Annotated in this window: 56 protein-coding genes and 1 riboswitch (1 of these 57 only partly in view); of the genes, 41 read left to right on the top strand and 15 right to left on the bottom strand. The window is 58.7% G+C overall.

All coding sequences use genetic code 11. The features are described 5' to 3' along the window. The first annotated feature begins 17 nt into the window (after positions 1-17). Positions 18-509, top strand: a complete 492-nt coding sequence (locus BCM02_RS03235; RefSeq protein ID WP_148927588.1) for a GNAT family N-acetyltransferase — start codon at positions 18-20, stop codon at positions 507-509. 116 nt (positions 510-625) lie between these two features. Here the strand turns inward: BCM02_RS03235 and BCM02_RS03230 are convergent, their stop codons facing one another. Beyond that, positions 626-1,741: an LCP family protein gene (locus BCM02_RS03230; protein WP_148927587.1), complete on the bottom strand. Its 1,116-nt coding sequence runs from the start codon at positions 1,739-1,741 to the stop codon at positions 626-628. A gap of 229 nt (positions 1,742-1,970) precedes the next feature. On the opposite strand from BCM02_RS03230, the gene BCM02_RS03225 reads away from it, so the two are divergent. Continuing rightward, entirely contained in the window at positions 1,971-2,354 is a 384-nt protein-coding gene (locus BCM02_RS03225) for a DUF2500 domain-containing protein (RefSeq protein WP_148927586.1), read from the top strand. A gap of 232 nt (positions 2,355-2,586) precedes the next feature. Next, a complete protein-coding gene (locus BCM02_RS03220; RefSeq protein WP_187434000.1) occupies positions 2,587-3,048 on the top strand; it encodes an HAD family hydrolase in 462 nt (153 codons plus the stop codon). Between the two features lie 94 nt (positions 3,049-3,142). Here BCM02_RS03220 and BCM02_RS03215 read toward each other — a convergent pair whose 3' ends face one another. Next, the gene (locus tag BCM02_RS03215) at positions 3,143-5,392 is read right to left on the bottom strand and encodes an MMPL family transporter (RefSeq protein WP_148927584.1); all 2,250 of its coding nucleotides are present in this window, start codon (positions 5,390-5,392) and stop codon (positions 3,143-3,145) included. 154 nt (positions 5,393-5,546) lie between these two features. Here BCM02_RS03215 and BCM02_RS03210 point away from each other — a divergent pair, with 154 nt between their 5' ends. The 8 genes from BCM02_RS03210 (at position 5,547) to BCM02_RS03175 (ending at position 13,821) form a co-directional block, all read left to right on the top strand. Then, a complete protein-coding gene (locus tag BCM02_RS03210) occupies positions 5,547-6,170 on the top strand; it encodes a TetR/AcrR family transcriptional regulator (protein WP_187433999.1) in 624 nt (207 codons plus the stop codon). Positions 6,171-6,290: 120 nt separating this feature from the next. Continuing rightward, positions 6,291-8,783, top strand: coding sequence for a WG repeat-containing protein (locus BCM02_RS03205; protein ID WP_148927582.1), 2,493 nt, complete (start codon positions 6,291-6,293; stop codon positions 8,781-8,783). Positions 8,784-8,865: 82 nt separating this feature from the next. Beyond that, positions 8,866-9,073, top strand: a riboswitch (cobalamin riboswitch). Between the two features lie 183 nt (positions 9,074-9,256). Beyond that, positions 9,257-10,027, top strand: a complete 771-nt coding sequence (locus tag BCM02_RS03200) for an energy-coupling factor ABC transporter permease (protein WP_425466140.1) — start codon at positions 9,257-9,259, stop codon at positions 10,025-10,027. After that, entirely contained in the window at positions 10,020-10,301 is a 282-nt protein-coding gene (locus BCM02_RS03195; protein WP_148927581.1) for an energy-coupling factor ABC transporter substrate-binding protein, read from the top strand. The genes BCM02_RS03200 and BCM02_RS03195 overlap by 8 nt, the downstream gene beginning before the upstream one ends. Beyond that, positions 10,298-11,101 carry a cobalt ECF transporter T component CbiQ gene (gene cbiQ / locus BCM02_RS03190; RefSeq protein ID WP_187433998.1) on the top strand — a complete coding sequence of 268 codons (804 nt, stop codon included), beginning with the start codon at positions 10,298-10,300 and terminating at the stop codon, positions 11,099-11,101. Before BCM02_RS03195 ends, cbiQ begins: the two co-directional genes overlap by 4 nt. After that, positions 11,098-11,937: an energy-coupling factor ABC transporter ATP-binding protein gene (locus tag BCM02_RS03185; RefSeq protein WP_148927579.1), complete on the top strand. Its 840-nt coding sequence runs from the start codon at positions 11,098-11,100 to the stop codon at positions 11,935-11,937. Before cbiQ ends, BCM02_RS03185 begins: the two co-directional genes overlap by 4 nt. 139 nt (positions 11,938-12,076) lie before the next feature. Continuing rightward, positions 12,077-13,156 (top strand): lactonase family protein, encoded by a 1,080-nt coding sequence (locus BCM02_RS03180; protein WP_148927578.1) that lies wholly within the window; start codon positions 12,077-12,079, stop codon positions 13,154-13,156. A gap of 278 nt (positions 13,157-13,434) precedes the next feature. Beyond that, positions 13,435-13,821 carry a hypothetical protein gene (locus tag BCM02_RS03175; RefSeq protein ID WP_148927577.1) on the top strand — a complete coding sequence of 129 codons (387 nt, stop codon included), beginning with the start codon at positions 13,435-13,437 and terminating at the stop codon, positions 13,819-13,821. A gap of 102 nt (positions 13,822-13,923) precedes the next feature. Here BCM02_RS03175 and BCM02_RS03170 read toward each other — a convergent pair whose 3' ends face one another. Further along, positions 13,924-15,069: a rhomboid family intramembrane serine protease gene (locus BCM02_RS03170; RefSeq protein WP_187433997.1), complete on the bottom strand. Its 1,146-nt coding sequence runs from the start codon at positions 15,067-15,069 to the stop codon at positions 13,924-13,926. Between the two features lie 213 nt (positions 15,070-15,282). Further along, complete coding sequence (locus BCM02_RS03165) at positions 15,283-16,233, bottom strand: nucleoside hydrolase (RefSeq protein WP_148927575.1); 951 nt, start codon at positions 16,231-16,233, stop codon at positions 15,283-15,285. 184 nt (positions 16,234-16,417) lie between these two features. Between BCM02_RS03165 and BCM02_RS03160 the strand changes: the two genes are divergently transcribed. From BCM02_RS03160 to BCM02_RS03145, 4 genes are all read left to right on the top strand, one after another. After that, positions 16,418-17,200, top strand: a complete 783-nt coding sequence (locus BCM02_RS03160; protein WP_148927574.1) for an NUDIX hydrolase — start codon at positions 16,418-16,420, stop codon at positions 17,198-17,200. 164 nt (positions 17,201-17,364) lie between these two features. Continuing rightward, positions 17,365-18,768: a nicotinamide phosphoribosyltransferase domain-containing protein gene (locus BCM02_RS03155; protein ID WP_148927573.1), complete on the top strand. Its 1,404-nt coding sequence runs from the start codon at positions 17,365-17,367 to the stop codon at positions 18,766-18,768. Between the two features lie 106 nt (positions 18,769-18,874). Further along, entirely contained in the window at positions 18,875-19,432 is a 558-nt protein-coding gene (locus tag BCM02_RS03150; protein WP_148927572.1) for an adenylyltransferase/cytidyltransferase family protein, read from the top strand. Between the two features lie 51 nt (positions 19,433-19,483). Next, the gene (locus BCM02_RS03145) at positions 19,484-21,259 is read left to right on the top strand and encodes a DUF3658 domain-containing protein (RefSeq protein WP_246183215.1); all 1,776 of its coding nucleotides are present in this window, start codon (positions 19,484-19,486) and stop codon (positions 21,257-21,259) included. Positions 21,260-21,496: 237 nt separating this feature from the next. On the opposite strand, the gene BCM02_RS35125 is transcribed toward BCM02_RS03145, so the two are convergent. After that, positions 21,497-21,664, bottom strand: coding sequence for a hypothetical protein (locus BCM02_RS35125; protein WP_187433996.1), 168 nt, complete (start codon positions 21,662-21,664; stop codon positions 21,497-21,499). A gap of 105 nt (positions 21,665-21,769) precedes the next feature. Between BCM02_RS35125 and BCM02_RS03140 the strand changes: the two genes are divergently transcribed. The 5 genes from BCM02_RS03140 (at position 21,770) to modA (ending at position 27,542) form a co-directional block, all read left to right on the top strand. After that, on the top strand, positions 21,770-23,824 hold the full coding sequence (locus tag BCM02_RS03140) for a glycoside hydrolase family 15 protein (RefSeq protein WP_148927570.1): 2,055 nt from the start codon (positions 21,770-21,772) through the stop codon (positions 23,822-23,824). Between the two features lie 5 nt (positions 23,825-23,829). Next, positions 23,830-24,984, top strand: a complete 1,155-nt coding sequence (locus BCM02_RS03135) for a glucose 1-dehydrogenase (RefSeq protein ID WP_246183170.1) — start codon at positions 23,830-23,832, stop codon at positions 24,982-24,984. Positions 24,985-25,227: 243 nt separating this feature from the next. Further along, complete coding sequence (locus BCM02_RS03130; protein WP_148927568.1) at positions 25,228-26,115, top strand: GNAT family N-acetyltransferase; 888 nt, start codon at positions 25,228-25,230, stop codon at positions 26,113-26,115. 135 nt (positions 26,116-26,250) lie between these two features. Then, positions 26,251-26,715, top strand: a complete 465-nt coding sequence (locus BCM02_RS03125; RefSeq protein ID WP_187433995.1) for a CcdC protein domain-containing protein — start codon at positions 26,251-26,253, stop codon at positions 26,713-26,715. Next, positions 26,712-27,542, top strand: a complete 831-nt coding sequence (gene modA, locus BCM02_RS03120) for a molybdate ABC transporter substrate-binding protein (RefSeq protein WP_148927566.1) — start codon at positions 26,712-26,714, stop codon at positions 27,540-27,542. The genes BCM02_RS03125 and modA overlap by 4 nt, the downstream gene beginning before the upstream one ends. A gap of 86 nt (positions 27,543-27,628) precedes the next feature. Here modA and BCM02_RS03115 read toward each other — a convergent pair whose 3' ends face one another. From BCM02_RS03115 to ald, 3 genes are all read right to left on the bottom strand, one after another. After that, positions 27,629-28,597: a helix-turn-helix transcriptional regulator gene (locus BCM02_RS03115; RefSeq protein WP_148927565.1), complete on the bottom strand. Its 969-nt coding sequence runs from the start codon at positions 28,595-28,597 to the stop codon at positions 27,629-27,631. 95 nt (positions 28,598-28,692) lie between these two features. Beyond that, entirely contained in the window at positions 28,693-28,950 is a 258-nt protein-coding gene (locus BCM02_RS03110; protein ID WP_246183169.1) for a DUF2533 family protein, read from the bottom strand. Positions 28,951-29,010: 60 nt separating this feature from the next. Next, a complete protein-coding gene (ald, locus tag BCM02_RS03105; protein ID WP_148927564.1) occupies positions 29,011-30,144 on the bottom strand; it encodes an alanine dehydrogenase in 1,134 nt (377 codons plus the stop codon). A 218-nt stretch (positions 30,145-30,362) separates the two neighbouring features. On the opposite strand from ald, the gene BCM02_RS03100 reads away from it, so the two are divergent. The 9 genes from BCM02_RS03100 (at position 30,363) to BCM02_RS03060 (ending at position 41,288) form a co-directional block, all read left to right on the top strand. Then, positions 30,363-32,015 carry a PucR family transcriptional regulator gene (locus tag BCM02_RS03100; RefSeq protein ID WP_148927563.1) on the top strand — a complete coding sequence of 551 codons (1,653 nt, stop codon included), beginning with the start codon at positions 30,363-30,365 and terminating at the stop codon, positions 32,013-32,015. A 316-nt stretch (positions 32,016-32,331) separates the two neighbouring features. After that, entirely contained in the window at positions 32,332-33,885 is a 1,554-nt protein-coding gene (locus BCM02_RS03095) for a phytoene desaturase family protein (protein ID WP_148927953.1), read from the top strand. A 15-nt stretch (positions 33,886-33,900) separates the two neighbouring features. Continuing rightward, positions 33,901-35,349, top strand: coding sequence for a phytoene desaturase family protein (locus BCM02_RS03090; protein WP_148927562.1), 1,449 nt, complete (start codon positions 33,901-33,903; stop codon positions 35,347-35,349). Positions 35,350-35,351: 2 nt separating this feature from the next. Then, the gene (locus BCM02_RS03085; protein WP_148927561.1) at positions 35,352-36,224 is read left to right on the top strand and encodes a phytoene/squalene synthase family protein; all 873 of its coding nucleotides are present in this window, start codon (positions 35,352-35,354) and stop codon (positions 36,222-36,224) included. Beyond that, entirely contained in the window at positions 36,221-36,955 is a 735-nt protein-coding gene (locus BCM02_RS03080) for a carotenoid biosynthesis protein (protein ID WP_148927560.1), read from the top strand. Before BCM02_RS03085 ends, BCM02_RS03080 begins: the two co-directional genes overlap by 4 nt. Continuing rightward, complete coding sequence (locus tag BCM02_RS03075; RefSeq protein WP_148927559.1) at positions 36,924-37,679, top strand: lysophospholipid acyltransferase family protein; 756 nt, start codon at positions 36,924-36,926, stop codon at positions 37,677-37,679. Before BCM02_RS03080 ends, BCM02_RS03075 begins: the two co-directional genes overlap by 32 nt. Further along, complete coding sequence (locus tag BCM02_RS03070; protein WP_148927558.1) at positions 37,655-38,812, top strand: glycosyltransferase family 2 protein; 1,158 nt, start codon at positions 37,655-37,657, stop codon at positions 38,810-38,812. The genes BCM02_RS03075 and BCM02_RS03070 overlap by 25 nt, the downstream gene beginning before the upstream one ends. Further along, positions 38,809-40,287, top strand: a complete 1,479-nt coding sequence (locus BCM02_RS03065; protein WP_342791293.1) for a phytoene desaturase family protein — start codon at positions 38,809-38,811, stop codon at positions 40,285-40,287. The genes BCM02_RS03070 and BCM02_RS03065 overlap by 4 nt, the downstream gene beginning before the upstream one ends. A gap of 80 nt (positions 40,288-40,367) precedes the next feature. Beyond that, the gene (locus BCM02_RS03060) at positions 40,368-41,288 is read left to right on the top strand and encodes an aldo/keto reductase (protein WP_148927556.1); all 921 of its coding nucleotides are present in this window, start codon (positions 40,368-40,370) and stop codon (positions 41,286-41,288) included. Positions 41,289-41,371: 83 nt separating this feature from the next. Here the strand turns inward: BCM02_RS03060 and BCM02_RS03055 are convergent, their stop codons facing one another. Both BCM02_RS03055 and BCM02_RS03050 read right to left on the bottom strand, forming a co-directional pair. Further along, positions 41,372-41,701, bottom strand: a complete 330-nt coding sequence (locus BCM02_RS03055; RefSeq protein WP_148927555.1) for a DUF5658 family protein — start codon at positions 41,699-41,701, stop codon at positions 41,372-41,374. A gap of 165 nt (positions 41,702-41,866) precedes the next feature. Further along, on the bottom strand, positions 41,867-42,112 hold the full coding sequence (locus tag BCM02_RS03050) for a hypothetical protein (protein ID WP_148927554.1): 246 nt from the start codon (positions 42,110-42,112) through the stop codon (positions 41,867-41,869). Between the two features lie 161 nt (positions 42,113-42,273). On the opposite strand from BCM02_RS03050, the gene BCM02_RS03045 reads away from it, so the two are divergent. The 8 genes from BCM02_RS03045 to BCM02_RS03010 all read left to right on the top strand — a co-directional run bounded on the left by BCM02_RS03045 (position 42,274) and on the right by BCM02_RS03010 (position 49,570). Then, positions 42,274-42,765, top strand: coding sequence for a hypothetical protein (locus tag BCM02_RS03045; protein ID WP_148927553.1), 492 nt, complete (start codon positions 42,274-42,276; stop codon positions 42,763-42,765). Between the two features lie 131 nt (positions 42,766-42,896). Further along, positions 42,897-43,181 carry a hypothetical protein gene (locus tag BCM02_RS03040; protein WP_148927552.1) on the top strand — a complete coding sequence of 95 codons (285 nt, stop codon included), beginning with the start codon at positions 42,897-42,899 and terminating at the stop codon, positions 43,179-43,181. A gap of 296 nt (positions 43,182-43,477) precedes the next feature. Beyond that, entirely contained in the window at positions 43,478-44,545 is a 1,068-nt protein-coding gene (locus BCM02_RS03035) for a BMP family lipoprotein (RefSeq protein WP_148927551.1), read from the top strand. Between the two features lie 132 nt (positions 44,546-44,677). Continuing rightward, positions 44,678-46,177, top strand: a complete 1,500-nt coding sequence (locus BCM02_RS03030) for an ABC transporter ATP-binding protein (RefSeq protein ID WP_148927550.1) — start codon at positions 44,678-44,680, stop codon at positions 46,175-46,177. Positions 46,178-46,214: 37 nt separating this feature from the next. Further along, positions 46,215-47,243 carry an ABC transporter permease gene (locus BCM02_RS03025; RefSeq protein WP_148927952.1) on the top strand — a complete coding sequence of 343 codons (1,029 nt, stop codon included), beginning with the start codon at positions 46,215-46,217 and terminating at the stop codon, positions 47,241-47,243. Further along, positions 47,227-48,144: an ABC transporter permease gene (locus BCM02_RS03020; protein WP_148927549.1), complete on the top strand. Its 918-nt coding sequence runs from the start codon at positions 47,227-47,229 to the stop codon at positions 48,142-48,144. Before BCM02_RS03025 ends, BCM02_RS03020 begins: the two co-directional genes overlap by 17 nt. An 18-nt stretch (positions 48,145-48,162) precedes the next feature. Further along, positions 48,163-48,834: a sulfite oxidase-like oxidoreductase gene (locus BCM02_RS03015; protein ID WP_148927548.1), complete on the top strand. Its 672-nt coding sequence runs from the start codon at positions 48,163-48,165 to the stop codon at positions 48,832-48,834. A gap of 1 nt (position 48,835) precedes the next feature. Next, positions 48,836-49,570, top strand: a complete 735-nt coding sequence (locus tag BCM02_RS03010; RefSeq protein WP_148927547.1) for a nucleoside phosphorylase — start codon at positions 48,836-48,838, stop codon at positions 49,568-49,570. Between the two features lie 158 nt (positions 49,571-49,728). On the opposite strand, the gene BCM02_RS03005 is transcribed toward BCM02_RS03010, so the two are convergent. Both BCM02_RS03005 and BCM02_RS03000 read right to left on the bottom strand, forming a co-directional pair. Continuing rightward, a complete protein-coding gene (locus tag BCM02_RS03005; RefSeq protein WP_148927546.1) occupies positions 49,729-50,784 on the bottom strand; it encodes a hypothetical protein in 1,056 nt (351 codons plus the stop codon). Positions 50,785-50,946: 162 nt separating this feature from the next. After that, positions 50,947-51,645 carry a cupin domain-containing protein gene (locus tag BCM02_RS03000; protein WP_148927545.1) on the bottom strand — a complete coding sequence of 233 codons (699 nt, stop codon included), beginning with the start codon at positions 51,643-51,645 and terminating at the stop codon, positions 50,947-50,949. Between the two features lie 176 nt (positions 51,646-51,821). Between BCM02_RS03000 and BCM02_RS02995 the strand changes: the two genes are divergently transcribed. Continuing rightward, complete coding sequence (locus BCM02_RS02995) at positions 51,822-52,700, top strand: cupin domain-containing protein (protein ID WP_148927544.1); 879 nt, start codon at positions 51,822-51,824, stop codon at positions 52,698-52,700. Between the two features lie 88 nt (positions 52,701-52,788). Here the strand turns inward: BCM02_RS02995 and BCM02_RS02990 are convergent, their stop codons facing one another. Next, positions 52,789-53,592: a hypothetical protein gene (locus tag BCM02_RS02990; protein WP_148927543.1), complete on the bottom strand. Its 804-nt coding sequence runs from the start codon at positions 53,590-53,592 to the stop codon at positions 52,789-52,791. A 246-nt stretch (positions 53,593-53,838) separates the two neighbouring features. Between BCM02_RS02990 and BCM02_RS02985 the strand changes: the two genes are divergently transcribed. Beyond that, positions 53,839-54,771: a tyrosine-type recombinase/integrase gene (locus BCM02_RS02985; RefSeq protein WP_246183168.1), complete on the top strand. Its 933-nt coding sequence runs from the start codon at positions 53,839-53,841 to the stop codon at positions 54,769-54,771. 109 nt (positions 54,772-54,880) lie between these two features. Continuing rightward, complete coding sequence (locus BCM02_RS02980; RefSeq protein WP_148927541.1) at positions 54,881-55,720, top strand: DegV family protein; 840 nt, start codon at positions 54,881-54,883, stop codon at positions 55,718-55,720. 52 nt (positions 55,721-55,772) lie between these two features. On the opposite strand, the gene BCM02_RS02975 is transcribed toward BCM02_RS02980, so the two are convergent. Further along, the gene (locus BCM02_RS02975) at positions 55,773-56,570 is read right to left on the bottom strand and encodes a class I SAM-dependent methyltransferase (RefSeq protein WP_148927540.1); all 798 of its coding nucleotides are present in this window, start codon (positions 56,568-56,570) and stop codon (positions 55,773-55,775) included. Then, positions 56,563-57,060, bottom strand: coding sequence for a MarR family winged helix-turn-helix transcriptional regulator (locus BCM02_RS02970; protein ID WP_148927539.1), 498 nt, complete (start codon positions 57,058-57,060; stop codon positions 56,563-56,565). Before BCM02_RS02970 ends, BCM02_RS02975 begins: the two co-directional genes overlap by 8 nt. A 113-nt stretch (positions 57,061-57,173) precedes the next feature. On the opposite strand from BCM02_RS02970, the gene BCM02_RS35620 reads away from it, so the two are divergent. Then, positions 57,174-57,671 carry the 5' portion of a sugar phosphate isomerase/epimerase family protein gene (locus BCM02_RS35620; protein WP_148927538.1) on the top strand. 354 nt of this gene lie beyond the right edge of the window, so the window shows 498 of its 852 coding nt (coding positions 1-498); the start codon lies at positions 57,174-57,176; its stop codon lies off the right edge, out of view.

Here is a 57,671-nt window from a genome sequence, read left to right as displayed (position 1 = left end):
TAAACCGAGAGTGGGGGATGTTGGTGGAAGAGGCGACGAAAGCCCAGGTCGACGCGATTCACCAGGACGGGTGCAGAGTCGTAAGCGTGGTTCCGACGAGGCAGGGCGGCAGACTCATCATTTATACCGACAACGGGCTTCATCTGTTCGGCCGGATCGTCCATGAATCGGGCGGGGCGACGCGGCGATATTTGAACGACTTGGCGGTATATGTTCAGCAGAAGAAAAATGAAAACGCATACAAGTTGCAATATATTCGGATTTTGGGCGACAAAATCAATCAAGGCTATGGCACGATCATGATGAATCAGCTGCTGCGGCATGCCTTGGAACGGGGGATCGACTACATCGACGGCCGCATGCAGGATGCCGGCGGCGAGGAGCATGACCGGCGGCTCCGCCATTTCTACGGCAAATTCGGCTTTCAGATCGGGGATGACCGGGAGCTGGTGTGGAAACCCGCTGGAGGCGCGGTAATCGTATCGCAGATCGAACCATTGAAGTTGTGAAGCATGCAGGGATGATCACGAGCATGTCATAAGCAAGCTAGGCTACAAAAGAAGCCCTGTTGTCGGCATGATGCCGAAAGCAAGGCTTCTCTTAATTATGGCGCGAGACTCCCGCGTTATTGCGGTAGTTCTTCGGATTCATCGTCTTCGATCGTGCCGATATGGTCCTTCAGATCGTCCATATCCAGCGCGGGCAATGCCAGCTTGGCGCGAACGGCGGACAGCTTGGCGCTCAGGTCCGACTCCGGCACGTAGATGTACGGGCTATCCCACACGCCCTCGAGCGCGTTCAGGTTCAACGTCGCCGGCTTCATCGAACTGTAGTTGATGATCCAGTCGATTAGCGTATCCTTGGGAATGTCCGTCCGGATATGCTCGCCGACGATATCGAGAATGTTGCCCCATTGCGAGATACCCGATAGCGAGCTCATTTTGTCGACCATCTGGGTCAACACCTGCTGTTGACGTTCGTTGCGAGCCATATCCGACGATTCCTCGGTGCCTTTGTTCGATTTGCGGTAACGGACGAAATCCAGCACTTCTTTGCCGCCGAGCTTCTGCTGTCCTTGCTTGAGGTCGATGTTGGTTCCGTCCGCATTGTCAATGTAACGCATATCCATATCGACGTTGAGATCCAGTCCGCCAAGCGCGTCCACGATCTCGCGAAGGCCGGCGAAGTCGACGACGACCATATAATCGATCGGCGTTTGGAGGAGGTCGCTATAGAACGCTTTGACGTTTGGAATGACCGCTTCCTTATCCTTGTTGTAGTAATAAGGGAAGAAGTAGTTCGCTTTATGGGTGCCGTGATCGTCCGAAGCGATCTTCAAGTCGCGCGGCACGGACATGAGCGCCGCCGATTTGTCGGCGGGATCGTAGCTGGCGAGCATGAGCACGTCGGCGTTCATCGTGCCGCCGCTGCCTTCCCGGTTATCGACGCCGGTCAGCAGGAACGAAATCGGTTTGTCGACGAGAGGCTTCGCGGGCTGAGCGGGGGGCTCGACGGTCGCGACCGGCTGCTGCGCATCTTCCGTCTCCTGCGCGGCGATTTTGTCGAACGCTTGATTGGCTTTGTAATAAAGGTAGCCGGCGAATGCGCCCGAACCGACGATGAACGTCGTCGAAGCGATCGCGACGGAGATGATGATTTTGCGCCAAATTCGGGACTTGGGCTTGGCCTGGACGGAATTCGGGGAGCCGCCTGCATTCGGTTCTTGGGATTTGTCTTGCATCGTATATACGTTCCTCCATTTACAAAACAGATATAAAAAGACATCTTTTTTATCATAGCATAACGTTCTGCCGCAAGTTTAAACAAAGAAAGCCGGATTTGTGAACTTTGTGGCGAAAAATAAAGGGGATTCGCCAATTTCGCCGACGGAAAAGGAAATGAACGGAAATCAAACGAATATATAGGCGAGCATTTATCATTCAAATTGAAGCGCATAAAAGGAGGACATCATGAACTACTATGGCGACGGACCAGGATTTTCGGATTTTTGGAGCGGGACGCCGCTATTCTTCAAATTATTCGGCGGACTTGTCTTTCTTATCGTGATCGGCGGCTTCGTTACCGTATTCATTCGCGGCATAAGCCGATACGCGTCTAATAACGCCTCGGATTTGGTGGAGAAGCCCGCTCGCGTCGTGGCGAAACGCACGGAAGTATGGGGCGGATCGGGCGAGATGAGCGCATCCACGAATTATTACGTCACGTTCGAATTCATCGATGGCGCGCGCGTCGAGCTGCCTGTCAAGGGACCGGAATATGGATTGCTCGCGGAAGGCGACGCGGGCGTGCTGACCCATCAGGGATCGCGGTACAAAGGATTTCGGCGTGCGTAGCAGTTTGAGCCGGGAGGACATAGAATGACGTTGCAAGCCGTGTTGTTCGATTTGGATAATACGTTACTCGACCGAAATGCCGCATTTCGCGCGTACGCCTCGCAACTCGTGCGAACCTATGCCGCTTATGAAAATGACGCACAGGCGGATCGGTTGACGAATTGGCTGATTGAGACTGACTGTCAAGGTTACGCGCCCAAAAAACAGCTGTATGCGGCTGCAAAAGGTCCCGATGAAAAACCCGCATACGACCGTGGAGACGCTGCTCGAAACATGGTTCGAGACGTTCAGCCGCCATACCGTCGTCATGGACGGCGCCTTAGATGCGCTTCGGGAATTGCAAGCTCGCGGCGTCAAGCTCGGCCTGATTACGAACGGCAGCAGCCGGAGCCAACAGGCCAAGATCGATCGAAGCGGATTCCGGCCGTTGTTCGATGCCATTATCGTGTCGGACGAGGTGTCGATCAAAAAGCCCGACCCCGCGATTTTCCATTTGGCGCTGGCCAAGCTTGGCGTACAGCCGCATCATGCCGTGTACGTCGGCGATCATCCGGTCAACGATGTCGACGCGGCGATCCGGGCGGGACTCCAAGCCGTCTGGCTGCGCGGCAAGACGGCGGGGGAGCCATCGAATGCCGGGCAATATCGGTCGATTGACCGCCTGAACGAGCTTGTTGATGCGCTTTCCCCTTAGAACGCATCATGGTAAGAAGTCGTTCCGTTCACCTGTGGTCCAAATCAAACGAGCCGCCCCTTGCCGGGGCGGCTCGTTTTGCTGCGTCTTATACTTATCCGCGATAAGCGCGAGTCACGCGTTCTGCCTTGCCGGATGCCGCCGGTTCATATACGCGTCCGGGCCAGAATGCCGTCTTGCCGAGCAGGACCGTGATCGCCGGTACGAGGAACGGCCGGACGACGAACGTATCCAGCAGGACGCCGATCGCGGTGATGATGCCGAACTGCACGAGCACTTGAATCGGCAGCGTGGCGAGCACCGCGAAGGTGGCCGCGAGGATCAAGCCGGCGGACGTAATGACGCCGCCCGTATCCGCGACGCCTTCGCGGATCGCTTGTCGCAGCGGCATCGTTTTGCGTTTCTGCCAGATGCTCGAAATCATGAAGATGTTGTAATCTTCGCCGAGCGCGACCAGGAAGACGAACGCATAAAGCGGGATGGAGCCCTGAATGCCGTCAGCGCCCATCAAGTAATGGATGATGATCCAGCCGAGACCGAGCGCCGCGCCATAGGACAACAAGACGGTCGCGATCAAATACAACATGGCGACGAACGAGCGCAGGTACACCAGGAGCAGCAGCGCGATCAGCACGGTGACGACCGGAATGATCAGATTACGGTCTTGGTCGCCGACGGTCTTCGTATCGTGCTGTTCGGCGGTCTGGCCGCCTACCCAGACGCGAGGCTCGGCGATGCCGCTTGCCTTCAGTTCATTCTCCGCGCGCGCCTGCAGCTCGGGAATGTAGGACATGGCGTCAAGCGAGTAAGGGTTCATCGCTAATGTGATCGAATAGGATTGCAGGTTCGGCTCCGTGGCGCCGGATTCCGGCTTGCCGGATACGGAAGCGATCTTGTCGTCCGCTTCGAAGACCGAAGCGAGATTAACGTCCTTGCCTTCCGTGTCCACGACGACGGTCACGGGCGCCAGACTGCCCGGCGAGAACGCCTCGCCGATCAGATCGTTGCCTTCGCGGGAGTCCATCGTCTTCGGGAACGACGACAGAATGTCGTAGTTATAGTTGATGGCGGGCGCGAAGCCGGCCAGCGCGCCGAGAATGACGACCGATACGATCGTCACGGTCCACGGCTTGCGGGTGACGAGACCGCCGATCGCCTGGCCGAAACCGCGTTGCGGTGTTTCTTTCGGAACCGGCTTGCCTTTGCGGATCGCGCGCTCGCGCTTCATCTCCGGCGTGCGCGGGATGAACGGGAAGAACGAGGCGCGTCCGAAGACGGACAGCAGAGCAGGGACGAGCGTAATGCTGGCGATGCCCATGATGAAGATCGATAAGCTGAACGGTACCGCGAACCGGTGGTACGCGCCATATTCGGCGAGCAGCAACGCGAGCAGCGACAGCACGACGGTAAAGCCGCTCATGGCGACCGCGCCGGTTGCGTCTTTAATGGCATGAATTAATGCCGTTAATTTGTTCTCGTGCCGGGTCAGTTCGGTTCTGAAGTGCGAAATCAAGAACAAGCAATAGTCGGTTCCGGCTCCGAAGAGCAGTACTGTCATGATCGAGATGCCTTGCGAATCGACGGTAATCCAGCCTTCGCCGGCCATCCAGCCAAGCAGCGGACTGGTGACCGCATAGGCGAAAGCGACGCCGACGAGCGGAATAAGCGCCAGAATCGGAGAGCGATAGATAGCGAGCAGGATGACGAGCACGATGACGACGGTCGCGATGAGGAGCGAGACGTCGGCGCCGCTGAACAGCGCGGAGGCATCGACCGCGATGCCGGCCGGGCCGGTGATGCGCGCGCTCAGCTCGCCGCCGTCCGTCTCTGCCTCGAACGGCTTCGCGCCGGCTGCCTCGTCGCCGAGCGTCTTGATTTGCTCCAGCGAACTCTCCATGACCTCCGCATCCGCGGATTCGTCGAAGAACATCGGCTGGATGAGCGTCGTGCCGTCCTCGGAGACTTGCGCGCGAAGCGCGTCGACGGGCATTTGGTGAAGCGGAACCGTGGAGGATTGGCCTTCGACCGGCGAGTCGGTCAATTGTTGCGCCAGTCCTTGAACGGCGGCTAAGTCTTCCGCAGTCAGCCCGCTGTCGCGATGCCAGACGATGAGCGCCGGCAATCCGGATTCGGAAGGGAACTGCTCTTTGATAATGGCGGCGGCTTGAACCGAAGGGAGATCATCCTTCAAATTCGGCGCGTTGTTGATTTCTTTGCTGCCTACTTGAGGCAAAGTCATGCTGAGAACCGCGGCGAGCAGAATCCACGCGAATATCGTGATCCACCGCGTTCGCTTGCCCGCTACGAGGCTGCCATACTTGGCTAGCCAGCTGTTCGATTCCATTAAGGTGTTCCTCCATTTCAAAATTAGGGGTAAAAGGGTAAAATAAATGAAGCTGCACTAATTATATCTACCCGAGAGTAGATATTTCAATCGGGAATCGTTACATCTTTTTGAACTTCATTATTTTGCACATAAGCGGGGCGTGATGACTTCTATGCAAGACAAGCCAGAGAACAAATCGAAAACCGGCCGTCCGAGAGGCAAGCGCACGGACGCGACGCGCGTTCTTATTCTGCGCACGGCGGCCATGCAATTCATGGAACTGGGCTATGATAAGCTGTCGCTGCAGGAGGTCGCCGATCTGTGCGGCGTTACCAAGGCGACCATTTACCACTATTACAAGGACAAGAGCTCGCTGTTCACCGAGGCGATTCTGCTTATGCTGCGCACGGCGCTGGCCAGAAGCGAAGACATCGTCCGCGAGACGCCGGATCTGCACGGGAAGCTGAAGCTGCTAGCCATCGGGCTGCTTCGCCATTCGCACGTCGAATTCGAAACGATGATGCGCAAGGCATCCTCCGTCTTGAGCGAGGAGCAAATCGCCTCGATTCGCGATCAGGAGCAGCAGCTTCATCATTTGCTATCCGGCGTATTCCGCAGCGCGATGGAAGATGGAATCATCCGGAAGAGCAATCCAATTTTTCTATCCCGCGCTTTCGCGATGTTAATGCTGATGCGCAATCAGCCCGAGCTTACCGAAGGGCTGCTCTCCCCTGACGAAGCGGCGACGGAGATCGTGCATTTGTTTCTGCACGGGTTGGATCCACATAAAGCTTAGCTTCCGCTTCCCTCGCTCGTTAATGTCATATCTGACGCGCTGACGCATACGATTAGGCGAAAAGCTATGCGCCTGCGCGATAGAAGGCGGTAGCGAGAGCGAGTGGAGGAGGGACGCGGAATGATCGCACACGAACAGCAGCTTGTGCGGCTCGTAGGGCAATTTTTGCCTCATGGCGCCGAGCTTGCCGTCATCGAACGACCGGTGAAGCATCCGGCGATCGTCGCGGCGGATTTGAACGGCGACCGCGAGCCGGAGGTCGCGGCCGTGTACCGATATGGAGACGCGCTGTATTTGCTGGTGCTCCGGAATACGGACGAAGGCTGGGAAGCCGTCGTGAACGAACGCGGTTCCGGCTACGGCGTGACGCTGCTGTCCGCGTCGCCGGTAACGAGCGCTAAGCGCAATAATTTGCTGGTCGGCTGGCAAATGGGCGCGATCTGGTCGCAGCTGGCGATCTACGATTGGGAACCGGGCGGATTGCGAAGCGTCTTGAAGGAGCCGTTGACGTACAGCTACATCGAAGTCATGGATATGGTCGCGCCCGGCGGTCGGGACGGGCAGTCGGAGCTTGCCCTCTGGTCGCACGACACGGGCGAGGCGTACAGAGTGGAGGTTCTCCGTTGGCATGGCGGCGCGATCGTGCCGGCGCCTGATGCGGAGACGGGCTATTTTCATAAAGTGGCGGGCTATTACGAGCAGATGGTGCGGTTGCATCCCGATTACGCGTTCTATTGGTACTATTGGGCCGATGCGCAATTGAGAGCCGGAGCGCCGCAAGCCGCCTTGTTAACCGTAGGCCGCGCGATGGAATTCCCGCATCCGTACCCGTCTCGCGAAGAGCTGGAACGGCTGCAGCGCGAGATAGCGGGCCAGCTTCAACGAAGCCAAGGCGCGGCGACGAGGACGGAGGCGCTATTCCCGGCATCGCTTAAGACCGTGAACGGCATTCGCTGGGGGTACATCGACCGATCGGGCAAAATGGTTCTTCAGCCCCGCTTCCGCTCTGCAGGCGCGTTCGGCCGGAACGGGCTTGCGTCCGTCGGGACGGAACAGGGGACGGGGCTGATCGATACGTCGGGGCGGTTCGTCGTCCAGCCGATCTACGACTCCATCGGCGAATTCTCGGAAGGGCATGCCGTCGTAATCGATAAAGAAGGCTTCAAGCTGATGGATGCCGAAGGGCGGATCGTCACGAAGCGGGCTTACTCGTTCTTGGGGAATCTGCATAATAACAGGGCCGTCTTCTACGTGCAGCATACGGACGGGAACTTGCTGTACGGTTATATCGAAGGGGCGGGCAACGAAGTCATTCCGGCCCGCTTCGAGGAAGCGGACGACTTCCAGCGCGACCGCGCGCTGGTCAAGACGAAGGAGGGCGAATACGCGGTCATTCGGCCCGACGGCACGCAGGTGGCCGTATTCCATCACCCGTTCGTCGGTCCGCCGAGCGACGGTCTGTTATCCTTCCAGCAGGAGGCCGGGGGCAAATACGGCTATATCGACGAGAAAGGCAGAATCGTCATTCAGCCGGCCTACACCTACGCGCAGCCGTTCCGCGACGGGCTAGCCGTCGTCAATACCGGCGAAGACTACAAATCGGTATACGGCGTCATTGACAAGAAAGGGAACTATGTCGTTCAGCCGGGCTACAACGATATCCGTCATCCGGGCGACAATCGGCTGGCGCTTGGGCAGGCGATCGACGAGAACGAGCCATACAGGGGTTCCAAATTCGCGATTGCGACCGCGAAGGGCGTGCGGCTGAGCGACTTCGTCTACTTCGACGTTCAGGATTATAAGCAAGGACTGGCGTCGGTCTACGATCGAACGCATACGTACTTTATCGACCGGACGGGCAAGGCGGCGCCGGGTTATCCCCGGATTAAAGGCAGCGGCACGTTAACGCTCGAGGATGGTCTGATCGCGGCGAACGTAGACCAGCGGCTCTCGTATTGGACGAACGACGGACAATCCGTTTGGCGGCAGAACAGCATCATTCCGCTGCGCGATCCGTACCGGGTGCGCGAGGTCAAATACAGCCCGAACAAGGATTACCTCGTCTACTATCCGCAATTGGAAGGCATGTCGAACCCGAATACGCAGCAGAACGTCAATACGAAGCTCAAGGAACTGTCCCAAGTGAAGCCGGTTCCGGCCGATCAGCAGCTGGAAGCTTCGTATACGGGCGATTTCCAAATCTCGATGTTCCGCAAAAATCTGCTCGTTCTCGAGCTGTCCGCCTACGACTTCCCATTCGGCGCCGCGCACGGCATGCCGACGTTGATCTATCCGCACGTCGACATTACAACCGGAGCGTTCTACCGGCTCGAAGACTTGTTCAAGCCCGGCAGCGATTACGTGAAGGCGCTGAGCGACATCGTCGGCCAACAGATCAAGAACGATCCGCAATACGATTACGTGTTCCCGGACACGTACAAAGGGATCGCGCCCGACCAGCCGTTCTACGTCTCGGGGACGGCGCTCCACCTGTATTTCGCGCCTTACGAGATCGGTCCTTACGCGGCGGGCTTCCCGACGTTCACGATCCCGTTCGCGCAAATTAACGCGATATTGGCGAAGGACCGACCGTTCTGGCAGTCCTTCCGCTAAGACGCTTCTCCAAAACGGTTGTTGCGCAAAACGCGGCGACCGTTTACTATGTTCATAGGTTTGAACCCGCCGAGGCGGACATAATCGAATAACGGAAACAGGTGCTGGAAAGGCGGCCGCAGCAGGCTGCCGTTCCGGCTTAATAGGGAAGTTCGGTACAAAGCCGACGCGGTCCCGCCACTGTTACGGAGGAGTCGAAAGCGCATAATCGCCACTGGGTGCAAACCGGGAAGGCGGCTGACGACGATGATGCCGGTAGCCAGGAGACCTGCCTGTTTCGACGACACTGCTTTACCTACGGGAGATAGGGAGGTGTTAGACGAGCAACCGGATGGTAGATAAGCTGCGTACATACGGGCGTCTTTCCCCTGCAACACGAAGGGGAGGGACGCCTTTTTTGGCGCGTCCCAACGGCGCGCGATTGGCGCGTCCGATTCGGCGCGCGACAAATTAGGGGAGAGGGTTTGGCAGACGTGACGAAAAGAAAATGGGCGGGGACGCTGTCGCTTGTTGCGGCGTTCGCGCTGTACCTATGGTTCAATGTGCCGCAATCCGCATATGCGATGCACATTATGGAGGGCTTCCTGCCCGTCGGATGGGCGATATTCTGGTGGGTAGTCTTCATCCCGTTCTTCGCGATGGGACTTCGTTCTTTGCGGAAGATCACGAAGGAAACGCCGGAGCTCAAAATCATGCTCGGCCTCGCGGGCGCCTTCACGTTCGTGCTGTCGGCGCTGAAACTGCCGTCCGTCACGGGCAGCAGCTCGCATCCAACCGGGACGGGCCTCGGCGCGGTGATGTTCGGCCCGCTGCCGATGAGCGTATTGGGATCGATCGTCCTGCTGTTCCAGGCGGTGCTGCTCGCGCACGGCGGATTGACGACGCTTGGCGCGAACGCGTTCTCGATGGCCGTCGCCGGGCCGATGGCCGGCTATGCGGTCTACGTCTGGCTGACGCGGACGACGGGCAAACAGAAGCTGGCCATCTTCTCGGCCGCCGCGGTAGCCGATCTGGCCACTTATGTCGTAACCTCGGCGCAGCTGGCATTGGCGTTCCCGTCGGCCAGCGGAGGCATCGCCGCTTCGCTGATGAAGTTCGGCGGCGTCTTCGCGGTCACCCAGATACCGCTTGCGATCAGCGAGGGCTTGCTGACCGTATTGGTCTGGAACTGGCTGCAGTCATACGGAGCGGACGAGTTCCGACTGCTCCAGCGCAAAATGAAAGGAGCGCGCACGCATGTTTAAACGTTATCGCAATACGTGGATTGTTGTTGCCGTCATTCTGCTCGCCGTGCTGCCGCTTGCATTGGTCAACGGCGAATTCGGCGGCGCGGACGGACAAGCCGAGGAGATAATCGCGACCGTGGATCCTGCCTACGAGCCTTGGTTCTCCTCGCTTTTGTCGCCGCCGGGCGAAACGGAGAGCATGCTGTTCGCGCTGCAGGCGGCGCTCGGCGCGGGCTTCATCGGCTACGTGATCGGCTTGTTCCGAGGGAAAGCATCGAGAAATAAATCGTGATCTTGAAGCAGATCGACAGTTATTCGTACGGCAATCGCTTAAGAAGCTTGCCGGCGACGGCAAAATGCGGCTTCGCCGCCGCGCTGCTGCTGCTTGCCTATCTGGCCGGACCGGCGGAACAGGCGGCGATCGTCGCGTGGCTGTTTAGCTGGACGGTCATAAGGGCGGGAATCGGCGCGCGGTTCTATGCCGCCGCGCTCGGCAGCGTGCTCGGGTTCTATCTGCTCAGTCTGCCCGCGCTATTGGTCGAGGTGATGCCGGAAGGCGCCGCGGCGATATCCGGGGCGGCTATCCGAGTTGATATCGGACATTGGCAGTTGGTCGTAACGGATGAGGGCGGATGGCTCGCTGTTCGGCTCATGTTTCGCATTCTAGCCTGCTCGAGCTGCTTTCTCTTCGTCATTCTGACCACGCCGATGGCCGATCTATTCCATGTGCTGCGTAAGCTGCGCGTCCCGCAGCTCGTGCTGGAAATCATGCAAATCATGTATCGGTTTCTCTTCCTGCTGCTCCAAACGGCCGTCGAACTGTATATGGCTCAGCGTGCTAGAGGAGGCTATCGGGGCGCGAAGCGAACCATCGCCGATACGGCAACGCTCGCGGCGCGGCTGTTCAGTCGGACGATGTCCCGGTATGAGGGATGGACGCGCGGACTTCGCGCGCGTGGATTCGAAGACGAGCTGCGGCTGGCGCCCGCCGAACCGGGGACCGTGCCGGCAAGGCTGCGAATCGAAGCCTGGATGGGCATCGCGATCTTAACGTTAACGGCGCTGACGCTGCCGGGAGGATGGCTATCATGAACGACATCATCGCATGCGAGGGTATCTCGTATACGTATCCCGCCGGTCGCAAGCCGGCGCTCGATCGATTGACCGTGCGCATTCCGCAGGGCAAGAAGACCGCGCTGCTCGGCCGGAACGGGTCCGGCAAATCGACGTTCTTTCTACAGCTGCTCGGCTTGCTTCGTCCCGATCGCGGAACGATGCGGTTTCGCGGACAACTTTATCCGGAGACGCGCCGCGGGCTTCGCGGAATCCGGGAGCAGATCGGGCTTGTCTTTCAAGATCCGGAGCAGCAGCTCATCCTGAACACGCCCTACGAGGATGTCTCTTATGGCTTGCGCAACGCCGGCGTCCCGGAACCGGAGATTCGAGACCGCGTAAGGGAAGCGCTGCATGCGATGGGAATGACGGAAGCGGCGGACACGCCGATCCATGCGCTTAGTCTCGGCCAGAAGAAGCGGGTCGCCCTGTCCGGCGCGATGGTGATGCGACCGAGCGTGCTGCTGCTGGACGAGCCGACCGCTTATCTTGACCGCGCTACCGAGCGTGCGCTGTTGGACGAGCTCGCCCGCATTCATGACGAGGAAGGCGTGACGATGGTCATGGCGACCCATGATATGAATTTGGCGTATGAATGGGCGGATCACTGCATCGTCGTTCAAGACGGCCATTGCGTCATGGAAGACGCGCCGGAGCGGCTGTTCGATCTGGGAGAATCGCTCCGAGATTGGGGGCTATCGCGTCCCGCCGTGCTGGATTTGTGGGGTGCGATTCCGCCGCGCATGCGGCTCGGCCATCCAACGCCCAGGTCGCTGACCGAGCTGGAAGGATGGCTGCGCGACCATCTCGAATAGAAGCGTACGTGGACTTGCAGGCGGATCGTCATCCGCCTGTTTTTTTGCAAAAAAGAGGCGTTGATGCTAAGATTAGAACGATTTTAAGCGGTTTTTCAAAGATTTGGGTACATTTTGGGTACATAAGGAGGCGTTGGTTTTGTCCGAGCAACAACTGATCGTATTCGCCGGTTCCTACGCGGAAGCGGCAGACAACGGCATTTATTCGTACGCGTTCAATGAAGAGACCGGCGCGCTGACGCTTATCGACGCGGCGTCGGGTTACCGTAACCCGACGTTCCTGAACGTCGACGCGGCGAACAACCGCCTCTATGCGATTGCGGAGGGAACGGCGGCGGACGGCGGCAAAGCCGGCGAAGCGGCGGCGTTCGCGATCGATCCCGCAACGGGCAAATTCGAGCCGCTGAACCGAGCGTTGACGGTCGCGTCGCCGACCTGTCATATTCAGCGCGATGCGAGCAGCAAGTATTTGATCGTCGTCAGCTACCACGGCGGCATGGCCGGTCTGTTCGCGATCGAAGAGGACGGTCGGATCGGCAAGCAGCTGGATGTAAGCCAACATGAGGGCCGCGGCGCGCATCCGGAGCGTCAGGACCGTCCTCATCCCCATTCGGCTTTCTTCAGCCCGGACGGGAAGTACGTCCTTATTCAAGATTTGGGCCTCGACAAAATTTTCACGTACGCGATCGACGAAGCCGAAGGCAAGCTCGTGCAGAAGCATGTCGTCGAGACGAATCCAGGCTCCGGTCCGCGCCATCTCGCATTCCATCCGAACGGCGCCAACGCATACGTCATCAACGAGGTCGATTCGTCGGTTACCGTCTTTGCCTATGATGCGGCAGAGGGCAAGCTTTCGCCGATCCAGACCCTATCCACGCTTCCGGCCGAAGGTTTCGACGGCGAGAATACGACGGCCGAAATCGCCGTATCGGAAGACGGTCGCTTCGTGTACGGCTCGAACCGCGGTCACGACAGTCTGGTCGTGTATGCGGTCGACGGCGCGTCCGGACAGCTATCGGTCGTTCAGCACGTTTCCTCCGGCGGCGGTCATCCGAGACATTTCGCCTTGACGCCGGGCGGACGTTATCTGCTATGCGCGAATCGGGACGGAAACAATATCGTGACGTTCCGCGTTGATCGCGAGACGGGCCTTCTGAGCGAATCGGGACAATCCGTATCCGTGTCCAAGCCGGTCTGCGTGAAGCCGGTATATCTGTAGATAGATTATGTAATTCCCATAGACGCTAGTCGTAGATGAATCCAATGAACCTCTCCGTTCGACACGACGGGGAGGTTTTTTGACATAATTTACGCGAGGTGGCGGTGACAGGACTACCAAGTGTCGAATTACCTGACACGGAAATAACATAATAATGGAATTAACGTAAACTTAGTTGACATTGCACCCGGGATAGTATATTGTTATAGAAACTAGCGCAGGTCGACCGACATAAGTAGTTGCTACCAACGAACCAACGATGAGAGGAGCACGACACGATGGAGAAGAAAGACATGAATGTTAGCGTCCTATTGGACAAGGCGGCAGAGCACACGAGCTTGCTGTCGGAAATTACGGAGACGAAGGCAGCCGGCACTTGGCGGAATGATCGCCGGTTCAAGGCGGATTACGAAGAGATGACGAAATTGGCGGAGATCCTTCGCGGCCATGACGACGAGAATGTCTCGATGTATGGCTTCCGGATGCAAATGCTGATCGGCGAATTCGTCGAAACCGATATCGTATGCCACGACAAAGTCGTTCATTTGCGCGAGGTGCGCAATCAAGAAGAATTGCTTCAGCTGGCGGCTTATCGCGCGGTAGAAGCGTATCGCATTCTTGCAGAGGAGAACGCAGCAGAGCAGCAACTGCGTCAATCCATCTAATGCGGCCAAGCGACACGAGATGAAACGGACAACCCTTCCTCCACGAGGAGAAGATGGTTGTCCGTTTTTGTTTATATTTTTGTTTGTGTTTGGCACCGGAAGTTAAGACGCAGCGGCCGTTCTTTTGGCTAACATGCCTCTTGCCGCCATGAACAGGTATCCGCCGATCAGACCGCCGAAGTGCGCGTAGTTGTCGATGCCGGGCACGACGAAGCCGAGAATGACGTTCATGACGAGACCGCTGTAGATCGAGAATCCCATCATCTCTCCCCACGTATCGGGTTCCTTGACCGTCAAATACAGCAGGGCGCCCATGAGGCCGAATATCGCGCCGGACGCGCCGGCCGAGATAGAAGGGGAGAACCAATAGCTGGACAGGTTGCCCGCGATCCCTGACGTCATGTAGAGCAGGAAGAAGGTGCCTGATCCGAGCACCCGCTCGATACGCCCGCCGAGCGAGAGCAGCGAGACGGTATTGAACCACAGATGCAGTCCTCCAATATGAAGGAACATCGGCGTCACGAGCCGCCAATATTCGCCTTCATCGATGAGCGGCGCGTACTTGGCGCCGAACTGGATGAGCGTGGCCGTATTCGTCGATCCGCCATAGTAGGTCATAAGCAGCCACACGATTACGTTAATGGCGGTAAACGCGAACGTAAGCGGCGCGCCGCGCTTGCGTCCGGCCTCTTCGAACGGTTCGACGCGTTCCTGATGCGCGCGAAGCATCTCGCCGTGCCATACGTTAATGACTTCGTACAGCCGGGTATCGTCATAAGGCACGGGTTCGCCGCGGGCGACGAACTGCTCGATGAACTCGGCCCCGGGAATGACGGTCTTCGGCAGCGCGACGCGATTTTCGACGAGATCGATGAGTCCAGCTTCAATGCGATGACTTTCCGTCAGGCTGCTAAGATGCAAGGATGCGATTTGCTCGCCGGACATCTGATAACCGGCGTCCGTGCGTATATAAAGATGCACCATCCGGTGAACGAGCGCCGGCCGTCGGAATCCGACCATCTTCATCCAATCCATGGAATGCGCGAACTGTTCGCGAATTTCCGCTTCCTGCTCATCCGCGGATTGACCATACATTAATGGCATCAAATAGAGGTACGTAACCCGAATTCCGTCGCGCCGCTTCAAGGTCAGCATTCCTTCGTCGTTATCCATCAGCGAGTAGCGGTGATGATGGACCAGCTCGCGCGCAATCGCCCAGATGGCATAATTCAGCTCATGAACGTTCACGTGGCAAACACCTTTCGGTTGTAGAATGGTTGTAGTATAGGCCAAAATGCGTTTTTCATGAAGAGGGGAAAGCGGATGTGGCTGGCGCCCGCGGGGAAAGCTGGATGGAGATGCCGGGAACCGATTCGCGATAATCGACGAGAGGGGACGCCGCATACGACAGTGGTGTCGTATACGGCTTCGTTCCCGTACTCCGGCGTGCATATCGGATGGCTAATATCGTTTCGGTGCGGCCTTTTTTGCCAGATCGGCAATGTAAGCCCAGAAAGCATCGGCATCCAAGTCGTGCACGAGGTTGACCGGGCGTCCGTTCGGGTCGGCAATCGTTCTGCCTTGGCTCAAGCCATCCGGAACGACCGTGCAGCGAACTTCGCGCTTCATGACCAGTTCCGGCCTGCCGACGGAAGCCGTCGTGAGCACGTCCCACAGATAGTAGGTCGAATTCGTCTCCATGTAGACGAGCGGCGGGCAGCACGCATAACATTGACCGAGGAAATCCACACCTTCGTAATTCCGCTCTTTGGCCCAAGCGTTGCGGACGCTTAAGGTAAGCGGGACCTTGTTCGTGCTCTCGAGCGCGACGAGATCGACGGGAATCTTGCTTTGGAACACCCGGTGGCACGCTTCCGGATCCCAGAACACGTTCCATTCCGCCGTGCCGTCATGCTCGGGTTCCTGAACGTTGCCTTTCTCGAACGTGCCGCCCATCCAGACGAGCTTCTCGATTCGTTCCTCGATATCCGGCGCTTCGTCCAGCGCGCGAGCCAGATCGGTTAGCGGTCCGGTAAAGAGAAGCGTCGTCGGTTCGGCGCTTGCGCGAATCGCCTCGATCATATGCCGGTGCGCGGGTAGGGGCGAGAGCGAGGCGTTCATCGTGCCGGACTCGTTCAAGATCGGAAGCGCGTCCACGAAGAAGGTATGCATGCGCCAAGCGGCCGGAAAGGGATTTTTGCCGCGCGAATTCGATTTGGCGACCTCGACCTCGTACCGGCCGAAGCGGTCGATGATTTTGCGGCTTGCGTCCGCGCCGGGCTCCAGATACCCGTCGGCCGGGATGACGGACGCCCCGGCGAGATGGATATTGTCCATCTGCAGCAGCAGGAACAACGATACCAAGTCGTCGACCCCCGCGTCGTGATTGAAATAAACGCGTTTTTTGTTCATGATTGTTTCCTCCGTTCATCTTGTTGTCTACCATAAACTTGTCCCTAATATTATGTCTCGGCTAATGTGCCCGCGCAAGTCGGAGGAATAGTCGACATTCGATCAATCCGAACTTTTTAATAAAGTCATATTGACTAATATGATTGCGTTGGGTTATACTGGGTTCATCAAGGAGGTGCGAGCGATGAAAAAGGAACAAGAGACGGCGCGTTACCGCACGCCGGACGGATTGCCGGTCGATATCGCGATATTCGCCATTACGTCGCACGCGAAGCCGGGCAGCTACAAGACGCTCGCCGACCGCAAGCTGGAGGTGCTGCTGGTCAAGAGGAGCTCCCGTTCATCCGCATTCCCCGGACAATGGGCATTGCCGGGCGGTTTCTCCTCCGAATCGGAGACGCTGGCGGAAGCCGCTTACCGCGAGCTGCAGGAGGAGACGAACGTCGGCGCGGATGTTCATATCGAGCAGGTGAAGACGGTTTATTATCCCGGACGCGATCCGAGAGGCTGGATGCCGTCCGTTCTATATTGCGCCCTTGTGAGCGAAGATCGGCTGCGCGCCATCTCCCCGGATACGGATGCCGACGAGGCGAGGCTGTTCGAATTGGATGAAGCGCTGAAGCTGAATTTAGCCTTTGATCACAAGGCATTGCTGAAGGACGCGCTGACCCATATCCAGATGAAAATGATGACGACGACGATCGCCAAGGAGTTTCTGCCCCGGACGTTCACGATCCGCGAATTGTACCAAGTGATTCAGACGGTCGTCCCGGACTTCCAGGAGGATATCGCGAATTTCAAACGAAATCTTCTGACGACGAAGACGCGTCAAGGATTGATCCGAGAAGCGCTAGGATCTGACGACGAGCCGCTGACGACCGACCGGAACTCCAACCGTCCGGCGCAATTGTATGAATTTACTGATTACGAACCGAGAATCTCCATCTATAATTCGGGCATGTTCTAAGGCAAGAGCATAACGAGGGAAGCTTAGGCGACGAATCAATCAAGAATGGCTGAGGCGATCAGCCCATTTCTTCTCGGAATTTATATAGTCGATGTGACAAAAACGAACCTCTCTGCATATCATTTTATATAGTCAATGAGACAAATTAATTGGAGGTTATAACCATGATGAATCAACTTCGTACGAACGTACTGCTGCTGACGGATAGCTACAATTTATCGCATAGCCGGTTGAAATGCAGCACGGATTGGGAAGTCAGCCACCTGTACAACCGCAAAACGGGCATGATCCTGTACGGATTCCGCGAAATCGCGCTTTCGGTTCTGAACGTACAAATCACCAAGGTGCATATCGAAGAAGCCGAGCGTTGCGCGGCCATGCAAGGACTCGCGTTCCCGTCGGAGATTTTCCATCGCGTCGTCGACGAATGCGGCGGTTACGCGCCGCTCGCCGTCGAGTCGCTGCCCGAAGGCACGTGGTGTCCGGCCGGCACGCCGTTCGCTCAAATCCGTAACACGGTGGAAGGGTTCGGCGAGCTCGTGACCTGGTGGGAGGGGGTGCTCATGCACGCGTACTTCCCGAGCGCCTGCGCGACGGAAGCGTTCCACATGCGGCGCTATCTGGAGGAGGAGCGCGAAGCGCTCGGCGCGGACGAATCGTTCTACTGGCGGTTCCACAGCTTCGGCTTCCGTGGCCATCGCAGCTTGGAGGATGCTTATTGGGCCGGCACGGCATGGAACTTGTCGCTGCAGGGGACGGACGATTTCCATACGACGAAGCACGCGCCGCGCGCGATCATCGGCAGCATCGCCGCGCTTGCGCATAAGGTCACGCAGCAGTATGACGACGAACTGCAATGCTTTATGCACGCGATCGACTCGACGGCGGACTGCGGGGAGAGCATCGTTGCCCTTGTCATCGATACGTACGACGCGAACCGCGTCATTGCGCAATATTTGCCGGTGTTGGCGGAGCGGGCGCGCGAGCGAGGCGTGAAAATCGTCATGCGTCCGGACAGCGGCGACGTGCTGCGGCAGGCGATCGATATTTACAAGGCGGCCGAACGGCACGGCGCGCTGGCCGAGGTCGGCGTTATCATCGGCGAAGGGATGAGCTTCGAGCAGGCGAAACGTTACGACCGCGTGCTGGAAGAGAACGGGGTGCCGCTGGCGTTCGTCGCGTACGGCATCGGATCGGGCTTCTATAACCACATCGACCGCGACACGCTCGGCTGGGCGATGAAGACCGCCTACAGCAACGGCAAGGACCGGATGAAATTTTCGATGGACCCGCTCAAGCGGAGCATCCCGGGACGCGTCGGTATCGTGATGGAGGACGAAGCGCTTACCGTCTTGGCTCATGAAGAGATGCGCGACGGCGGCCTATACGAGACGGTCTACGCATACGACGGCGAAGCGCGGCGGGAGACGAAGCCGCTCGACGAGGCGCATTGGACTGCAGTCCGAGATCGCGTTCGTACGCAGGCGGCACCTCAAGAACGGATACGATTATCGGCGCGTATCGTGCATAAAATGGAACAAATCGCGGCGAAATACGGCGTGGAATAAAGGATGGGCTTGCGCTTCGAAGCGAGCTCGGCAATCGCGTGGCGCCATATTACGCTGCCGAGCTCGTTGCCGCGGAAGCAGTCCGCGAAGAAAGGCAGTGAATTGGATGACCAAACCTTTTCAATTCGGATTCATCATCGGCCGCTTCCAGCCGGTTCACCGGGGGCATGAAAAGCTCATCGACGCGGCGCTCGCGATCGCCGAGCGCGTGCTCGTCGTCATCGGTTCGGCGCAGGAAAGCGGCACGGCTCGCAATCCGTTCGCGGCGAATGAGCGCGAGCAATGGCTTCGGCGAATCTATGGCGACCGGATCCACGTGCTTGCGCTGCCTGATCTCACGAACGAGAACGATCATTCGCGGAGCTGGGGCGATTACCTATTGCATGCCGTCGACAGCTATGGCGCGTCTCAAAGGTGGCCGGCGCTCGATCTGATTATTGAAGGGGAGGAGAACGGACGGGGAAGCTGGTTCGGCGAGGAACGCGCGCTTCGCCTTGGACGGCTGACTTTCCCGCGTCAGGAAGGCGCGCTCAGCGCCACTTGGCTCCGAACGATGATACGCGAAGGCCGGGAAGAGTCGTGGGCGCGGAAGGTCCATCCTGTCTTAATCGAATCTTATCGTGAATTGCAGGACAGACTGCTTGCGCTTCGGGACTTGCCGTGATATCATCGCTTTCCATTGGTTGCCAGAAGGAGTGATGGTCGGTTGAAGGATATGGAAGCGATAATCGCGAAGACGCGAAACTTCGTGAAAGCGGCGCTCGAGCACGACGCCAGCGGGCACGATTGGTGGCATATCGTACGGGTCGCCCGCAGCGCGAAGCTGTTGGCAGGATTAGAAGGCGGCGATCCGTACGTATGCGAATTGGCGGCGCTGCTGCACGATATCGCGGACGAGAAACTGAACGTCTCCAAGGAGGCCGGGCTGCGCAGAGTCGAGGACTGGCTGGCCGAGATCGGCGTCGATGCCTCGACATCGGAGACTGTCATGCTGATCGTCTCGACGATGTCGTACGGAGGCGGCGGAGGCGCGCCAATGGAGACGATCGAAGGGAAGGTCGTCCAAGACGCGGATCGGCTGGATGCGATCGGCGCCATTGCGGCCGCGCGCACATTCGTCTATTCCGGCTGGAAGGGCAGGCTCATCTATGATCCGTACGTGCGTCCGCGAGCGTCGATGACGAAGGAGGAGTACCGCAGCGGCAAGGATACCGCGATTAATCATTTCTACGAGAAGCTGCTGAAGCTGAAGGCGCTGCTGAACACGGAATCCGCGCGCATGCTAGCGGAAGAGCGCCATGCGTACATGTTACGATACCTCGAGGCGTTCGATCGGGAATGGGAGCTGGGCAATCCGGATTATCTGGAGGAGAGACTTGGAGAGGCGCCGGAGCCGGAGCGCATCCACGTCGTCTTCGATGCGTCGGCGGCCCATTCGCTCCGGTTCCTGTTGCGCGATAAGCCCGGCGAGTATGTCGTTTCGCTGGCGGACGACTTATCCGTCGGTCCGCTGGACGACAACGGCGCAGATGCCCGGGCGGGCGGAGTGAAGCGCCGGATGACCTGGCTGGCAGAACGCGGGATGCTCGGAGACGCCGAAGCCGAGCACTTCGGCGACTGCATCGATTGGCGCAACTGGCCGGATCGGCTCGCGGGACGCCGAATCGTGGTATGGGCGGCGGGGAACGCCAACGAGCAGAGCGGCCTTCGGCGGCTCATGGCGCATATCCCGGGTCAGGATGAAGTCCGCGTGATCGACGCGCCAGGCCGGATCTTCGAGAAGACGAACGGCGCGCTGCTGCATACCCATACTGGCGAAGTTGCGCCGCGGGAGCTGGACGAGCTTATGGAGCAGGGACAGGCGCTAACGGCCGGGGAACGGAGCGATTATGCCGACGATTGGCGGCGGTTGATCCGCGAGGACGGCGAGCTGCGCGCGATGGTCGAGGGTCGCCTTCAATCGGTGCCGGAAGATTACTGGGACGACATGATCTTGCAATCCGCGATCGTCGTCGCGGCTTCGACCGCTCGAATGTTCACCGCCGCCCGGTTGGTCGGGCAGTTAATCGGACGAAGCGATCAACGGTTGAACGACTCGTTCTTGTTCTATCGCATTCGTTGTCTGGCGGAGTCCGGGAAACTGGAGGGTGGCGGCAATCCCGAGCGCATGGGCGGCTACAAGGTTGGATTCGGCGAACCGGCAAGTTTGGAAGGGCCAGATCACGCGAACATACAGGCTTATATGGATTGGGCTCGACGATACACGCAAGAAGCAGACGCGCTCAAGCGGCACCTCTCGACCGAAAAGGATGCGGATGAACAAGTATTGGAGATGCTGCGCGCGTTATCGGAGGGCAGTCAGGCCGATACACGGATGCGACGGATGGTCGCGAAGTTCATCGACGACTTCATGAATGAACGCAGATTGTACGCCAACCGGCGCAATGCCATCCTCGGCATGTTGTCCTCTATGCGGCGAACGGATCATTAAGATGCAGACAATCGGTCTGCATGGGTTCTGCCTGTTCGCAGCACCGACTTGCCGCTGGTAGGTTTGCCGTACAAAATGATGGGAATTCGACGCTAGTCTCGCCTGCTCAAAGAACGCGAAAAAGCCGCCTACGGGCGGCTTTGCTGCAAATAGAAGAATCACGCGCTTCGCCATCGAAGACGGCTTTAGCCGTTTCGCCTAGGTGTCGTCGCATGTTTCGCGCATCCCTGGTTAGGCTTATGCCTCTTCGGGATTCATATACTGATCTTGATCGCTGCCCCATATAAAATCCACCGAATAATCCATGCCGCCGGTATTGTTGACGGGCGCGTAAGTCGCTGCGTTGCTCGGCGCTTCTTGCTGTTCTTCTTGCTCTTGCCCTTGCTCGTTCCACTGGTCTGCCATCGTCATCCCTCCTCCTAAGTACGCTCCGTATTATGGCCGCCGCCATGCATCGTTATTCCGGATGTTGGACAAGTTACAAGCAAACAACAGATAAGGTGGTTAACGATGCCAAGAGACTTGCCCATCGGCAACGGGAACGTGCTGATTAACTACGATTCCCGTTACAATTTGCGCGAAATCTATTATCCGTACGTCGGCATGGAAAACCACACGCTGGGCAATTGCTGCCGGTTCGGCATCTGGACGCCGGAGGGCTTCGCCTGGATCGACGATCCCGGCATGCAGACGAACGCCTTATACGAGGAAGACACGCTGGTCACGGAAGTTCACGCGAGACACGAGAGACTCGGCTTCGAGCTGCTCGTTCAAGATACCGTCGATTACGAGCAGGATTGTTTCCTCCGGCGGGTGACGGTGCGCAATCTGTTCGCGCATCCGCGCACGTTCAAGCTCTACATGCACCTCGACTTGGAAATCTACGGATCGGCGATCGGAGACACCGCTTATTTCGATCCGGACCTGAGCTCGCTCGTCTTCTACAAACGGAACCGGTATTTCTCGCTCACCTGTCAATCCGCCGGACAACAGGCGCCGAATCCGAGCGGCTACGCGACCGGGAAGAAGCGCGTGGCGGGTATGAACGGGACTTGGCAGGATGCCGAGGACGGACAGCTCGGCGGCAATCCGATCACGCAAGGTTCGGTGGACGGAACGTTGGAGCTCACGGTTCCCGTACAAGGCCAGGCGCAGCAGGAGGGCTGGTTCTGGATCGGCTTCGCGGCGAACGAGGCGCGGCTGCGCGAGCTCGAGCAAGCGATCCGCACGACGACGCCCGCGCAGATGCTCAAGCGGACGTCGGGCTACTGGCGTCATTGGGTACATCAGGACAAGCATGATTTGTCCGGACTGGATCCGGTCTTGGCTTCGCTCTATAAGCGCAGCCTGCTCATTATCCGCACGCATTTCGACAACCGCGGGGCGATCGTGGCCGCGAACGACTCGGATATTCTGAAGTTCTCCAAGGATACGTACTCCTACATGTGGCCGCGCGACGGCGCGCTGATCGCGCATGCTCTGGATCGCTGCGGCTATGGCGACTTGACGGATGCTTTCGTCGATTTTTGCGAGAAGTCGCTCACCCCGCACGGGTACATGATGCACAAGTACAATCCCGACGGCTCGGCAGGCTCCAGCTGGCATCCATGGATCAACGAGAAGGGCGAGAAGCAGTTTCCGATCCAAGAGGACGAGACGGCGCTCGTTATTTTCGCCATGTGGCACCACTTTCAGATCGCCGGGACGCTCGACCATTCGAAGGAGACGTACGAGAATTTCGTCATCCCCGCCGCGGATTTCCTCATCCGTTATCGCGGCGCGACCGGTCTTCCGCTGCCTTCTTATGATCTGTGGGAGGAGCGCTACGGCGTGCACGCCTTCACGGTGGCGACGGTATACGCCGGCCTGCTGGCGGCTTCGAATTTCGCGAAATTCCATCAAGACAGCGTCCGCGCCATCTACTACCGGGACACGGCGGAGGCGGTGAAGCGGGCGGTCGAGGAGCAAATGTACGACAAGAATCTGCGGCGTTTCCTTCGCGCATTGTACTGGAACCCGTCCACGAGCACGTACGAAGCCGACCTGAAGCTGGACGCCAGCATGTACGGCTTGTTCGACTTCGACATGTTCAAGGCGGACGATCCGCGCATTATCCAGACGATGCAAGATATGTATCTGGCGCTGTCGGTCAAGACCGAGGTCGGCGGGTTGGCCCGCTACGAGAACGACTACTATCATCAGATCAGCCAAGACATTAACCGGATTCCGGGCAACCCGTGGATCATCTGCACGTTGTGGTATGCGGAGTGGTTACTGGCCGTGGCCAAAAACGAGGAGGACGTCGAGCAAGCGGTCGAATGGTTGAAATGGACGAGCCGCCATGCGCTGCCGTCCGGCGTGATGGCCGAGCAGGTGCATCCGATCACGGGCGAACCGCTGTCCGTCTCGCCGCTGGCCTGGTCGCATGCGACCTACGTGAAGGTCGTGCAGGAGTACATCGCGAGGAAAAAGCAGATGCGCGACGAACGGATCAACGAAGAGATCGACGTGCCGGACGCGCAGGTGCTGGCGGGAAGCGCGCAATCCTATTCGCAGACGAGGTGATGAAGGTGAAAGCCGCCAAAGTGACGGATATGAAAAGAAGCAAAACGATTCGCGTCGGCGAACATCCGAAGCCTGCGATCGCGCAGCCCAGCGAGGTGCTCGTGAAAGTGCTGGCGGTCGGGCTCGATGGCACGGACCGCGAAATCATGACCGGTCCGTACGGCGAAGCGCCGCAAGGGGAAGACGAGCTGATAATCGGGCACGAAGCGATGGGGATTGTCGTCGAATCCGGCCAGGAAGCCGGACTTGCGCCGGGCGACCTCGTCTCCGTCGTCGTGCGGCGGCCTTGTCATGATCCGGCATGCGTCAACTGCCGCAACGGCCGGTCGGATTTCTGCCAAAGCAGCCAGTATACGGAGCGCGGCATCAAGGGCGCGCACGGGTTTCTGACCGAATACATCAAAGACGAGGACCGTTTCTTCATCAAACTTCCCGAAGCGTGCCTGCCGTTCGGCATGATGGCCGAGCCGCAGAGCATCGTGGAGAAGGTGTGGGACGAGGTACAGCATATTCAACAACGTCTTGTCTGGGAGCCCCGCTCCGCGCTCGTGCTCGGCTCAGGACCGCTCGGACTGCTCGCCGCATTGACGAGTCGCTGTCTGGATCTGAACGTGCACGTCTGGTCGATGTCCGCGCCGGATAGTCCGGAAGCTAGGCTGATCGAACGGATTGGCGGCATCTATCAACAGGCGAACGCAAGCGGCGGACCCGCTTCGTTGACGGCTTACGCGGAGAGCATCGGCGCCCATTTCGACCTCGTCTGGGAATGCACCGGCTACAGTCCGCTCGGCTTCGAGGCGATGGACGTGCTTGCGCCGAACGGCGTGCTGGCGATGTTAGGATTGTCGGCCGGCGGACGCAAGAGCGAAATCCCGGTGGACAAGCTGAACATGGAGATGGTGCTGGAGAACAAATGCGTCATCGGCTCTGTGAACGCGTCGCGCAAACATTTCGAGACCGGCGTCTACCGGCTGCAGCAGATGGAGGCGCGTTGGCCGGGGGTCGTGACGTCGATGATCACGAAACGGTTCGCGATGGACGACGTGCCGCAGGTCGACTTTAACGCGATCGGGATCAAAGCGGTCGTGGACGTGGTGCCCGTCGAGCAGTGGAAGAGCGGCGCGTCGGCAGAAGAGACGGCATACAGCTTTTCGGTCTAATCGAATCGGAACCGAGCGCGCCAGAACGGTAAGGAACACGCCAAATCGGTCGCGAATACAATACCGTCCATACCAATTTGTAACGGCAAGCGCCGACCTTTAATCGGCGACGCGCGTTTCATGCCTCTAAGAAAACCGTGCGCGCACGGTTTTTTGCCGTTCGTATTTATTACATTCCGGATGATTATTCTCGCGGACTTCTAGTATAGTAAAAGATATTGTCATGATAGGGAGGCTGATCGCATGGAATTTCGCCCGCTTCACGCGTTTACGCTGGAACAGCTCACATCGCTGTGGAATGAAGGGTTTCAGCACTATTATGTGAACTTGAACTTCACGCTCGACATGTTTCTCAAGCGAACCGCGACCGAAGGGTTGTCGCTCGCGCATTCGCTGGCGATCATGGACGGGGAACGGCCGGTCGGCTTCGTCATGAACGGTTTTCGCCAGGAATCCGGCCGCAAGATCGCATGGAACGGCGGGACGGCGCTTATCCCCGAGTACCGCGGCCGCGGGATCGGCAAGCTGCTCATCGATGAAGCGCTTCGGATGTACCGCGCCGAGAACGTCGACGTCGCGCTGCTCGAAGCGATCAAGGAGAACGCGTCGGCAATCGCGCTTTATCGCAAATGCGGGTATGCCGTCATCGATACCCTTGCTTTCTATCAATGGGAAGGTCAGATCGGCGAGGATGCGTTCGGCGACCCCGATAGATCGAACCGGTATACGTTCACGGTAGGTAATCCGCAAGACGTACGGCGATTGTCGTTCCACGAAGAGCCGCAGCCGTGGCAATCCCAATGGCAGTCGCTGCAACTGGGCGGACTTGCGATCATTGCCAGCGATCCTGACGGCGAACCGGCGGGTTATGCGTTGTTGAAGCGGGTACTGGACGAGCAGGGGGTGCACCGTTCCACGATCTTGTATCAATGCGCGGCGAAGGCGGATGCCCCGGATCGGAGTTCGCTTATGCGCGCCTTGTTGAGCCGGACGTTTGCCAGTGCGCAGCCGATCATCTGCCGGACGGGCAACTTCCCGCTGAGCCAATGCGAAGTCGTAGAGATGCTTGAGCGAGCAAGTTTCAAGTCAACCTTGGAACAGGTTCATATGAAACTAGTTCTTCAAGAATAATAATATACATATACAACATTATGTAAACTAGTATGCAAGGCGGAATTCGACGGGCGCCGCGTCGAAACTTGACACAAAGGCCTTTCATGCGTTGAAATGGTAGGAAGTCAACGTATAGAAAGGGTAGACGCAGCTATGAATTGGTTCAACCGCACCAACAAACCCGTTACCAGAGGCGGCTTATGGATTCTGCTTCCCGTCGCGATCGTCCCGGTTCTGTTTGCCTTCACGCTGTATCAACTGCGCCATATTCCGGAAAGACCGTTCCATCTGCCGGCTTACTGGGAGCTCGCGATCGCGATGGCGCTGGGGCTTGCGTTCGGCGTCGTTATGTTAATCCAGACCGCGTACGAGAAGCGGGATGACGGTCTTATTTATCCGATATCGAACAAAAATTTCAAATATGTGCTGCTTGGCATCATCGTCATCCGGTTTGCCCTGTCGGAATACTTCCGCACGCTCGATCAAACGGTATTCACCGTGCTCGCCATGGTGCTGGCCTTGACTTATCTGTTCGTATGGCGGATCGGCAGCTTCATGAAAGTCCGTCGTTTGCTGCGGCAGGACGAGGTTCCGGCAGCTTCGGAGGGGGCGGCATGAGCGGAGGCGGGACGCGCAAAGGAGGGCGCCGGCTGCTGGCCGCGCTCGCCGCGGGCCTCCTCGTCGCGGTTGCGGCGCTCTCGTATGTCGCGTCGCAATCCGGTTCCGGTACCGACGGGTACGGCAGCGGCAAGACCGAGCTCATCGTCTCGGCTGCCGCTAGCCTGAAGGAGAGTCTGGAAGCGCTGAAGACGCGGTTCGAAGACGAACATCCCGATATTCGGCTGACGTTCAACTACGGTTCGTCCGGCGCGCTGCAGAAGCAGATCGAGCAGGGCGCGCCGGCGGATTTGTTCCTGTCGGCCGGCATGCAGCAGATCGAAGCGCTGCGGGAGCAGTCGCTAATTGAGGACAGCGTTACGCTGCTCGGCAACGAATTGGTCGTCGTCGTGCCGAAGGATGCCGGCGCGTTACAGTCGATAACGAAGTTAAGCGATCTAACTCTGGACGACTACCGCGTAATCGCGGTCGGTCAACCCGAGACCGTTCCCGCCGGTCAATATGCGAAGGAAGCGCTGGTTGCGGCAGGCATATGGAATGACGTCGAGGATCGGCTCGTATTCGCGAAGGATGTCCGGCAAGCGCTCACGTACGCGGAGACCGGCAACGCGGATGCCGCGCTCGTCTATGCGACCGATGCGGCGGCCTCGAGCCGATCGTTCGTCGCGCTTCGCGTCGATGGAAGCCTGCATTCGCCGATCGCGTATCCGGCCGCGCTGCTTGCCGAATCGGCGCATCCGGATGAAGCGGCCGTTTTCTACCGGTTCCTGCAATCGGCCGAAGCGTCGGAGCTATTCGCGCAGTTCGGATTTCGACCGGCTGCCTAGAGCCCCGCAATGTAATGATGAATAGAGAAAGCCCATTGAACCGCTGAACGTTGGACGTTGAGCGAATTCGATGGGCTTTCTTCGTGCTAATATTCGTAGATGATCTCGCCCGTTCGCGAGAAATCATAGCCTTGGATCGCGCGCAGCTCCTGACGGAGAGCATCGGATCGGAGCAGTTTCACGACGGCTTGCATCCACGCTTCTTTCTCGGGCTTCTTCAGCATGACCAGATCGTATTGTTCGTCGATCAGCGGGATGAACTCGACGCCGCCGACGATGGCCGCCGCCTTCGCGATGCCGACGCCGACGTTCGCTTCCCCGGACGCTACCTTGCCGGCAACGGCGAGATGGCTGTCCTCCGCTTGGTTATAACCGGCAATCGCGCTTGCCGCAAGGCCGTGAAGCCGGAGCTGCTCGTCCAGCAGCACGCGGGCGCCGGAGCCTTGCTCCCGATTGGCGAGCCTGATGTCCGGTCGTCCAAGGTCGCGCCATCCGCTTAAGCCCAGAGGATTGCCCGGCTGCACATACAGCCCCGCGGGACGGGAGAGGAGGCGGACAACGAGCAGCGGCTGTCCGACGAGCAGCTTGCGGATATAGGGCAAGTTGTACTGGCCGGTATCGCCGTCGAGCAGATGGGTGCTGACGATATCGCTTTCGCCCCGGTACATGGCAATGAGGCTATCCAGGCTGCCAACGTGTTCTCTTAGCGGACGCACGTCCGGAACGTGCTTCTCGATGTGCTTGGCGAGGATATCGAGACTGACGTCCTGCCCGGTAATGACCAGTCTTCCGTCACTCGCGCCATGCGCGCGGCGCGAGGTAGGGGATGATGGCGATTCGGGGCGAACGGACGCGGCGAGCGAGTCCGGGCCGACATGCGCGAGTCCTTTGCTTCGCTGCTTGTAGCGCTCCAGGTCGGAGGCATCTACGCGCATTTGCTTCCCGACCCGGTAGGCGGGCAGGTCGCCTTTCTTGATGAGGTCGTATACCGTCAGCTTCGAAATTTTCAGAAGCTTGGCGATTTCTTCGGTCGTGTAAGATAAATCGTTCGTCATCGCGGTTCCCTCATTCTCGTATTCTCGGGCCTAGCGGCTTGACAAATCCCCGAACGCCACCTAGGAAGGCGCGTCCGGGGATCCTGATTCAAGCTCTATGATTGGGCCGCGTATTCGCGGACCATCTGTTCCGTGACGAATACGCGCGTCGGCGAGATGCCGTTCTTGGCATGCGCGTTAATGCGGGAGGTGATCGCGTTGATCTCGTCTATCGAGAACGGCAGACCTTCCTTCGCGAGCTTGAGCGCGCGGTCGATCGCTTGCTCGCGCAGTTCATCCAGCTCCGCGAACGCGACGAGATGGCGGTTCTGCGCGGTAACGTGTTTCGTAATCGCTTCGTGTGCAGACAACATGGCGGTGCTCCTTCCAAAAATCATTTACCGCCTATTATAGCACAAGTGGCAGACATGCGGTTAAGCTTTGACCCGCGCGGCTTCCAGCGCAGCCGTGACGGTGACGTGCGGGTAGCCGAGCGCCGTCGCGACCGCCTCGTACGTGACCGAGCCGTTCAGCACGTTCACGCCGCTGCGAATGGCCGGATTCGAGGAGATCGCGGCAAAGGCGCCTTGGCCGGCGATTTGCAACGCATAAGGAAGCGTCGCGTTCGTCAAGCCCATCGTCGCGGTCTGCGGGACCGCGCCCGGCATGTTGGCGACGGCGTAATGGATGACGCCGTGCTTCTCATAGGTTGGCGCGTCGTGCGTCGTGATACGGTCGATCGTCTCGACGATGCCCCCTTGGTCGATGGCCACGTCCACGATGACCGAGCCCGGCCGCATCGCCTTCACGACGGCCTCCGGCACGAGCGTCGGCGCCTTCGCGCCTGGGATGAGGACGGCGCAGACGAGCAGATCGGCTTGCTGGACCGCCTGGGCGATGTTCGCCGGCGTCGAGACGAGCGTCTGGATGCTGCGGCCGAAGATTTCCTCCAGCTGACGGAGACGGTTCACGTTCGTGTCCAGGATCGTGACGTTCGCGCCGAGACCGATCGCGATGCTCGCCGCGTTCGTGCCGACCACGCCGCCGCCGATAATCGTCACGTTGCCGCGCGCCACGCCGGTTATGCCGGAGAGCAGAATGCCTTTGCCGCCTTTCGGACGCTCGAGCAGCTGCGCGCCGATCTGCACCGCCATCCGGCCGGCTACTTCGCTCATCGGCGTCAGCAGCGGCAGCGTGCCGCTTACTTCGACAGTTTCGTAGGCGATCGCCGTCACGCCGGATTCGACGAGCGCTTTCGTAAGCGCGGCGTCGGCCGCCAAGTGCAAGTAAGTGAAGAGGATGAGACCTTCGCGGAAATAACCGTATTCGCTTGCGATCGGCTCCTTTACTTTCATGATCATATCCGATTGCCGCCATACTTCGGCCGCCGTATCGGCGATCTCCGCGCCGGACGCGATATATTGTTCATTCCCGAAGCCGCTCTCCAAGCCGGCATTGCGTTCGACGACGACCGTATGCTGGCGGCGGATCAATTCGGCCGCTCCGGCAGGCGTCAAGGCGACGCGATTTTCGTTGTTTTTGATTTCTTTCGGCAGTCCGATTCTCATCTTCGATCACCTCAACGTTTTGTTGCTCTCATCGTATCGCGTGTCAGGGAACGTTACATCATACGTTTTGTCTAACGTTTGGCCCAATTTAAGGACGAAATGGATAATGCCCATGCTATACATCTTGTATAATATAAGAAGCGAGATGGGCGATCTGGGCCTTATCGATCATACATAATGACGAAGATTAACCTACTTAGAAATGTCAGGGTGATGAGATGGCGAAAAACACCGCGGTTAGCATACACGACTTGCTGCGCAGGCCGGTCTTCAAAGCGGCGAAACTGGCGGCCGGGCGGAACGGTCTCGAGCGGTCCGTCAAATGGGTTCATATTTTAGAAATCACGAACGTGGCGCCTTACGTAAGCAAGGATGATCTGATCCTCTCGACCGGCTTGTGGATGAAAGAGGCGAAGGGCGGGTTGACGTATCTGGAGCAATTAATCCGTCAGGAAGCCTCCGGCCTATGCATTGAACTCGGTACGAGCATAACGGAGATACCGGAGGCGATCGTCGAGTATTGCGAGCGCCATGACTTCCCGCTGATCGTCTTCGCGGAACCGGTCCGGTTCGTGACAATCACGCAGGATATACACGGCCTGCTCATCAACCAGCAGCATCAACTGCTCAAGAGCTTGGAGCAATTTTCGCGTAGGTTCCAGAAGCTGACGCTCGCCACGACCGATGTTTCCGCCGTGCTGAGGCTGCTGCACGAGTTTACGAACAAACAAGTCGCGTACATCTCCTTCGTGGAGACGAACCGGTTCTACCCGAAGGCAGCTCCAGAGCTGTCGCACGCGATCGCGGCGGCGATGAAGCCCTATGCGGAGCAGGACATGGACAGCGGTGAACCGGCCGTGCTGCGGCTCGACCGCGAGCTGAACGTCATGCTTCATCCGATCGTCTGCTTCGAACAGACGCTCGCTTACATTGGCGTCCTGCAGTCGCGACGCCATGAGCCCGGCGATACGACGGTCGTCATGCTGGATTATGCGGCGCAATCGATCGGCACGATGCTGCTGAGGACGTTGTTCAAGGAAGAGAAAATCCAGCGCGACCAGAACCGGCTCGTGCTCGATATTATGGAACGCCGGGTAGAGGACGAGGATGAAGCGCGGACCCGGATGGGGCTGCGCGTCCGGGGCAAGGAATCGTATTGGTTTGCCGGCGGCCTGTTCGAGATCGCGTACGGCGAGCAGGAGGTCGTGCAGGAGCAGAAGGAATCGGATTATCAAGATTTCGTCGTGCTGCTGCGAGCGCTGCTGAAGAAGCAGGGGCTCTATGGCCTGCTGGCCGCGCAGGAGAACCGGATTCACGTGCTGATCGCCAAGGAGAGAATCAACGAGGATTCGGCCAGAGGGTTGGAGAAATCGCTGCTGCGTCTGCGCGCCGAGCTGGACGAATTCGCGCTTAGCCGGCCGCAGCGGATCGTCATGCACGCAGGCTTCGGTCGATTCCGCTACCGGCTGACCGAGCTGCACGCCGGCATCCGCGAAGCGCGCCAAGCGCTCGAGGTATCCCGGGACGTGACGGCGATGAAGAACGTCCTGTTCTACGAACGGTTAGGCATCTACCAGCTGTTGAAAGCGATTCCGGATCCCGCGGTTCACCGTTCGTTCGTGGACGCGCATCTTGGCGCGCTGATCGCGCACGACAAGGATAACAGTTACCAACTCATCGATACGCTAGACGCGTATTTCAAATGCGCGGGCTCCAAGCAAGATACGGCGAACCGGCTCTTCATTCACCGGCAGACGCTGTACCACCGGATCGGCAAGCTGACGGAGATTCTGGGCGAGGACTTCTTCGATCCGGAACGCCGGATCTGCTTGGAGATGGCGCTGCTGATGTACCGGTCGGGAAGGGAATAGACGTATAGGAACGACGGCAAGAAGACGAAGCGGGAGAACGACCGCTTCGTTTTTTGTTGTATTTTGTGAAGGTTTTGAGGAAAGAATTGACGTTTTGTATAGTATGTGTATAGTTAATGTATAGATGGTGCATAGGTGTATGAGCCGTGTTCGCGCATTGCGCATGGAGAGAAGCGTTATGCGACGCGTCATACAGTCTGCCATACAAGCGGAGCTATTCGCGCTGCCCTGGAGCCAATGAACGGGTGTTGGGGGGCGAACATGCTGCGCTTTAAATTACGTTTTAAATATCTACCTTCGGGTAGATATAATTGTGATGCACGATGCCACGAAGCAAAGGAGGTACCGCGTGAAACAAGGTCATGTGGCTATAATAGGCGCGGGACCCGGCGGCTTGGCCGCTGGCATGCTGCTCGCCGGTCAAGGCTACCAGGTGACCCTTTACGAGAAGCAGACTTACGTGGGCGGCAGGACATCGCGCCTGCAGCTCGGCGAATACGCCTTCGACCGGGGACCGACGTTCCTGATGTATCCGTCGCTGCTCGAAGAGCTGTTCCAATCCGTCGGGCGATCGCTGTGCGACTACGTTGATCTCGTCGAGCTGGACCCGCTGTATCGCCTGAAGTTCGGAGATCTCGAATTTACGCCCTCAACGGATATGGATCGCACCGAAGCGGAGATCGAACGGTTGTTTCCGGGCAACGGGGCCGGCTATCGGCGGTTCATGCGAGAGGAAGGGCTTAAGTTCGATCGGATATCCCCGCTGCTCATGCGGCCATTCGGCAAACTACGCGATTATGCCCGAAGCGACGTGTTCGCCGCGCTGCCGCGATTGAACGCCGTCGATAGCGTATACAACCGATTGTCCCGATACTTCGACGACGAACGGTTAAAGTATTCGTTTACGTTTCAAGCCAAGTATTTGGGGATGTCTCCTTGGGAATGTCCCGGCACGTTCACGATTCTGTCTTATCTCGAGCATCGATACGGACTCTATCATCCCATCGGCGGCGTCAACCAGGTATGCGAAGCGATGCGGCGCGTCATGGAGGAATACGGCGGCAAGGTAGAGTTGGGGCGCGGCGTCGCGCAAGTCATCGTCAAGAACGGCGTGGCGGCCGGTCTGCTGCTGGAGGACGGCGAGCGCATCGAGGCGGACCATATCGTCGTGAACGCGGATTTCGCCACGGCGGTTCACAAGCTGTTCGACCCGTCCGATCTGAAGAAGCACAAGCCGGTTCGCGTCGCGAAGAAGAAATATTCCTGTTCGACCTACATGCTCTACCTCGGGCTTGATCAAAAGATTCGCATGCCGCACCATAACGTGCTGTTCGCAAGCGATTATCGCGCCAATGTCCGCGACATCATGAACAGCCGCGTGCTATCGAAGGATGCCTCCATTTATATCCACAATCCGGGGCTGCACGATCCGACGCTCGCGCCGGCAGGGAAGACGGCATTGTACGCGCTCATGCCCGTTCCGAATTTGACGGCGGACATCGATTGGGCGGAGCAAAGCGCGATCGTTCGCGAAGCGATGCTGACGCGAATGGAACTGGAGCCGGAGCTAAGAGGCATCCGCGGCCGGATCGAGACCGAGGCGATCATTACGCCGCGGCAATGGCGCGACGAACATGACGTTTACTTGGGCGCTACCTTTAATCTAGCCCATACGCTCGATCAAATGATGCTGCTGCGGCCGCACAACCGATTCGAGGATGTCGGCAATTGCTGGCTCGTCGGCGGCGGTACGCACCCGGGCAGCGGGCTGCCTACCATTTTCTCCTCCGCGCGAATCTCGGCGGAATTACTCATGGAACAAGATCGGAGTTCGCGCAGAAGCTTCTTGCGCGCGACCCGCAACTCATAGAGGAGGAAAGCTTCGATGGACATCGCGATCGTGGGCGGCGGCGTCGGCGGCATGACCGCGGCGCTGCTGCTGAGCAGACAAGGCATGAACGTCACGATCTACGAACGCAGCGCCAAGCTGGGCGGCCGGCTGGCTTACGAGGAGGGCGGCGGCTACCGGATCGACCAGGGGCCGACCATCGTCCTGCTGCCGGAATTGCTGCTTTCCATATTGGAAGAAGCCGGTATCGAACGCGGCCGTATTCCGCTTGCCGCCTGCCAGCCTCTATACCGCATTCATTATGCCGATGGCACGATTTTGCACAAATATCAGAACAAGGCGCGTCAAATCGAGGAGCTGGAACGGCATTTTCCCGGCGAGGCGGCCGGTTTCGAGCGTTACATGACGGATATGGCGAACGTTTACGACCAAGGCAAGCCGGCCTTCCTCGACCGGCCGTTCCTGCGCAAGCGCGATTTCTTCCGCATTCGCAATTTGAAGCTGCTGGCCCGACTGCACGCGTTCAAGAGCGTGCGCAAACTGGCGGCAAGCTACTTCTACGACGAACGTCTCATCGATGCCTTCTCGCTCCAAACGCTGTATATCGGCGGCGCGCCGTCCCGAACGCCGGGGCTCTATTCGCTTATCCCGTATGCCGAACATGCGTATGGCGTGTGGTACTTAAAGGGGGGCTATGCGGGACTCGCCGATCTATTGGCGCGCGAGCTGGCCGATCGCGGCGTTCGCATCCGGTTGAATGCCGAGGTAGAGGAACTATTGACCTCGAATGGCGCCTGCCGCGGCGTGCGGGTGCAGGGGAAGGTAATCACGCATGATGCCGTGGTGTTCAACGGCGATTACCCCGGGATCTCGCGCTTGCTTCCGCAACGAGCGAATAAGTTGGTCAAGGCGTATGAGCCTTCCTCCGGCTGCTTGCTCGTCTACTTGGGGTTGAACAAGCGCTGGCCGGAAGCTTCCGTTCATCAATTTTTTCTGCCTCCCCGTCTGAACGACACGCTACGGCAAGTGTTCGCGGAACGACGCGTGCCGGATGAGCCGTCGTTCTACTGCTTCTATCCGGGGGCCATCGATGATTCGGCCGCGCCGGAAGGAGAGAGCGTCATGTACATGCTCGTGCCGGTACCGTCTTCGGATCACGTCGATTGGGAGGCCGAGGCGGGACCGCTTGCGGAGCGGGTCATCGAAGAAGCGGAGCGGCGCGGTTTCCCCGGACTGCGCGCCGCCGTGCGCTGGATGAAGATCCGGACGCCGCGCGATGCCGAGGCCGATGGCTTGTACGGCGGGGGCAGCTTCGGCATCGCGCCGCTACTTGCGCAGTCGGCGGTGTTCCGGCCGCAGCTGGCGCCGCTGCCCGTCGCCAACTTGTACGCGGTCGGAGCTTCGACCCATCCGGGCGGCGGCGTGCCGATCGTCATGCAGGGCGCCCGGCTGCTCGCGAATCATATCGTAAAGGAGATGGCGTAATCATGGAGATCGCCGCATGTTTGTCCAGCTGCGAGGCAGCGATCGCGCAGGGGTCCAAAAGTTTCTACAACGCGTTCCGTCATCTGCCGAGCCCGCGACGCGAAGCGGTCTACGTCATCTACGCGTTCTGCCGGATGATCGACGATTCCATCGACGAGCCGTGGAAGTCGCCCTATAGCTTGGATGAGCTGGAGCGGCATTTAAAGGAGTTGCATCGGGCAAGCGGGCATTTCATATGGCCGGCGCTCCGTTGGTTGTTCGCCGCGTTCCCGTTATCGAAAGAGCCGTTCTATCGCCAGATGGAGGGGCAACGGCTCGATTTGAGCTTGACGCATTATTCGACGATGGAGGAGCTTGAGCGCTATTGTTATCTCGTCGCCGGGACCGTCGGGGAAATGCTGCTTCCCGTTCTGCATGACCAACCCGGTCCGGAAGTGACGGCGGCCGGCATCTATTTGGGCCAAGCGATGCAAATCGTCAATATCGTGCGCGACATCGGCGAAGACATGAACCGCGGCCGGCGTTACGTCCCGGCGGCGCTGCTCGCGCAGCACGGCTACGGCGAAGAGGAGTTCAAGGCGAAGCAGATCAACGAAGCCTTCCGCGCGATCATCCGTGACCTAACCGCGCTGGCGGATCGCTGGTTCGCGCGCGGTCTGGCGCAACTGGACGGCTATCCGGCCTCCAGTGCGTTCGCGATCGAGCTCGCGGCCGCTTACTATCGCGGCATTCTCGATGAAGTCAGGGTCAATCGCTATCAGGTGTTCCACCGACGGGCCGTCGTCGGTCCGGCCGCCATGCTGGGCATGTACGCCCGGCTCAAAGCCAAATACGCGGGAATCGCCGATCGACGCGATAACGACGCCGTCTCGTGAGCATCATTCGGCCGTTATTTCTCATTTGGTACGCGATTGGGCTTGCGCTCATGCTTACGGTCGGCGTTCCCTCCGCGCTGTCTTTCTCCAATGGCTTGTTTCTCGTCTTTTTCACGGTTTACGCGTTAAGCATCGAATCCAAGCTGGAGAAGAGCCCGCGCGCGATGTACGGCAGGGCGCTAGCGGTCGGCATCTTGACGTTCGTCATCGAGCGAATCGGCGTCGTGACCGGATTCCCGTTCGGCGGCTACGCCTACACGCCGATCTTGGGCATCCGCTTCGTCGGCGTGCCGCTGACGATCGCGCTCGCGTGGGTCGGGATTTTGACGATTGCCGTTCTGCTATCGGCTTCTTCCACGAGGCTGGGCAGAGCCTTCGAGACCGGCTGTTGGACGGTGCTGCTCGACCTGGTGCTCGATCCGGTCGCGCATGCGAGACAATTCTGGCTGTGGGGAGAGGGAGCGGGGATGACGTTCTACGGCGTACCGCTTCAGAACTTCGTCAGTTGGTTCCTCATCGCGGCCTCCGCTTCGCTGCTGTATCCGCTGCGTCATGTGCCGACGGATATCCGGAGGGAAGCCGCGAGGCTCATGCAGCTGATGCTGTTGATGTTCGGACTGCTCGCCCTGCGCGAAGGTTTGACCGCGGCATTCGCGATCGCGTTGGCGGGCATCGCCGGCATGGAAGGAGCGTTCCGGCATGCTGCGCGCAACGAACAGCGATTGGTTTAAACGGATATTCGCCCTCTACAACGAGCATTACCTGCTGCGCAGGCATTTTCATTCCATCCGGATGCGCGGATGGCCGGATATCGTTGACGGGCGTCCCGTGCTGTACATCATGAATCACAGCTCCTGGTGGGACGGACTTCTCGTGTACCACGCCGTTCGCCGATACTCCCGGCATGCCCACTTCATCCTCATGGAGGAGAGGCAACTGCGCACGTTCGCCTTCTTCCGCAAGCTGGGCGCGTTCCCGATCGATCGCGACCGGCCGGCCGCGATGGCGGCCACGTTCCGTTACGCGCTCCGGCTGCTAAGCGAGGGAAACCCGGTATGGATCTTCCCACAAGGCGAGATCCGCCACGCCGAGGAACGGCCGATTCGCTTCCGCGAAGGCGCGGCACTGCTGCTGGAACGGATGAACGAGACGGTCGTCGTACCGGTGACCGCCTATTACGCCATGGCGCTGCACCAACGGCCGGATGCGTCGCTCTGGTTCGGTCCGCCTATCGAGCTCGACTGGCGGACGATGGGGCGCGCGGCGGCGACCGAGCTGCTGCGGACGGTCGTGGAGGCGCAATTGGACGCGCATCGGGAACAAGCCATCGCTCACCCGGACGGCGAATTGCGCGATTTCGTTCCCATTATGCGAAGCGGACGTTCGACGAGCGTTCGATACGAGTCGTGGAGAAGGAGGCTGAAATCCGGATGGCGGTCGTTCTTTGGATCATAGCCGGCTTGGTCGCGGTCCAGCTTCTGTTCGCGCTCTGGAATCTGTCGTCGCTGCCTAATCTGGGAGGGACGGGGGAAGGGCGGAGGCGTCTGGCTGATGGCAACGATCCGGGCAATTCCGCTCCGCTGTTCTCGGTCCTCATTCCCGCGCGGGACGAAGCCGCGAACATCGGCGATTGTCTGAAATCGGTCTTGGCCGAGCCCTCGACCCTCATCGAAGTCACCGTTCTGGACGACGGGTCGCGCGATGGCACGGCGGCCGTCGCCCGCAGAGCGGCGCTGGACGATCGGCGGGCGAGCATCATCGCAGGTATACCCAAGCCGGACGGCTGGACCGGCAAAGCCTTCGCCTGCCATCAGCTCGCGCAGGCCGCTCGCGGCGAATGGTGGCTGTTCCTCGACGCCGATGCCCGATTGGAGCATGGCGCTCTCGCGGCCGCCATGGATACAGCGCTCATTCAGCGGCAGGGGCTCGTCACCGGGTTTCCTAGACAGGTGACCCGCACGTGGCTGGAGCGGCTCGTCGTGCCGCTCATGAACTTCACGATTGCCTGCCATCTACCGATCCGGTTCGTGCGCGGCTCCGACGATCCGAAATTCGTCGCCGCGCACGGCGCCTTCATGCTCGTCCATGCAGACAGCTACCGAGAAGCGGGCGGACATGCGGCGAATCCGAATCATCTCGTCGACGATATGCAGCTTGCGCGCGCGTTCAAGAAAGCGAAGCTGCCCGTCTCGCTGGTCGATATCAGCGCGTACGTATATATGCGGATGTACGCGGACGGCGCTTCCGTATGGTCCGGATACAGGAAGAACATATACGCGGGAACGGGAAGGAACGGATGGCTGTTGACCGCGATCATGTTGTTCTACGGCGCGCTGTATGTCCTGCCGCCTGCTGCGCTTGCGGCGTCCGTCCTGACACGCCAAGTCGATTGGATGACCGGCGCTTCCGCCGGAACGCTGCTTGGCGTTGCGCTGAAGTACGTTGTCGACCGAAGAGGCAGGCAGCCGCTGCCTCATGCGCTGCTGCTTCCGCCTGGCATTGCCGCGCTGATCGGGATCGCGCTCGCTTCCTGGCGAGACGCGGCGAGAGGCGTAGGCTATGAATGGAAAGGGCGGCGGTACGAGTGAGCAGACGAGTCATCATCATCGGAGCGGGCATCGGCGGTTTGTCGGCGGCTATTCGGTTGGCGGCGGCCGGGTATGGCGTCACCATCTTGGAGCAGCAGAACGAAGTGGGCGGCAAGCTTCAGCGCGTCGAAGGAAACGGCTATACGTTCGACCGCGGACCGAGCACGATAACGATGATCCATCATTTCGAAGCGATCTTCCGCCAAGTCGGTAAACATATCAATAATTATGTAAACTTCTACCCGATTGCCGAAGGTACGCGACACTATTTTCCAGATGGCACGATCGTCGACTTCTCGACGGATGCCGGAGCGATGGAAGCGCAAATGGCGGTCTACAGCGAGCATGACGCCAAAATGTACCGTTCGTTCATGCAGGAGTCCGAACGGCTGTACCGGCTTTCGGAGCGGCATTTTCTGAATCGCCTGCTCGCCTCTTGGCAGGACAAAGCGTCGCCGTCGCTCGCGTTCGCGTTCGCCAAAGCGCGGCCCTTTGAAACGTACGCCGGCTTGCTAAACCGCTATTTCCGGCATCCTTATACCAAAGCGCTCTTCGGCCGATATGCGACCTACGTCGGTTCCGATCCCGAGCGGGCGCCCGCGATCTTCGCGATGCTCGCGCATGCGGAACAGCGGCACGGCGTGTACGGCGTTCGAGGCGGCACGTACGCGCTCGTCCTCGGGTTGAAGCGGCTTGCATTGGAGCTTAGCGTCGATATTCGCACTTCCGTCCGAGTCGAACGCATCGCATCCACGAACGGCAGGGTAACGGGCGCAGAGACGGCCATCGGCTTTCTGCCTGCCGACATCGTCATCGCCAACGGAGACGTCCTGTCGGTGAATCGCGATCTGATCGTCGCGAAGGACCGGCCGGCCATGACGGATGCAAGAATACGGCGCTATGAGCCGTCGTTATCCGGGTTTGCGATGCTGCTCGGCGTCAAGCAGACGTATCCGCTGCTTCGCCATCACACGGTATTCTTTCCCGAGCGATACGGCGAAGAATTCGATGCGATCTTCCGGGAACAACGTCCGCCGCGGGAGCCTGCTCTCTACATTTGCAATACGAGTTACTCCGAAGCCGGGCTCGCGCCCGAAGGGGCGAGCAATCTGTTCGTCCTGGCCAATGCGCCATACCTTACGGAGGAATGGAGCTGGCAGGATCGGCAAGAGGCGGTCGCAGATCGAATTATCAGTCGGCTGGAGGCTTGCGGAATGCAGAATTTGCGCGAACATCTCGAGTTCCGATCGTTATACACGCCTGCGGATCTGGCGAAGGATACATCCGCCTACCGCGGCGCGATCTATGGCATCTCGTCGAACCGCCCGTCGCAGACGTTCGCGAGACCCTCGAACCGCGGTTCGCTGCGCGGTCTGTGGTTCGTCGGCGGGACGACGCATCCAGGGGGCGGCACGCCGATGGTGGCCGCCTCGGGCCAGCTCGTCGCCGAAGCCGTTATCCGCGAAGATCGTTAATGGCATGAAGCAATTTTGACTTCTCCTGTCCGCATCGTATTTAATTAGGACAAACCCGTGTAGAGAGGATGAAGTTTCCAATGAAATATCGTACGTTAGGCAAAACCTTAATGCCGGTATCCGTGATCGGCGTCGGCACGTGGCAGTTCGGCGGCGAGTGGGGCATGCAGTTCGCGCAAGACGAAGTCGACGCGATTCTGGACGAAGCGGCCGAGCAGGGGATCAACCTGATCGACACGGCGGAATGTTACGGGGATCATCTCTCGGAGTCTTTCATCGGCAGTTATCTATCTCGCAGGGAGCGGGACAAATGGATCGTGGCGACGAAATTCGGCCATCAATTCCACGAGCGGTTCACCCGCACGGACAAGTTCGCGGCCGCGGACGTCATTCAGCAGCTCGATGCGTCGCTTCGGGCGCTTCGGACGGATTACATCGATCTGTACCAATTCCATTCCGGCCCCGATGCCGTCTTCGATAACGAGGAGCTGTGGGACGTGCTGAACGAGCAGGTGAAGGCGGGCAAAATCCGCCATCTCGGCACGTCGATCGGGAGCAACGCGAACATCCATCAGACCGACGCGTCGACGAAGGTCGGCTCGGCGGCGATTCAAGTCGTGTATAACCGGCTCGACCGCGTGCCCGAGGAAGAAGTGTTCACTTCCTGCCAGAAGCAGAATCTCGGCGTGCTCGCGCGAGTACCGCTTGCCAGCGGCTACTTGAGCGGCAAATACAAGCCGGGCGCCGTATTCGACGCGACCGACGTGCGGCATCGTCACGACGCGGCGGCGACGGAGGCGAAGCTGCGCGAAGTGGAGCGTATCGCCCGCGAGGAAGTGCCGGCGGGCGTCGACATGGCCGCATGGGCGCTTGCTTGGTGCCTTCGCCACCCGGCCGTGACGGCGGTTATCCCCGGCTGCAAAAATCCGGAGCAGGTTCGCGCCAACGCGAGCGCCGCGCAGCTCGTCGAGTCGGAGCATCCTTCGGAGACATCGATCTAAACGCGCATAACGACAAGAGCCCTCCCGATTGGCAGGGCTCTTCGCTATTTTCGGCATTAATGATCGTAAAGTTTCGTAAACCGTTATAAAGCCTGAATGGCGAGCGATACCCAGAACAGATGGTAGACGTTGACCGCGGCGTAAATGATCGTGGCAACAAGGAGAAGGACGCAGAGCCAGCGTTTGCGCTGCAAGCGGGGGAGAAGCAGCAGGAGGACGGACGGGATGGCCAGCTTCCAACCGTAATAGCTCCACACGTTCCATTCGTAGATGGCTTTGACCAGCGGATTCAGTTCTTCGATTAATCGCATGCGCAGCCCGATATCCGTGAACAGCGCATCGGTGAATCCGAATGCGATCAGAAGCAGGGCCATCGTCCGCATCGGCAATCGAACGGTCCAATTGAGCAGCATGTGAGCACCTCGCGTACGTTTGAATGGCCTGATCAATGATAGATTCATAGGCTCAATTAAAAGATACAATACGTATCATTTAGTTGCAAGCGCTAACTAAACTAACCACGCTTAGCGTCGACGTCCGAAGCTTACCTTCCTGTCCTATCCCCGCATTCTCGTGGCCTACCCGCATCCCGGGAACGGCAAGATGTCGGATACGTCTTGTAACGGATAGTGAAACGTCGCGAATTGACGGGCATACAAGTATTGCATGACATATACTTCTCCGCCTTGAACGCCGCATACCACGCCGGTGACGCCTTGCCCGTTGCGCAGGGACAACCCGGCCGTCCTCCCGATGAGCGCCATCGCTTTTTGTTGAACCGTCCAGCTGCTGCCCGGCAGGGGTCCCGGATTGGGCGTGAACATGATGATCGTCTCCTCTCGATTGCACCGCCTTGTTAAGCAATGTATGCGAGCGGCGTCGTTTCGGCGATTCCTCATGGCCTGCTTGGTTTCGGTTGAAGTTTGGTGCGCGTGAGGAAGCCATGCTATAATCAGCCCATAACTTGAAACGCCGGAGGCCGCTAATGCTTACATTCGAACAAAAACTCGACATCATCTCCTCATACCCCGAGCTCGTCCGCAAGGATGTATCGCTTGGGCGCATTAATTTCCAATTTGAAGACAGCTTATATGATAAGAAGAATGTCGTGTTTCACCTTCACCGCAACGGGAACGGCTACATCTACGCTGGTCTGGTCGACGGCGCGCCGGTCGATGACAAAGGATTCCTCAATTTGCGCGATCTGAGCGAAGACGAGATCCGATCGTGGATCGAGAAGTCGATCGCGTCGCTGTCCGTTCGGGAGGAGGAGCCGGTGGTTCCGTCCAAGCGCAGCCGGAAGCGCGCGAAGAAGGAGCAGACTTGGACGAACGCCGAAGGCCAGAAGCTGCTGGTCAAATACGAGGACGAGCTGTGGTACGTCTATTCGGGCTTAAGTCTGGAGTCCGCGTTCGAGACGGTCGAAGAAGCGGAACAATATTTGGCCGAAGAAGGCTTCTCGCCGCCGGCGGGCTAGTGTCTGCCAGCCCGGAATCTTCGTGATTCTCCTGACTTTCTTCGAAAATATCATCACTTTGCGTTTTCCCGTTTCGCGCCGCCGCGCGTTGAAGTAAGATTTGGGAAACAGACAAGAAGGAGTGGGAGCTAATGGCGGAGCAGCAGTACGAAATTTTCGACGATCCGTTCAAAATGTTGATTTTGCTCGCGCAGATGGCCGCGGATAAACGGGGAGAGACGCTCGATTACGGCAACGTGCCGCCGATCGACAACGAGACGTTCTCGCTGACGAACGGCAAATTCGTCTACAAAAAGGACGACATCGTCATCACATGGTATGAGTTCCTCGGACGCGACATCGCGTGCAGCCGGGACTTGACGCGCAATGAATACAACAAAATGTTCGTCGACTGCATGCACAGTTTATTCCAGTAAAAGGAATGCCGGCTCACCCAGAGCCGGTGTTTTTTTATGGACATATTGGAAAGTATAAGTTTCACGCAGTTACTTTTGCCTCTATGTCTCTGGAACGAAACGCGCCTCGCCGCAAAGACGGCGATAGCCGTTTCGCCTTGATTTTGTGCAACCTATAACTAATTCGACAGAGTTTTACAATTTGACTCAAAATTCAGCAAATAAAAGACGGAATAGCATTGACATCCCGTTTATTTCCTACTAGATTAGTATACATTAGACACTTTAGAGAGATGAGAGGAGAACAGAGAATCATCATGAAAAAATGGACAGTCTTGACGCTCGTGCTGTTCGCGCTTACCGTCGTCTTGTCGGCTTGCGGCGGCAACGCGAACAACAACGCGGGTAATGCAGGCAACGCTGGCAATGCGGCCGAGGGCGCGAACGGTGCCGCCAACAGCGGCGAAGCGAAGAAACGCGTCGTGCTCGTCACGCCGGAGAAGATCGGCGTGAATCAATTCTTTACCCAAATGGTCGAAGGGTTGGATAAGGCGGCTGCCGAGTTCAATCTGGAGACGAAGGTCATCGAATCGGCCGACCCGACGCAAGTGGAGCAGAACCTACGCGCCGCGGTTGCCGAGAAGTACGATCTGATCATTACCGCCGCGTTCTCCGCAGCGGATGCGCTGAAGAAAGTGGCGACGGAAAATCCGGACCAGCCGTTCGCGATCATCGATACGGTCGTGGACGCGCCGAACGTGCGCAGCATCGAGTTCCGCGAGCACGAAGCGGCTTATCTGCTCGGCGCGGCGGCAGGTCTGTCCACGAAGACGGGCACGGTCGGCGCGGTTGTCGCGATGGATGTGCCGCTGCTCGGCAAATACACGTCGGGCTTCGATCAAGGCCTGAAATCGGTCAAGCCCGACGCCAAGTTCCTCGTGAACTTCGTCGGCAGCTTCACGGATCCGGCCAAAGCGAAGGAGCTGGCGCTTCTGCAGCAATCGCAAGGCGCTGACTTCGTCGCGGGCATGTCCGCGGTCGGCGATTCCGGCGTATTCGAAGCGGCGAAGGAGAAGGGCTTCTACACGGCCGGTCAAGATACCGACCGCACGGGCGAAGATCCGGAGCACGTCGTCCTGTCTCAATTGAAAGAAACCGATACCGTCACGTACGAAACGGCGAAAGATTTCGCGGCAGGCAACTTCACCTATGGCTCGATCAGCTACGGCCTGAAAGAAAACGGCGTCGGCATCACGTTCGTCACGGCGGAATCTTCTTCGCCGCTCAGCCCGTTCGTCGGGCAGGAGAACGTGGACAAGCTGAAGAAAATCCGCGACGATATCGTATCCGGCGCGGTAACGGTCAAGAACCCGCTAGCCCCATAATCGATCGTAATACGCGTACTGAACCGGTTGCCGACAAGCAGCCGGTTTCTCGCGTCTTAAGAAGGTTTATGTTTAGACGGACAGGATAAGATTCGAAGGGCGGAATCTACTCGGAGAGGAGAGGCTGGAGCGATGCTGCTGCAGATGGAAGGCATTACGAAGCGGTACGGCGGCCTGACCGCGAACGATAGCGTCAATTTCTCGCTGCGCGAAGGCGAGGTGCACGCGCTGGTCGGCGAGAACGGGGCGGGCAAGTCGACGCTCATGCGCATGCTGTACGGGGAAGAGCAACCAACAGAAGGAAAGATCCGGATACTAGGCGAGCCGCGGGCGTTCACGGCGCCGTCCGATGCGATCAAGGCAGGGATCGGCATGGTCCATCAGCATTTCATGCTGTTCCCGTCGTTCACCGTGGCGGAAAATATCGTCATCGGCCGCGAACCGAAGTCTGGCGGGAAATTCGATCGGAAGGCGGCTGCCGAACACGTGCGCGCGTTGTCGGAGAAATACGGCATGCCCGTCGACCCTTCCGCGAAAGTCGCCGATTGCCCGGTCGGGGTACAACAGCGGATCGAAATTTTGAAGGTTCTGAATCAGGGGGCGAAGCTGATTATACTCGACGAGCCGACCGGAGCCCTTACGCCGCTCGAGGTAGACTGGTTGCTCCGGGCGATCCGGAGACTGGCCGCGCAGGGGATCAGTTTCATCCTCATTAGCCATAAGCTGCACGAGGTGCTGGGCACGGCGGACCGGATTACCGTGCTGCGGGACGGCAAAGTAACGGGCACCGTGAACGCGGCGGATACCGACGCGGCCGAGCTGTCGCGGATGATGGTCGGCCGGGAGCTGGCGCCGTTCGAGCGGAAGGCGGCGAACGCCGGCGAAGCGGTACTCGCGGTGGATCGAGTGACGGTGCGCGGACCGAAAGGCGGCAAGCCGCTCCTTGATAATGTCAGCTTCACGGTAAGAGCCGGCGAAATCGTCGGCATCGCGGGCGTGTCCGGCAACGGCCAGTCGGAGCTGCTGCAAGCAGTATCCGGCTTGCGCGCGGTCGACGAGGGACGCGTGGCGCTGGCCGGCGCGGACGTGACGAACAAGGATGCTGCTCAATTTCGCCAAGCTGGACTCGCGCACATACCCGAGGACCGTTACCTATGGGGAGCGGCGAAGGAAGAGAGCGTGGCGGACAACGGCCTGATGGGCCACGTCGGATCGCTCAGCCGACGCGGCATTTTGCGCAAAACGGAAATTCGCGACACGGTATCGCAATGGGTGAAATCGTTCAACGTCAAGACGGCTTCGCTCGATACGAAGGCGAAGCATCTGTCCGGCGGCAACATGCAGAAGCTGATCGTCGCCCGCGAGATGGCGCACGGCACGCCATTCGTCATCGCGGCCGAACCAACGCGCGGCGTGGACATCGGCGCCATGGAGACGATCCACGACGCGCTGCTGAAGCGGCGCGAAGAACGCGGCGCGATCCTGCTCGTCTCGTCGGAACTGACGGAGATTCTGAAGTTGTCCGACCGGATCTTGGTGCTGTACGAAGGGAAGATCGCCGGCGAGCTGTCGGCCGAAGAAGCGACGGAGGAGAAAATCAGCATGTTGATGGCGGGAGGTGGCCGCGATTAATCGCATCGGATGGAACAAATACGCGCAAGCGCTCGGCATGCCGTTCATGGCAATCGCGCTCGGACTGTTCGTGGGCGCGATCGCGATCTGGACGGTTGGCGGATCGGTCATCGACACGTACGCGGAGATGTGGAAAGGGGCGTTCGGCAGTTTCTACTTCACGACGACGACGCTCACGCGCGCGACGCCGATCATTCTCGCCGCGCTCGGCGTGTCGCTCGCGTTCCGGGCAGGCTTCTTCAACCTCGGCGCAGAAGGGCAGATGATTCTGGGCGCGCTTGCCGCCGCGCTGGCGGCGATTTACGTACCCGGCAACGGACTCATTAAAATATTGGCCGCCGCGATCGCGGGCATGCTGGCCGGCGGATTGTGGTCGCTGTTGGCAGGCTGGCTCGATACGCGCTTCAAGTTGAATCTGCTCATCACGACGCTGCTGCTGAACTACATCGCCATGTACGCCGCCGGTTACATGGTCGCCTTCCCGCTGAAGGAGAAGGGCGGCACCGGCGGCGCACAGACGGAGATGCTGGACAGCGCCGCATGGCTGCCCAAGCTGTTCGCGGGCATGACGCTGCATGCCGGCTTCCTCGTCGCGGTGTTCGCGGCGCTGCTGCTGGCATGGTTCCTTGCCTACACGGCAAAGGGCTACGAAATTCGCATGCTGGGCAGCAATCCGCTGTTCGCGGCGTTCGGCGGCGTGAAGCGCGGGCCGCTCATGCTGACAAGCATGATGATCAGCGGCGCGCTCGCGGGACTTGCGGGCACATTCGAAGTGCTCGGCACGCAGTATCGTTACATCGACAACATGATTACATCTCCCGGTTATGCGTGGTCGGCGATCATGGCGACGCTGCTCGCCGGTTCCAATCCGATCGGCTCGGCGCTTGCCGCGATTCTGCTCGCCGCGCTTCAGACGGGCGCGATGGGCGTGGAACGCAACACCGAAGTACCGCTGGAGATTTCGAGCGTCATTCAATCCAGTTTGATTTTGTTCGTTTCGGCTAGGGTCACGTTCTCCTTCCTGAAACGGCGGAAAGCGAGGGGTGCCGATGGAAACGCTGCTTGATTGGTCGCTCCTTAGCGCAACGTTATGGAAAGTAGCGCCCTTGCTGCTCGCCGCGCTCGCGGGCGCGATGTGCGCGCGCGTCGGGATATTCAACGTGGCGCTCGAGGGCATGATGTTAACGGGGGCGTTCACCGCGATATTGGGCAATTATTGGTTCGATAACGTCCTGCTCGGCGTCGTGTTCGCTTGCCTTTGCGTAGGCGCGCTATCGTTGCTCTTCGGTTATCTGGTCATCGGCCTGCAGGCGAACGCGATCGTCGTCGGCACGGCCATCAATTTCTTGGCGACGGGGCTTACGGCGTTCAGCCTGTTCGCGATCTTCGGCGTGAAGGGACAGTTCCGCGACAGCGCCATGAGCGGTCTTCCGAAGTGGAACATTCCGCTCGTGCAAGATATTCCGGTCGTCGGAGAGTTGCTGTCCGGGCATACGCCGCTCGTCTACTTGGCGTTCCTGCTCGTCGTCGCGCTTCAGTTCTTCCTCTTCCGCACGGTCATGGGCTTCCGGCTGCTGGCGGTCGGCGAGAATCCGGTCGCGGCCAAGAGTCTCGGGCTGCCCGTCCGACGCTACCAATACGGCGCGATCGTGTTCAGCGGCATCCTATGCGGACTGGCCGGCGCGCAGCTGTCGCTCGGCCAGGTCACGTTGTTCACCGAGAACATGACCGCCGGCCGCGGCTTCATCGCGCTCGTGGCGACGATGCTCGGCCAGAGCAACCCGATCGGGGTCATGGGCGCGAGCTTGCTGTTCGGGTTCCTCGATACGCTGAGCACGAGGCTGCAGAGCTTCTCGGTGCCGACGCATTTCACGATGATGTTCCCTTACGCGATGACGATTATCGTCATGCTGTTCTTCAAGGATAAATCCTATCTGCGCCAATCCGGCCGGTTGGACAGCAAATAACGATTGGAGGCTTAAGCGATGCACAACAAAGCCGAACGGCTCAAAAAAAGCAAAAAGCCGCAAGTCCAAATCGAAGAGCACCTTCGGCACCGGCTGCCGTCCGGGCAGATGCTGACCGATCGATTCCCGATCCTGCATGAAGGCGAAGTGCCCGTCTACGACTTGAAGGCATGGCGGTTGTCGGTCTTCGGAGCGGTGGCGCAGCCGCGCGAGTTCACGATGGACGAGCTGCTGGCGCTTCCGCGCGCGAGCGTCACGTGCGATATCCACTGCGTTACCCGCTGGTCGAAATTCGATACCGCGTGGGAAGGCGTTCGCTTCCGCGATTTCGCCAAGCTGCTGGGCATCGACGAGCAAGCGAAGCACGTCATGCTGCATGCGGATGAGGATTACGAGACGAACGTTCCGCTCGAAGATCTCATGCGCGATGACGTGCTGCTCGCGTTCAACTACGACGGAAAGCCGCTGACGGACAAGCATGGCTTCCCGCTGCGGATGATCGTGCCGCATCTCTACTTCTGGAAGAGCGCCAAATGGCTGCGCGGCATCGAATTCATGATCGAGGACCGGCCGGGCTTCTGGGAGCGCAACGGCTTCCATAATACGGCCGATCCGTTCCTCGAGCAGCGGTTCTCCGGCGAAGCGCTGCCGATTCCCGAAGACGAGTGGACGCGAAAGGAGTTCGATTGATATGGCTTTGCTGCCTATTCTGCAAATCGAGACGGAGGACGTGCCGGAACTTTCGATCGTATGCGGGGACCCGTTCCGGGCGGCCGCTATCGCCGAGAAGCTTGACGATGCGGTCGAACTCGGCCATACGAGGGAATATCGTTCGTTCAAGGGAAGTTACAAAGGCGCGGAGCTCGCCGTCGTTAGTCATGGCGTCGGCTGCCCGGGCGCCGCGGTGTGCTTCGAGGAATTGATCAAGGCGGGCGTTAAGACGATCATCCGCGTCGGCACCGCCGGCTCGCTGTCCGGATCTTACGCGGCCGGAAGCTTGATCGTCAGCACCGCGGCCGCGCGTGAAGACGGATTGACCCGCCAACTGGTGCCTCCCGGCTTCCCGGCCGCGGCGGACAGCCAGGTGACGGATGCGCTATACGCGGCCGCGCTGGCGGCGAATCCGCCGGGAGCGGTGGGGAAGGGAATTACGCTGACGATCGACGCGTTCTTCAGCGGCGCCGTGGAGCTGCCGCACGAGACGTATAAGCGGGCCGGCGTCATCGCGGTCGAGATGGAAATCTCGGCGCTATACGTCATCGCGGCGCTGCGCGGCATCCGCGCGGGCGCGATCGTGGCGCTCGACGGCGATTCCACCGCGGTGGACGAAGGCTACGACCCGCATCGGAACATCGTAGCCGAGGCGGTGGACGCCGAGATTCGGGCGGCGCTGGAAGCGATGGCGGCGTTGGCGCGAACGAAATAACGACGGCAAGCCATTACGGCGGCGCGGGCGGACAGCCTGCGCCGTTTATTTTGGCGATGATCACGAGAGACGAAATAAGCAAGCTCACTTGGCGAAAACCGCTGCGTGGGCTTGCTTTTTCTCGTAATTAACGCCATTAAATTATTTATTTCATGCCATTAAACATCGACCGGTTCATTATCGATCACGATATCGTCGAGATGCTCGTTCCGATGCATGAGCGACAAATTCAAGCCGTCGTAGTCGCGTTCCTTATCTAGCTCGCGCATGAGAATCGCGGCGATCTCCGCGGCGTTCTCGACCTGAATCAGATCGCGAAAATCGATATACCCGCTGAGCCTCCGTTGGTGAATGTCGACAGTGGCGGTACCGATCGGGTGGTTACCGTCTTCTTCCGGGTCGTAAATCTCGTAGGTCAACGCATCGCCGTCGTCGCGCACGAGCACGACTTCGAACAGATCGTCCGCCGCCTGCCAGCTGAAGGCGTCTTCGTCCTCATCCGAGTCCGCATCGTCCGGCGTCATTTCCGCCGTTTGGATGACCGTGCCTTTGTGCAGATGACGCAGCTGGAAGCCGTGCATCTGTTTGTCGTCGAAGTCGCGAATGATCAGCTCCGTGATAAAAGAGACGGCATCTTCGTCCGGCTCGTACTTCCAGTTGACGTCGCCGCTGACCTGACCTTCTTCGATGCCGAGATAGATCTTGGCTACACGGCTGTCGTTATCGTCATAGACATGGTATTCGGCGGATTCTTCGTCTTCCTCGATGACGACAAGCTCGAAGCTCACGTCCTCGTCGCTGCTTTGCCACTCGTATTCGAGCTCCTCGTCGTCATCCTCATCATCGTCCGCATCGAAATCTTGTTCATCGGTCGGGAACTCGTCCGTAAACGAAGAATAGCCGTTCGCAAGATCGGTCTCCAGACCGTCTTTAAACGAGACGATGCGGTCATAGCCGCTGTATGTAATCAGCACGTCGCAGTGTTCGGCCAGCACGGCATTGCTGAACATTTGCACATATTGCTGGAGGAACGCGATCACTTCTTTTTTGTCCGACTTCGGGAGCACGCCTTCGTCTAATTGGGCGGAGCCGGCAGCCCGGTCGCCTTCCCGGTAGACGATCGTAAGCGTGCCGACGTACCGGCCATCCAGCAGAATATCGCTGACTTCGCCGCCAGCAGTCCTTAAATCCGGCCTCAGCATGATTTGACGCATTCGCATTGCCTCCTGTACATGGTGTAGCCGGAAGGGCGATTGGCACTTTCCGGTAGTGCAACATGTTCTAGGGTGTTCCAATCCAATCGATTTATGTATGTCGGGCGCGAAAAAAGCATCCGGCCCGATTCGGGCGGATGCTTGCCCGAGCGAACCGCTCGGTTACCAGGAATTCCGCTTCTGCCAGCCTTGCCATCCGTTGCCGGGCACGGCCGAAGGTTCATTGGCGTCATGCGCCGCCTGCGAGATCGTCTGCCCGTAATAATCGTACGCATGCGGGCTCCGGTGCGCTTGCGGTTGAGGCTGAGCAGGGGAGTGGGGAGCGGCCGCATGGCAGCCGGACGGCGGACCGATGACAACCGTATCGGTAATCGGCGCGAGCGTCTCCTTCACCTTCGTTTCATCCAGGCAGTATGAATGCGCGAAGACGCTGGCCGGCGTGAGGCGCAGCAGATCCGAACCCGCGATGAATTCCGGCACGGGCGCATCGAATATCGCGATTATATGCGTATTGTCCTCGGTCGCGATTTCATAGTGCCACCAACCTTGCGGCACGTTGGCGACTTGACCCGGCGCAACCGGGATATGGATTAGCTGTTTCGTGAACGGGTTGATCAGCGAGACGACCGCGCCGCCCGAGACAAGGTAGACGAGCTCGGACGCATTCTGATGGACGTGCGGCTCGACGATATTGGATTTGCTCAAATAAATATCCAGCAAGGAGACGTTCCCGAGCGTGTTCAGCTGGTTGATGGAGAGCGTGTTCATGTAATTTTGCGCGTCCTTCTTCGTCGTCTGGTTTTTCGTCAAGTCGAAAAAAAACCGCGCGTCCGGCGACGTGAAATCCACATTCGCATTCATGGTCTTTCGATTCCTGCCTTTCCGATGGGGGTAGGAGCGAACATCCTGATGTACGCATCTTATGCGCGCGAAGCGGGTATGTGCCCATTGTTCACGGCGGTTTTCACATGTGACACATTAGGCGGGCTAGGCATACAGTAAATGGACGTTTACCTACACAGGGAGGAACCGCACCCATGGATAATTTCATACTGAAAACGCCAGGCCTGATGCTCAGCGGCGATTCGACCGAAGTCGTCAACGCGAAACGCGATTCGAAAAACTACATTACGCAATTGTTCGGCGAGCAGCTTCCGGCGATCGAGAACGGCTTTTTCAACGCCCATATGAGCAAAGGCATGATGGTCAATCCGCACTGGCACACGAACACGACCGAAATGGTGTTCGTCATTTGCGGCGAGCTGATCACGTCGGTATTCAATCCGTTCACGCAAAAACTGATGACCTACCGCTTAAAGCCCGGTCAAGTGTCGATCTTCCCCAAAGGCTGGTTCCACTGGATCGTGTCGCTTAGCGACAAAACGCATTTCCTGACGATCTTCGATCAGCCGACGCCGGATATCGTGTTCGGAGCTGATCTGATACGCAGCGCGAAAGACGTCGTGCATCGGGCATTCTGCGTGAACGAGGAAGAATACGCGAAGGCGATCGCGCCGATCAAGGAATCCGTTATTTTCGGTCCGCCGAAAGGCTGCGATATGTTGGACGGCAAGGAAGATCCGGACTGCAACGACGCGGGTATTCAACCGGCATGGCAAGCGCCGCACTATGGGCAACCGCAATACGGACAGCCGTATTATGGCGGCGGATATGCCGTTGCAGGTCCTTCGGCACCCGGGTATGGGGCGCCAACGCCGACGTATCCATATCAACGCAATCTGATGAACGACACGCTGCAGGCGATCGAACCATGGGTGCGGAGCAGCCTGCAAGAAGCGGGCGACGCCTCTGCCGAGCAGTCGCTGCGCGAAGCGGCCGCGGTCGCGAATTTGATCGCGAGAGGCTGCGAGCCTGCCGTTGCGCACCAGATCGTGGAATCGTGGTTTAAGAAATAATCGCGGCCGCCTGGGCGCATGCAAAAAGACACTGCCTTTCCCAATCGGGAGGGCAGTGTCTTCTATTTTGCGAGGAGAACGCCATCAACTAAGAGGACGTCTGGCTAGCAGCCGCGGACCGACGCTCGAACTCGCGCATCGCTTTCTCCAAATTGCTCGCTTGATGTACCGGCTGCTGTACCGGAATGCTCGGCTCGCTCCCGGTTACGTCCGAACCAACTTGCAGCCGAGACGCTTCGTCACGCTGCGCGTCACGTGTCGACTTCTGAACGCAGGCGTCGTGATCAAGATGCGCGGCGGCGAAATAGTGGGCTAAACCCGAAGCTGCATGGTCGTTCGAAGTAAGCGTTTTCTCAATCTTCGATTTGGACCGAATTTGCAAGGCGGCCGCCGACGCCGTCACGGCTAGCAGCGCCGTATGGAGCAGCCAAATTCCCGCTCCATGCTCAGCCGATTCATACAGCCAGCCCGGATGGAGCGCCAGCCCTGCGGTTTGGACGGCTGCCACGATCATGGCGGAGACGAGAACGAGCCGGATTCGCCCATAATAGGCGATCGCCGCGATGGCCGCGAAGAACACGAGATGCAGCTCGGCTTTGCCTCCGCCGCCAATGACAACGGACAAGCCGGACGAGATCAGCACCAAACTGCCAAACATCGGTACATGGCGATGCGTATCGTTGGATCGATAGAGCAGACACGCAGCTATCCAGAGCAACACGGGTATGAGCATCGCAATGTTCTGTATATAAACAGGAGGCGGGAAGTTCCCGGCTACCGGGGCGGTTTCTCCAAAAAGGCGGAAACTGCGCTGCAGAATATGGATGATCGAACTAAGCATGAAGCTGGCGAGACCAAGCCCGAGCATGAAACGATTTTGACGGCCTAACACGATGTGTCCTCCTCGACGTTCAATTGCGCTACAAGAGATATCGGAGGGATGCGCGAACGATTGCAGGTTGGAAGACGCAAGCGGCTCGCTTAAATAATTCCAATGCGAAGAATAGGCGCGAACCGGCGATCGGATCGCAGGAAAATGACGCCAACTGTCGAATATAAAATTGCATGAAATCTATATTTCGCGCAATTTCGATTCTAAGCGACTTTTTGCGGGATCGACGGAAGTGAGGTTATGCCAATGGATGACACGTTGGAGCAATATGAGCGGGATTTGAGCTTGTTCTCGAACTATATGAAAGACCGGGGATATTCGAAAGAAACGCAAGCCGGATACATGCGCGACGTGCGACGATTCCTCGCTACTCTAGGCGGCAAGCCTCCGGGCGAAGCGGACAAAATCGACGTTATGCATTATTTGACCGCGATTCGCGAAGCGGGGGCGGGCGCGCGATACCGGAACCGAAGCCAGTCGGCCGTGCGGCTGTTCTATAAGATTTTGCGAGAGTTCGACCGCGTCGCCGCCAACCCGGCGATGGACATCCCGAAGGCGAAGGTGGCGAAGAACCGGATGCCGTCGTTTCTGGACAAAAGCGAGCTGGACGAGACGCTGACCTTCGTATCCGGCAAGTACAAGCTGCGCGATACGGCGATCCTGGCGCTAATGTCCTATGCCGGGCTGCGCGTGGGCGAAATCGTGCGGATGAATATGACGGATTTCGACACAAAGTCAACGATTCTTGGTATACTGGGCAAAGGGGAGAAGTGGCGCTACGTGCCGCTGCCCGCCGAGCTGGGAGCACTGCTGCAAGCCTGTCTGGCGCAGCGGATGAAGCCCAAGTCTAGACGGGACGAGCAGGCGTTCTTCGTCTCGCAATTCGGCCGGCGAATTAGCCGACGGATGGTGCAGACGATCGCGGGGAAATCGCTCGCCGGCTTGATGGAAGCGCATCCGGAGCTGAGAGGGAAGCGGCTATCGGCGCACAAGCTGCGTCATTCCTTCGCGACGGAGCTGCTGAGAGGCGGCGCGGATTTGCGTACGGTACAGGAGCTCCTCGGTCACGAGGATATTTCGACGACCCAGATTTACACCCATATCTCGGTGGAAACGAAGAAATTCGCGATGGACAAGGTGCGCCCGGCCATACCGGAGAGCATCGCCGCGATGCGATAGCCGATATGCGCGGCGATTCGCGATAAACCGAGACGAAAGACGCATAACGACGTATAATGACTGGCGGCTCTAGCAGCATGGGGCCGATATCAACTAGGGGGCGAATAACATACCAGCCATTAAAATTGTGACCGATTCCACCACCGATTTGCCTAGAGAGCTGCTCAATCAGTACGACATCGAGGTGATTCCGCTCTCGATCTTCGTAGACGGCGAATCGTTTCTAGATACGGTGACGATCTCGCCGGATGAATTCATCCAGCGCATGATCGCATCCAACGAATTACCGAAGACGTCGCAGCCGGCCGTCGGCGCTTTCCTCGAAACGTACGACCGGCTGGGCGCGAACGGCGACACGATTATTTCGATCCATATGACGGGCGGGATGAGCGGAACCTACGCGACGGCTTGCGCCGCGGCGGAGATGTCCGAGAGCCGTGTGGAAGTTATTGATTCGCAGATGATCTCGCAGGCGCTCGGCTTCCAAGTGCTCGAAGCGGCCCGTCTGGCCCGCGAAGGCAGCACCGTGGACGCGATTGTCGCGCGAGTGAAAGAAATTTTCGAGCAAACGTCGCTATTCGTCGTCGTCGAGACGTTAGAGAACCTGATTAAAGGCGGACGAATCGGCAAAGCGGCCGGTCTTTTGGGGACGATCCTCAAGATCAAGCCGATCGCGATGCTGCAGCAGGGCGTCTATTCGCCGGTTGCGAAAGTGAGAACGTCATCGCAGATCGTCAGGACGTTGATGGAACGGTTCGAATCCGATATCAAGGGCAAAATCGTGCGCGGCGTCGGCATTTCCCATGCGGATAATCTCCCGCTGGCCGAACGGCTGCAGCAGGAGATCGCCCGCTTCACTTCGATACCGGTACGCATTTGCACGACGACCCCGATCATTTCGACGCATACCGGACCGGGCGCGATTGGATTTTCTTATTATGCGGAGTAACGCCTAATTTCATAAGCGCGGTTAAGCACGCTTTCCTTAAGGGGAAGGCGTGCTATTTGTTTGTCTTGCGAGCGAGGAAGAGTCCGGTTGACGTCGTAATCGTGAATGGATGGTCGTCGTCGATATGGCTGACGAATGCGGAGAATCGTTGGATCTCCTCGGGCGCGAGAATGATAAGCCCATCGAACAGGCCGTTGCATGAGAGCAGATAACGAAGGATGGCGTTAGGATCGGTTACGATCAGCGTGTTCGGATATAGCCGAAGATCAATAGGTTCAAACTGATTGCGGAGCAGGCTTGCGCCTTTATCGAGCGAGAACCGGGACTGGATGCCATACGCGATTCCAGGGTAGCTTGAATGCGCGTCAAAGGCGAGCGCAAGCTCTGTCATCTCCCGCATATTCCCGCTTCCGACCGTTGAAGCGACGAGCAGACCGTCGGGTCTGAGCACCCGATTAATCTCGGCCAGCGCGCAGTCAAGGCCGCTGACATGATAGAGCATATGATTCGCGATCACGACGTCGAAGGAAGCGTCGGGATAGGGGATGGATATCGCGTCGATCATATTCCAATCGAACCGGTCATGGATGGGAGCGAGCGACGTCTTGGCCGCCTGAAGCATGCCGGGCGAGAAGTCGGAAAGCGTGATCCGCCAAGCATCGGGTATGCGATTCGCGTTCGCTTGCCAGAGCAGGCCGTTGCCCGACCCGAGCTCAAGGATATCCGCTTCCGGCAGAGGCGGAATCTGTTCCCACACCCAATGCGGCCAAGGCCGCGGATTGGTTCCGAATGCGGCGTGCAAATAGACCCGAGCATTAAAATTACCGGCGTTCTCGTATTGTTTAAACATCAAGATCCTCCTTCGTCGTGTTAGCTGTCATGGACTCGCGAGATAGCCGCCGCGCAGCCATACTGTTCGCGTATCGAGACAGGAGCTCCGCGAAACGGGCTTGATCATCGTCCGCCCAATCCTCCAGCAGCTCGCGAATGACGGTCACGCTGCGATCCAAAAAGGACTGAAGCGCCGAATCGCCTCGTTCGGTTATGCGCAGCAGACTGGAGCGGCCATCCGACTGATCGCTTGCGGCATCCAGCAGACCGTCTTTGATCAGGGTTTGAATTCTGCGGGTAATCGAGGAAGGATTGACGCCGAGCTCCCGGGCGAGTGCCATGGGACGTGCCGCTTGCTGCGATTTCACGAACAACAGAATTTCGAACGTCATTCGGTCCATGTCCGTGCGCATGTCCTGCGCCTTTTGAAATTCTTTGATCAGACTCAATGTCCCGATTGCGACGGCATATGCGGGATGTCGGCGATCCGACATGCGTGGCTCCAACATGGCGTCCTCCTGTTCAATGCGTCGTATATTTGTTTGCGCAACTGGCTTCAACCCGACGTCGATCCTGCTACACTTAGTCTAGTACACATTATCGAACGAAGGAGCGAACAAGCATGGCGTATTTATCGGTGAGCACCTGGAGTCTGCATCGGCTGCTGGGGCCTTTACGCTGGACGTATTGGGACGAACAGAACAAGACGCAGGCAACGCGCGAGGAATTACAGCCGCAGGAGATCGAATTGCTTGATCTGCCGGCGGAGGCGGGCAAGCGCGGGTATCGCGCGCTCGAGATTTGCCATTTTCATTTTCCATCCACCGACGAGGAATTTCTGCGGCGGCTAAAATTAAGTTTCGATCGTGCCGATATGTTATTCGACACCTTGTTGCTTGATTACGGCGATCTCACCTCGCCGGACGAAGCGCGAAGGGCGTCCGATCTGGCGTGGATGAAACGCTGGATCGGGATCGGAGCCGATTGCGGCGCTCGCCGGATTCGCATCATCGCCGGCGAAGCGGATGCTTCGGATCATGCGGCGCTCCGGCAGTCGGCGAAAGCGTTGTCAGAGTTGGCCGAATTCGGGCGTCAGGTTGGAATTCAAGTCGTGAGCGAA

Source organism: Paenibacillus methanolicus, assembly GCF_008124765.1.
GTDB lineage: Bacteria > Bacillota > Bacilli > Paenibacillales > Paenibacillaceae > Paenibacillus_Z > Paenibacillus_Z methanolicus.
Note: the sequence above shows the minus strand (reverse complement) of the source record. Positions and strands in the feature narration are given on the sequence as shown.

Bases quoted from the DNA above. Each gene is read 5' to 3' on its own strand.
- BCM02_RS03020 (WP_148927549.1), top strand. From the start codon at position 47,227: ATGGAAACGCTGCTTGATTGGTCGCTCCTTAGCGCAACGTTATGGAAA.
- BCM02_RS03145 (WP_246183215.1), top strand. From the start codon at position 19,484: ATGGAAGCGATAATCGCGAAGACGCGAAACTTCGTGAAAGCGGCGCTC.
- BCM02_RS03025 (WP_148927952.1), top strand. From the start codon at position 46,215: ATGCCGTTCATGGCAATCGCGCTCGGACTGTTCGTGGGCGCGATCGCG.
- BCM02_RS03045 (WP_148927553.1), top strand. From the start codon at position 42,274: ATGCTTACATTCGAACAAAAACTCGACATCATCTCCTCATACCCCGAG.
- BCM02_RS03090 (WP_148927562.1), top strand. From the start codon at position 33,901: ATGGACATCGCGATCGTGGGCGGCGGCGTCGGCGGCATGACCGCGGCG.
- modA (WP_148927566.1), top strand. From the start codon at position 26,712: ATGAGCGGAGGCGGGACGCGCAAAGGAGGGCGCCGGCTGCTGGCCGCG.
- BCM02_RS03070 (WP_148927558.1), top strand. From the start codon at position 37,655: ATGGCGGTCGTTCTTTGGATCATAGCCGGCTTGGTCGCGGTCCAGCTT.
- BCM02_RS03130 (WP_148927568.1), top strand. From the start codon at position 25,228: ATGGAATTTCGCCCGCTTCACGCGTTTACGCTGGAACAGCTCACATCG.
- BCM02_RS03055 (WP_148927555.1), bottom strand. From the start codon at position 41,701: ATGCTGCTCAATTGGACCGTTCGATTGCCGATGCGGACGATGGCCCTG.
- ald (WP_148927564.1), bottom strand. From the start codon at position 30,144: ATGAGAATCGGACTGCCGAAAGAAATCAAAAACAACGAAAATCGCGTC.
- BCM02_RS03100 (WP_148927563.1), top strand. From the start codon at position 30,363: ATGGCGAAAAACACCGCGGTTAGCATACACGACTTGCTGCGCAGGCCG.
- BCM02_RS03095 (WP_148927953.1), top strand. From the start codon at position 32,332: ATGCACGATGCCACGAAGCAAAGGAGGTACCGCGTGAAACAAGGTCAT.
- BCM02_RS03005 (WP_148927546.1), bottom strand. From the start codon at position 50,784: ATGCGTCAAATCATGCTGAGGCCGGATTTAAGGACTGCTGGCGGCGAA.
- BCM02_RS03235 (WP_148927588.1), top strand. From the start codon at position 18: ATGTTGGTGGAAGAGGCGACGAAAGCCCAGGTCGACGCGATTCACCAG.
- BCM02_RS03155 (WP_148927573.1), top strand. From the start codon at position 17,365: ATGATGAATCAACTTCGTACGAACGTACTGCTGCTGACGGATAGCTAC.
- BCM02_RS03125 (WP_187433995.1), top strand. From the start codon at position 26,251: ATGAATTGGTTCAACCGCACCAACAAACCCGTTACCAGAGGCGGCTTA.
- BCM02_RS03160 (WP_148927574.1), top strand. From the start codon at position 16,418: ATGAAAAAGGAACAAGAGACGGCGCGTTACCGCACGCCGGACGGATTG.
- BCM02_RS35125 (WP_187433996.1), bottom strand. From the start codon at position 21,664: ATGGCAGACCAGTGGAACGAGCAAGGGCAAGAGCAAGAAGAACAGCAA.
- BCM02_RS03015 (WP_148927548.1), top strand. From the start codon at position 48,163: ATGCACAACAAAGCCGAACGGCTCAAAAAAAGCAAAAAGCCGCAAGTC.
- BCM02_RS03185 (WP_148927579.1), top strand. From the start codon at position 11,098: ATGAACGACATCATCGCATGCGAGGGTATCTCGTATACGTATCCCGCC.
- BCM02_RS03030 (WP_148927550.1), top strand. From the start codon at position 44,678: ATGCTGCTGCAGATGGAAGGCATTACGAAGCGGTACGGCGGCCTGACC.
- BCM02_RS02995 (WP_148927544.1), top strand. From the start codon at position 51,822: ATGGATAATTTCATACTGAAAACGCCAGGCCTGATGCTCAGCGGCGAT.
- BCM02_RS02985 (WP_246183168.1), top strand. From the start codon at position 53,839: ATGGATGACACGTTGGAGCAATATGAGCGGGATTTGAGCTTGTTCTCG.
- BCM02_RS03035 (WP_148927551.1), top strand. From the start codon at position 43,478: ATGAAAAAATGGACAGTCTTGACGCTCGTGCTGTTCGCGCTTACCGTC.
- BCM02_RS03215 (WP_148927584.1), bottom strand. From the start codon at position 5,392: ATGGAATCGAACAGCTGGCTAGCCAAGTATGGCAGCCTCGTAGCGGGC.
- BCM02_RS03195 (WP_148927581.1), top strand. From the start codon at position 10,020: ATGTTTAAACGTTATCGCAATACGTGGATTGTTGTTGCCGTCATTCTG.
- BCM02_RS03075 (WP_148927559.1), top strand. From the start codon at position 36,924: ATGCTGCGCGCAACGAACAGCGATTGGTTTAAACGGATATTCGCCCTC.
- BCM02_RS03225 (WP_148927586.1), top strand. From the start codon at position 1,971: ATGAACTACTATGGCGACGGACCAGGATTTTCGGATTTTTGGAGCGGG.
- BCM02_RS02975 (WP_148927540.1), bottom strand. From the start codon at position 56,570: ATGTTTAAACAATACGAGAACGCCGGTAATTTTAATGCTCGGGTCTAT.
- BCM02_RS03010 (WP_148927547.1), top strand. From the start codon at position 48,836: ATGGCTTTGCTGCCTATTCTGCAAATCGAGACGGAGGACGTGCCGGAA.
- BCM02_RS03165 (WP_148927575.1), bottom strand. From the start codon at position 16,233: ATGAACAAAAAACGCGTTTATTTCAATCACGACGCGGGGGTCGACGAC.
- BCM02_RS03220 (WP_187434000.1), top strand. From the start codon at position 2,587: ATGAAAAACCCGCATACGACCGTGGAGACGCTGCTCGAAACATGGTTC.
- BCM02_RS03140 (WP_148927570.1), top strand. From the start codon at position 21,770: ATGCCAAGAGACTTGCCCATCGGCAACGGGAACGTGCTGATTAACTAC.
- BCM02_RS03150 (WP_148927572.1), top strand. From the start codon at position 18,875: ATGACCAAACCTTTTCAATTCGGATTCATCATCGGCCGCTTCCAGCCG.
- BCM02_RS03175 (WP_148927577.1), top strand. From the start codon at position 13,435: ATGGAGAAGAAAGACATGAATGTTAGCGTCCTATTGGACAAGGCGGCA.
- BCM02_RS03205 (WP_148927582.1), top strand. From the start codon at position 6,291: ATGATCGCACACGAACAGCAGCTTGTGCGGCTCGTAGGGCAATTTTTG.
- BCM02_RS03115 (WP_148927565.1), bottom strand. From the start codon at position 28,597: ATGACGAACGATTTATCTTACACGACCGAAGAAATCGCCAAGCTTCTG.
- BCM02_RS03040 (WP_148927552.1), top strand. From the start codon at position 42,897: ATGGCGGAGCAGCAGTACGAAATTTTCGACGATCCGTTCAAAATGTTG.
- BCM02_RS03210 (WP_187433999.1), top strand. From the start codon at position 5,547: ATGCAAGACAAGCCAGAGAACAAATCGAAAACCGGCCGTCCGAGAGGC.
- BCM02_RS03110 (WP_246183169.1), bottom strand. From the start codon at position 28,950: ATGTTGTCTGCACACGAAGCGATTACGAAACACGTTACCGCGCAGAAC.
- BCM02_RS03085 (WP_148927561.1), top strand. From the start codon at position 35,352: ATGGAGATCGCCGCATGTTTGTCCAGCTGCGAGGCAGCGATCGCGCAG.
- BCM02_RS03060 (WP_148927556.1), top strand. From the start codon at position 40,368: ATGAAATATCGTACGTTAGGCAAAACCTTAATGCCGGTATCCGTGATC.
- BCM02_RS02970 (WP_148927539.1), bottom strand. From the start codon at position 57,060: ATGTTGGAGCCACGCATGTCGGATCGCCGACATCCCGCATATGCCGTC.
- BCM02_RS03230 (WP_148927587.1), bottom strand. From the start codon at position 1,741: ATGCAAGACAAATCCCAAGAACCGAATGCAGGCGGCTCCCCGAATTCC.
- BCM02_RS03000 (WP_148927545.1), bottom strand. From the start codon at position 51,645: ATGAATGCGAATGTGGATTTCACGTCGCCGGACGCGCGGTTTTTTTTC.
- BCM02_RS03050 (WP_148927554.1), bottom strand. From the start codon at position 42,112: ATGTTCACGCCCAATCCGGGACCCCTGCCGGGCAGCAGCTGGACGGTT.